A 56,625-nucleotide genomic window follows, 5' to 3' on the forward strand; every position below is an offset into this window, starting at 1 on the left:
TCGTGATGGATTCATGGTCGGCCGGCCGGGTGGCCCTGGTGGGCGACGCCGCCCACTGTGCCGCGCCCACCTCCGGCCGCGGCACCTCGCAGGCGCTGATCGGCGCGTACGTGCTGGCCGGCGAGCTGGCGCAGGCCCCGGACCACGCCACCGCCTTCGCCGCGTACGAGGGCCGGCTGCGCGACTACGTCGAGCGCAACCAGCTGCACGGCCGGGCCGCGGCCCGCTGGTTCCTCCAGCCGCCCACCGAGCCCCCGGTGGAGGTGGCCGAGGACGTGGTGGCGCTCGAGGACTACACCTCGGGATGAGGTCCCGTTCAGTCCATGTCGATGTCGTCGAGGTGCCCGAGCAGGCGCGAGAGGACCCGGAGGCAGGCGGTGACCTCGGCGTCGGTGAGGTCGCCGCCGATCCGGCGCAGCTCGGCGCGCTCGCGGTCGATCACGGCGGTGATGACGGCCCGCCCCTGCTCGGTCAGCCGGATGAGCGACGACCTCTTGTGCGCCGGGTTGGCCACGGACTCGACCAGCCCCCGCCCGGCCGCATCGTTGATCATCCGCTGGACGAACTGGCGGCTCAACGCCTGCGCCCGGCCCATCTGGGGGACGGTCATGGGCCCGTGCTCGCGCAGCAGGTTGAGCACGGCCCGCACCCCCACCGACAGCCCCTCGATGGGCGCGTCCTGCTCCACCTTGCGCTGGGCGCGCCGATACAGGGGGCCCACCAGGTCGAACACCTCGGTGAGCCGGTCGCCCGGGCTGCGGTTCGTGTCGCTCACCCCACCATGATGACACCTAGGTTGTCATCTTCGGTCAAAAATGACACCTTAGTTGTCATGAAGGATCTGTTCTGGCTCGACACCGGCGCCGGACGCCCCCTCGTCCTGCTGCACGGCGGCTTCGTCGACCACCGCATGTGGGACGACCAGATTCCCCGCTTCGCCTCGCGCTACCGCGTCATCGCGCCCGACGCCCGCGGCCACGGCCGCTCCGCCAACCCCACCGGGCCGTACCGGCTCGCCGACGACCTCGCCGCCCTGCTGCGCCACCTGGACACGGGGCCGGCGGTCCTGGCGGGCGTGTCCATGGGCGCGAGCATCGCGGTCGACACCGCGCTGGAGCACCCAGACCTGGTCGCCGCCGTGGTCGTCAGCGGCGCCGGCACCGGCGAGCCGTACTTCACCGACCCCTGGACCACCCGCGCCCTGGCCGCCTGGCACGCGGCGATGGCCGCCGGCGATCTGGAGGGCTCCGTCGAGGGCTTCATGGCGTTCGCCGCGGGCCCGCACCGCGCCCTGGACGAGCTCGACCCCGGCGTCGCCGGCCACCTGCGCCGGATGGCCAGGGACACCATGTCCAAGCACGCCGCCGGCGAGCCCGACCTGCTCGTCCCGATCCGCGACAGTTGGGAGCGCGCCGCCGGGATCGGCGTTCCCGTGCTGGCCGTCAACGGCGCCCTCGACTCGCCCGACCACATCGGCATGGCCGAGCGCCTCGCCCGTACCGTGGCCGACGGGCGGGCGATCTCGATCGACGGTGCCGCCCACTACCCCAACATGGAGCGCCCGGACCTCTTCAACGACCTCCTCGAGGACTTCGCGTCCTCTGCGGCCTCGTGAGACCCCGCTCAGCGCGGGGCGCGGTCAGAGCCAGCCGGCCTCGGAGGCGATGCGGATGGCGTCGATCCGGTTGCGCGCGCCCAGTTTGGTAACTGCCGAGGTCAGGTAGTTGCGGACCGTGCCGTACGTGAGGAAGAGCCGCTCGGCGATCTCCAGCGGCTGGGCGCCGGTCGCCGACAGCCGCAGCACCTCCGTCTCGCGCTGGGTGAGCGGGCTCTCCGGCGCCCGCAACGCGGTCATGGCCAGGGCCGGGTCCACCACCTCGCCTCCGGCGGCGACCGTCCGGATGGCGGCGACGAGGTCGCCGGGCCTGATGTCCTTGGGGACGAACCCCGCGACCCTCGCGTCGAGCGCGCGGCGCAGCTCGCCCGGCCTGCTCAGCGCGGTCAGGATGAGCACCCGGCAGCCGGGCAGCCGATCGTTCAGCTCGGCGGCGGCCGTGATGCCGTCCATCCCCGGCAGGTCGATGTCGATCACCGCGACGTCCGGCCGGTGACGCTCCGCCGCCGCCACGATCTCCAGACCGCTGGACACCTGGGCCACCACGTCGATGCCGTCGTGGAGGTGGAGCAGCTCCACCAGCGCCTCGCGCAGCAGGAGCATGTCCTCCGCGAGGAGGACCCGGAGCACGCTCATGTGCACGGTGCGGCGGGATCTTCCGGGGTCAGTCTCAGTTCCGTCGTCACGACCACTCACCTTAGAGGCCCGGAAGCGGCGGCGGGGGCCCGACCGGGATCCGCGCGGAACTCGGCGAGCAGCTCGAACCTGCCTCCGGGGCGGTGCCCTGCCGTCAGCCGCCCGCCGGTCCGCGCCGCGATGCTGCCGAGCCCGGTCCCCCGCTCCCCCGGCCGTCCGGTGGCGCCGTCGTTGACCAGCCGCAGCCGTACGGACCCCGCCGCCTCCGACACGGTGATCTCGCAGGTGCGGGCCCGGCTGTGGCGCAGGACGTTGGTGACGCCCTCGCGGAGCACGGTGGCCAGCGCGGTGTCCACCTCCGCCGCCAGCGGGCCCGTCCCGACGCGGGCCACCACCTCGATGCCGGCGCTCGCCAGCACCTCGCGGGCCGCGTCGATCTCGGTACGGAGCCGCAGCTCGACCCGGTCCCCGGCGATGGAGCCGAGCTCCGCCACCGCCCGTTCCACCAGCGACCCGAGCGCGGCGATCTCGGCCCTGGCCCGGGAGGGGTCGGTGTCCAGCAGGCGCTCGGCCACCTCGCCCTTCAGCGCGACCGCCGACAGGCTGAAGCCCAGCACGTCGTGCAGGTCACCGGCGACGCGCACGCGTTCGCGGCGCACCGCCGCCTCGGCGAGTTCACGCCGCATCCGCTCGAGCACGGCCAGCAGCCCGCTCAGCCGTCCGAGGCAGTACACCAGCCACATGATCATGATGTGGCCGCCGAACAGGCTCAGCGCCGCGGCGACGTCGTCGACGAACAGGGCACCGCTGTCGACGGAGTGGAGGAGCCAGGCGAGGTGCCCGGCCAGGACGAGCCCGGTCATCGCCCAGGAGAGCGGCGGACGTACGTTGAGCAGCAGCTTGCCCGTGAAGACGCTCAGCAGGCGGTCCCAGGCTTCAGGGAAGACGGCGAGCGGCAGCAGGATCAGCAGGCTCTGCGCGATCAGCGCCGCCCGCGACGGCGGCAGCGCCTGGAGGATGACGACGGCGGCCAGCAGGGCCGCCGCGAGGGCGAGGGCCGGCCAGTCGTAGGGGTGGGTGGGCGCCATGACCTTCAGGACGAGCACGCACTGGATGAGCAGGATCGCGAGCAGCACGTGCCGGGCCAGGCGCGGCGACTCGACCGGCGGCGGGACCCGCGCGGGAGCGGCGGCGCGGTAGGCGCCGGCCGTGGCCCGCACCTCCGCCAGCGTGCGCCGCGCGAGCTCGACCCCTTCCCGGAGGTCGCGCCGGGCCTCGCCGGGATCCTCCTGGGCCGCCTTCCGCATCCGGAACGCGATCGCCCGCAGCTTTCCGCCGAGGACGCCGCGTAACTCCCCGTCCAGGCGGAGGCGCTCCCTGGCCAGGGCCGCCCGGGCCAGTTCCTCCCGGGTGCCGTGCACCTGCTCGACGGCCCGGACGAGCGCGGACAGGCCGAACACGATGAGACCGTCGTCCGCCGTGATGATCGCGTACCCGAGGAGGGCCTGGACCTCCTCCCCGGGGTAGGCGTCGTACCCGAGCACGAGGACGGACGCGCCGGCCGCGGCCACGACGAGGACGAACAGCGGCCAGGCGACCCGCTGGGGAAGGGCGCACAGGACGGCGGCGGCCACGGTCCACGGCATCCACTCCCAGGACTCGCCGACGACCGGGAACGGCAGGAAGTAGAGCAGCACCACGGCCGCGAGGAGCGCGTAGCGGACGGCCGGGCGCCGGCGCCGCACCGCCAGCGCGACCAGCGGCGGGTACGACGCCATCGGCAGCAGCACCCCGAGCGGGCCGGCGCCGCTGTCCAGCCCGCCGAACGCCCGGATGTAGATCAGGATGCCGAACGAGGCCCACAGCATGGCCCGGGCCAGCCGGAGCGGAAGGTCGTCCGCGGTCCGCGCCACCCGGCCCCTCCCCGTGAACCGTGCAAAATGCATACCCGGCCGAGTACAGCGACACTATCAGCGGCTCTGTCCCCGATGTCACGATCCCTCTGCGCCGAGATCACTCCGGCGGCCGGGCTCGTCCGAGCCCTACGAGCCCTATGAGCACTGTGGAGACATCATGCTGAACCGACTGGCACCGGCCGTGGTCCCGGCCCTGGTCTCGGCCCTGATCTCGGCCCTGATCTCGGCCCTGGCCGTACTGGGCCTGATCGGCGCGCCGAGCGCGTCCGCCGCGGCGCCGATCACCGCGCGGGCCGCCGTCCAGGTGCGGAGCGCGCCCGCCGACGCCCTCGCGCCCGGCCCCTTCCACCGGCAGCTCGACCCGCTGGCCGGCACGTGGAAGGCCGTCAAGACCAACTACCTCCTCGGCGGCGGCAAGCCGGTCGTCTCCCGCGACATCACGGTCACGACGCGGTGGATCGCCAAGACCGGCGGCCGCTTCCTGGAGGAGCGGACCGAGGGGACCCTGGGCGGCAACCCCTACTACCGCCTGGGCATCCTCGGCTTCTCCACCATCGACCGGCGCTACGAGTGGACGACGTTCGACAGCGTCACCCCCACCGCGATGACCTACCGGGGGCCCGCGCTCAGCAAGCGCACCAACGAGCTGTCGCTGCCCGGCACGTTCACCGACCCCGGCGTGCTGGGCCCCGAATACGTCGGGAAGACCATCCCGATGCGGACCGTGATCACCATCAGGTCGAACGACAAGCACACCTTCGACCTGTACTTCACGCCTCCCGGCCAGCCCGAGCGGCTGGTGGACCGCGTCGTCTACACCCGCAGGGCGCCGGCTTAGCCGTCGTGGAGGTACCGGCCCCGGAGTTCTGAGATCAGCTCCTCCTCCACCCGGAGCCGGTCGGTGACATATCCCCGGACGGAGCCGTGTGCCGCCGCCAGGTCGGCCAGGAAGAGGCGCATGATCTCGCCGGGGGCTCTGCCGTACCCGGGCCACTTCAGCTCGCGGCCCGGGTGGGCGGCCCGCCAGTCGGCGACCAGCCGGTCGGTGGCCAGCTCGGTCAGCGCGAAGTCCCGCACGATGTCGTCCTCCGGCACCTCCAGCAGGGCCAGCACCAGCGCGGCCACCAGCCCGGTCCGGTCCTTGCCGGAGGCGCAGTGGAACACCAGCGGCTCGTCCGCCGAGGCGATGACCTCCAGGGCCTGCCGCAGCTCCGCGACCCCGTCGAGGGCGACCTCGGCGTAGCGGTCGGCCAGGAAGCGCCACGGGTCGGCGTCCGGGTCGATCTCCGCCTGGTCGTAGGGCCGGTGCTCGATGCTGAGGTTGTGATAAGCCATCCCGTCGTGGTGCGGCACCCGCCCCCTGGCCTCGATCTCCCAGGGGTAGCGCAGGTCGATCACCGTACGGACGCCCAAGCCCAGGAAGCGGTCCCAGTCCTCGCCGCGCAGCTTGGCCAGCGAATCGGACCTGAACAGCCGCCCCCACCGCACCACGCTCCCGCCGGCGGCCCGGTAGCCGCCGAGATCCCGGAAGTTGTGCAGCCGCTCGAACGCGATATGTCTTCTCACGCGGTCACTCTACGACCGCCCCATGCCCGCGTAGTGCTCGGCGATCTCGTCGCTGGTCGTCAGCCATACGCCGTCGTGGCGGGCAGCGCAGGAGGAGCAACCGAATAATTCGGTAGGTCGCGGTAATCCAGGGGCGTCCGGAGGGACTACTGGGTGTGGATGATCCCGAGGAACGATTCACAGACCTCTACGACCGGCACTATCGCAGCGTCCTGGGCTACGCCCTGCTGCGGGCCGAGCGCGACCTCGCCGAGGACGTCTCCAGCGAGACGTTCCTGGTGGCGTGGCGGCGGCTCGACGACCTGCCGCAGCCGCCGCTGCCGTGGCTGCTCGGGGTGGCGCGCAACCTGCTGGCCAAGCAGCGCGACTCGCGCCACCGGCGGCAGGCCCTGGTCGACCGGATCGTGGCCCTGACCACCCCGCGCGACCAGGTGGCCTGGGACGTGGCCGAGCACGTCGTCGACAGGGAGACCGCGCTGGCCGCGCTGTCGGCCCTGCCGGAGCACGACGTGGAGGCCATGATCTTCGCCACCTGGTACGGCCTGCCGCCCGAGCAGGCGGCCTCCGTCGTGGGCTGCTCGGTCCGTACGTACAACGTCCGGCTCCACCGTGCGCGCAAGCGCCTCACCCAGGCCCTGCGCCTGGGCGGCGCGAGCCCGGCCCGCAGCCTCGACTCCTGACCACACCCTTGGAGGACCTTTCATGACCGACCGACTCTTCGCCGGGCTCAAGCCCGACGGGCTGGACGAGCTGGCCGAGGACGGCTACCGGCGGCGCCGCTCGGCCGACCTGGCCCGCGCCTTCGCCACGCCGCGCGTCAGGCGGCGCTCGCGGCGGCCGTTCCTGCTGGTGGCGAGCGCGGCGGCGGCCGGGCTCGCGGCCGCCACCGTGGTCGTCGCCTCCGGCGAGACCCCGGCTCCCAGGACGCCGAGCCCGGCAGTGGCGGCCGCGCCGGTGACCGCCCGCTCCTTCCTGCTCGCGGCGGCCTCGACGGCGCTGCGCGAGCCGGCCGAGTCCGGCCGCTACTGGTACGTCCGGGAGCGCACGTTCGCGAAGGTGCACCACGTGCCGGGCGACTACACGGCCAAGCTCAATGCCCTGCGCAAGGCGCAGAAGGACAAGGAGGCGGGGCTCAAGGGCGCCCCGGAGCGGCTGGCCGCCGCGGAGAAGGAGTTCGAGAAGAAGGTCACGGAGCTGAAGACCGGCGGGGTCCCCGAGCTGCCGTACGCGGCCTTCTCCGCCGACACCCGTGAGACCTGGCGCCCGATGAAGGCGGGCGAGACCGGCCGCAGCGTGAGCAACCAGGACGTCGAGGTCACCTTCGGCTCCCCGCAGGACGAGGCCGACTGGCGGGCGGCCGGCTCCCCCGAGCTGGCCGAGAAGAAGCCCAAGACCTACGACGACGGCACCGAGCGGGTCCTGTCGATCGACAACCCGAGCCTGAACCTGCACAACCTCGCGGACCTGCCCACCGGCGAGGACGCGCTGCGCCGCCGCCTGGACGACCTCTGGAAGCGCAGCCCGAACAGCGCGGACACCGACAAGGCCGGTTACCTCTGGCAGACCGCCGTGGACCTGATGACCGCGCCGCTCAAGCCGGGCACCCGCTCGGCCCTGTTCCGCGTGCTGGCCGACCAGCCGGCCGTGACGCTGGAGGGCAGGACCTCCGACGCGCTGGGGCGTACCGGGGTCGCCCTCTCCACGCCGGCGGCGCACGAGCTCACGGTGCGGCTGGTCGTGGACGAGCGGTCGGCGGGGCTGCTGCAGTACGAGCTGGCCGAGAAGGGCAAGCTCCTGCTGCGGGTGGCGCTGGAGGACATGGGCTGGTCCGACGAGCTCGGCAGGCGCCCGGCCGGCTGAGGCCCCGGCCGGACGCCTGCCACTGTCATGGGGGCTCAGCGGCGCCAGATCACCGCGGAGGGGCTGCCGGCGTCGACGGTGACGTCACCGTTCCAGGTGAGGAAGGACGGCTGCGGCAGGTAGTCCTGCCCCAGGAAGAAGCCGCGCTTGATGCCGGTGACGTGCACGACGGCGCCGTTGTCGGTGCCGACCACGACGCGGTTGGCGGTGATCTCCTGGATGTCGTCGGCCGTCGTGCCGGCCGGCAGCTCCACCGTGGTCGCGGCCGGGTCGTCGCGCTGGATGGACCAGGTCGGGTCCACGTGGTTCGACAGGTAGACGGTGGCGCCGCTCTTGAGGCGTACGCCGAGCGAGACGCCGACCCAGGACGAGCCGGTGTTGGGCCGGTCGGTCGTCTTCTTGACCACCGCGTACAGGTAGTTGCGCTGGTCGCTGACCTCCGGCGTGGCGGGCGTCGCGCCGGAGGCGGCCTCGATCTTGCCCTCCCGGATCATCTCCTTGGACATGATCTGGTAGGTCCAGGAGTTGGTGTCCATCATGTACTCGCGGGCCTCGGCGGCCGGCCGGGTCGGCAGCGCCGACAGGAAGAACCGCATCGGGTCGGTGACCTTGTCGCACATGTTGTTGTTGTTCGTGCAGGTCTCAAGCTGGGCGTGGTCGCCCTCGTACGTGCCGGCGAACCGCAGCGTCTGGTGGTTGGCGGCCTGGTAGGTGTCGCTGCCCGCGACCCGGTCGCCGCGCTCGTCGACCTCCACCGCGTAGACCCACTCGATGTCGGTGGTCCGGCCCCAGCGCGCCATCAGCGCCGGCGTGTTGGTCCCGCCGTCCTCGTTGCTCCACACGACGGAGTACGTGAGCTTCGTCCGGCCCGGCGCCGACCCGGGGCCGACCTCGTGCCAGGCGATGAGCGGGGTGTCGGTCGTCGCGTTCTGGTACGGGGTGCCGAGTTCGGCGAGGTTGCGGCCGTAGACGATGGGGGCGTAGCGCAGCGCCAGGTACTCGGCGCTGCCCGGCGCGTACGTCGTCACCTTCACCCGGTCGAGCAGGACGGACCTGCTCCCCGCGGCGGATCGGTCACCGGCGAAGCGCAGCCGCAACACGTGCGGCCCCTGCCGCAGCGAGCCGAGCGCGAGCTGCCGGGGCAGCCGCTGGTCTCCGGAGACGACGAGGTCGGTGGCGTAGCGGTTGTCGACGTAGATCGACACGACGGCCGACTCGCCGCCCTTCACGGCCCAGTCCGTGCCGGGCGCGGCGGCGCTCAGGTCGACGACCGCCTCGCCGGCCCGCTTCACGAGGAACGGGACCCGTACGTCGGAGTGGTCGCGGCGAACCTGGATCGGGCGGCCGTGATCGGCCTGCGCCACGGCGGGTGCGGCGAGCACGGCCGCCGTGGCGAGGGCCGCGGCCGCGGCGGTGAGCAAGGGGACGACTCGCATCAGAGTTTCCTCCGTGGGGGATTGCACCGCGAACCCGCGGTCAAAGCGATTGTCAGACCTGCCGGCCAACACCGAGAGAGCAATCGCTGAAAATCAGGACAACACCCCCGATCTCCGGCATATCCGGCCGCGAGGCGGCCGATGGATAGGATCTGGGGCCATGACGTCCGGCGAGGTCCCCGGCGAGCGGTTCCTCCTGCTCGTCTACCGCGTGCCCTCCACCACCTCGCGGGCCCGGGTGGCCGTCTGGCGCGAGCTCAAGCGCATGGGGGCGCTCTACGTCCAGCAGGCCGTATGCGTGCTGCCCGACCGGCCGGGCGTGCGCGAGCGCCTCGACAAGATCCGCGCCCGCATCGGCGAACTGGAGGGCGAGAGCATGCGCTTCGTGCTAGACGACATCGACGAGCACGAGCGGGGGACGCTGGTCGCCTCCTTCAAGGAGAACTCCGCCAAGGAGTACGCCGAGATCGTCGAGGAGTGCGAGACCAGGTTCTTCAAGGAGATCGAGTTCGAGCGCTTCCGCGGCAACTACACCTTCGAGGAGGCCGAGGAGATCCGCCAGGACCTGGAGAAGCTCAGGCGCTGGCTGCGCAAGGTCGAGGAGCGCGACTGGATGGGCGCGCCCGGCAGGGCCGAGGCCACGGCCAAGGTGGCCGAGTGCGAGCAGCTGCTGGAGGCGTTCGAGGCGGACGTCTACGAACGCGAGGGCGGCTCCGGGCAAGGCTGACCGGACGAAAATCCAGCCCGGACCTCGTGTTCCCGCACAAGCGCGACCACCGCCCCGGCCGGGTACGTTGCGCCAATGGACACCCATGACCTCGTGCTGAGCGGCGCCCGGGTCCTCGACCCGGAGACCGGTCTCGACGCCGTCGCCCACGTAGGCGTGACCGGCGGCACGCTCTCGGCCGTCTCGACGCGGCCGATGTCCGGCCGCGAGCACCTCGACGTCTCCGGGCTGGCGATCGCGCCCGGCTGGATCGACCTGCACAGCCACTCCCACACCGTCGCCGGGCACCGGCTGCAGGCGCTCGACGGCGTCACCACCGTGCTCGACCTGGAGGCGGGGATCAGCCCCGTGGCGGAGGCGTACGCCGAAGCCGCGGCGGAGGGGCGCCCGCTCAACTACGGCTTCTCCGCCTCCTGGGGCATGGCCAGGATGGCCGCGGTCGGCGGGTTGCCGCACGGCGGAGGGCTGGCCGCCGCGCTCGGCGCCCTCGGCAGCCCGGCCTGGCAGGCACAGGCGAGCCGGGCGCAGCTCCAGGCGCTGCTCGGGCTGATCGAGGCCGACCTCGCCGACGGGGCCCTCGGGATCGGCCTGCTGATCGGGTACGCGCCCAGGGTGGACCCCCAGGAGTACGTCGCGGTCGCCGGGCTCGCCGCCAGTGCGGGCACGCCCACCTACACCCACGCCCGCGACCTGGTCGAGCAGACTCCCGACCTGCCGATCGACGGCGCCGAGGAGGTCGTCATGGCGGCCGTCGAGACGGGCGCCCACATGCACTACTGCCACGTCAACAGCACCTCGCTGCGCCAGCTCGACCGGGTGCTGACGCTGGTGGAGCGGGTGCGGGCCGAGGGCGCGCGGGTGACCACCGAGGCGTACCCCTACGGCGCGGGGATGACCGGCATCGGCGCCGCCTTCCTCGCCCCCGAGGCCCTGCCCGCCTCCGGCATCGGACCTGAGTCCATCGTCTACGTCCCCACGGGAGAGCGGGTCGCCGACGCCGAGACGCTGCGGCGGCTGCGTGCCGCCGACCCGGGCGGGCTCGCGGTCATCCACTTCTTCGACGAGGACGACCCCGCCGACCTGGCCTTCGTCGACCGGGCGCTGCTCAGCCCCGGCACCGTCGTGGGCTCCGACGCCATGCCGCTGACCTGGGTGGGCGGGCCGCCCGAGCCGCTCGCCTGGCCGCTGCCGCCGTCCGCCGTCACGCATCCCCGTACGGCGGGGACCTTCTCGCGCGTGCTGCGCCGCCACGTCAGGGAGACGGGCCGCCTCACGCTGCTGGAGGCGGTGGCCCGCTGCAGCCTGCTGCCCGCCCGGGTGCTGGAGGACGCCGTGCCCGCCATGCGGCGCAAGGGCAGGATCCAGCCGGGCTGCGACGCGGACCTGATCGTCTTCGACCCGGAGACGGTCGGGGACCGGGCCACGTACGCCCGCAGCACCACGCCCTCGGCCGGTTACGCGCACGTGCTGGTCGGCGGCCGGTTCGTGGTGCGGTCGGGTGAACTCCTCCTCGACGCGCTGCCCGGCCGTCCCATCAGGCGCTGAGCCCTCAGCCGGGCTCCCCGGGCAGCAGGCGGAGTTCGAGCGCGGCCACCAGGCGCACGTCCGGGTCGGCGAGGTCGAGGCGGAACCGCTCGGTGATCCGCCTCAGCCGGTAGCGGAACGTGTTCGGGTGCACGTTGACCCTGGCCGCCGCCGCGGGCACGTCGCCGAACGCCTCGAGGTAGGCGCGCAGCGTCGGCAACCAGGCGGTCCCCCTGGCGGCGTCCTGCTCGACCAACCCGTCGAGCAGGCCCAGCCGCAGGCCCGGATGCTGCTCGGCCAGCCCTCTCAGCCGGTGGAGGGTCAGCGTGGCCCGGACGTCCTCCACCCGTACGACGGCGGGGGCGTTCCGCCCGGCGACGTCCAGCACCAGATCGGCATCGGCGCGCGAGGCGGCCACGCCGGTCAGGGCGGGAGCGGTCGGCCCGACGCCCGCCCGCACCGGCAGGCCGAAGGCCCGGCCTGCCGCGCCCGCGAACTCGCCCGCGAGGGCGCACGCCCGCGACCTCGTGGCCGCGACGAGGGCGTAGGCCCGCACGCCCAGGGCCACGGAGACGACCGTACGGCGGTAGGCGGAGCCCGACAGGGCGACGAGATCGGCGATCCGCCTGGCCAGGGCCGCGTCCGCGGGGGCGTCGCCGGTGCCGGCCCCCAGGGCGATCACCGTCACCGGCGCGGACAGCCCGAGGCCGGACGCGTCCTGCGACATGCCGTCCAGCAGGCGCGTCACCGCCTCCACGCGCCTGCGCCGCTCGGGGTCGGGCTCGGCGCGGCGGCGCAGCAGGTGCAGCGCCACGTTCCCGGCGGCCGACTCGAGGATCCGCCGCGCCTCCTGGCCCAGCGGCTCGTCTCCCTCGACGACCCAGATGCTGCCCAGCATCTCGTCACCCGCCCGGACCGCGATGGCCAGCCGCCGCCGGTAGCCGTGCACGTCGAACCCGGTCACGCTGACGGCCTGCGCGCTCCGCCGGATCCGGTGGAAGACGCCGGCGTCCCGGAGGCGGCGCTGCCACTCCTCCGGCACCCTGCGGCCCAGGATGTTCTGACGGCGCGGCGGGTCGATGCGGTGCCCGAGGTCGGAGTAGGCCAGCAGCCTGCCGTGCGGGTCCTCGATGGTGGAGGCCGCGCCCGCGCCCGCGGCCACGGCGTTGGCCAGGGCGAACAGGTCGCCCGCCGGGTCGTCCGCGGCGACGGCGCCGAGCAGCGCCGTGTAGAGGCCGCCCCACGGCAGCTCGGGGCCGGCCGCCAGCACGGCGATCCCCATGCTCTCCGCGGCGGCCACGACCGGTGGGGACACCGGGCGGCGCAGCACGACCGCTGCCAGGCGGGCCCGCGCGAGCCGGTCCAGCAGGTGGAGCTGCTCGTCCTCGCCCGTCACGCCGACGGCGAGCACGATGGGGTGGGCGTCCACGGCCTGCGGGTCGCCGGAGTCGAGGATGACCGGCGGGCCGGCGGGCGAGTCCCGGCCCGTGAGCAGGTCGATCCCGATTCCCGGCGCAAGCCGCTCGACCACGCTGCTCAGCGTCAGATCGGCCGGAGGCATGGTGGTGGTTCCTTTCTGCTGTTGTGCCCGGACGAGAAAGCGGGGCACGGAGTGTGGCGTCCCGGACAAGTCCGCGGCGGTCCGGGCGGGCCTAGCGTTCTCGGCATGTCACGCCCACCCGCCCCGTACTCCTCGGCCAGGCGCGCCGGCGAGCTGCTGTTCGTCTCCGGCCAGCTCGGCTACCTGCCCGACGGCCGGCTCGCCGAGGGCCTGGCCGCCCAGGCCCGCCAGGCGCTGGCCAACCTCGAAGAGGTCCTGGCCGCTCACGGCCTGAGCCGCGACGACGTCGTGAAGTGCCAGGTCTTCCTGTCCTCGATCGAGGACTGGTCCGACTTCAACGCGGTCTACAAGGAGCACTTCAACCGCCCCTATCCCGCCCGCTCCGCGCTGGGTGTCCGGCTGCACCCCGGGGTCCTGGTCGAGATCGAGGCCGTCGCTCTCTGCAGGACGCCATGAGCCCGACGAGCACCCCGACGAACGCCCCGACGAACGCCCCGACGAACGCGGACGTGCGCCGCGCCCGCGACGCGCTCCGGGGCCAGGTGATCCGCACGCCCGTGCTGTTCTCCGAGTCCCTGGACGCCCTCGCCGGGTGCCCCGTGTACGCCAAGGCCGAGTGCCTGCAGCACGCGGGCTCGTTCAAGGTGCGGGGCGCGCTGTACCGGCTGCTCACCCTGCCCCCGCAGGACCTGGCCGACGGGCTGATCACCGTCAGCGCGGGCAACGCGGCGCTCGGGCTGGCCCACGCGGCGCGCGAGTTCGGCGCGAAGCTGACGGTGGTCATGCCGGAGAGCGCGGTGCCGGAGAAGCTGGCGGCGGTGGCCGCGTACGGCGCGACCGTGGTCACCGAGGGCGTCGTGGACGCCGCCGCCGCCTTCGCCCGGGCCGAGCTGCTCCGCGCCGAGCACGGGCTCACCTTCGTGCACCCCTTCGACGACCCCATGGTCGTGGCCGGGGCGGCGACCGCCACGCTCGAACTCCTGGAGGACCGGCCCGGCCTGGAGCGGCTGCTCCTGCCGGCCTCGGGCGGCGGGCTGCTGGCGGGCGCGATCATGGCCAAGCGCACCCTGGGGTCCGACGTGGAGATCATCGCGGTGCAGCCGTCGGGCGCCGCCGGGTTCGTCGCGTCGCTGGTCGCGGGCGAGCCCACCGCCCCGCCGGTCATCCGCACCGTCGCCGACGGGCTCACCGCCCCCATGCCGGGACGGCTTCCCTTCGCGCTGGCCGTCCAGGCCAGGACCGAGGTGCTCACCGTCGCGGACAAGGAGATCCTGGACGCGATGGTGACGCTGGTCAGGACGTTGCGCGTGGTCGTCGAGCCGTCCGCCTCGGTCGGCCTGGCCGCGCTCACGCACGAACCGCACCTGCGGGACGGCCGCCCCACGGGCCTGATCCTGTCCGGCGGCAACATCAACTGGCGGCTGCTGGCGGACACGCTCCGCGTGCTCCCCGGCGTCGCATGACCCGTCGTTCGACCCGTCGTTCGACCCGTCGTTTGACCCGTCGTTCGACCCAAGGAGCCGAGCTTCACATGCGCCTGCGCGTCCATCCGCACGTCATGGTCTCCGGGGACGGCGGCCACGGCGTGCCCTGCGAGATCGGCACGCTCGAAGTGCCGCAGGTCCGGTCCCGGCCGGGCTCCCGGACGATCGAGCTGGCCTTCGCCCGCTTCCCCGGCCGGGGGCCGGGCCCCGCCCTGATCTACCTGGAGGGCGGGCCGGGCGCGTCCGGCCTGTCCACCTGGCGGGAGCTGCCCGGCCGCTACCTGCCCTTCCTGGAGTACGGCGACGTCGTCGTGTTCGACCAGCGCGGCACGGGCGCCTCCCGGCCCTGCCTGGAGAGCCCGTTCACCATGGACCTGCCGCTCGACCGGGTGATTGACCGGGCGGAGTTCCTGGCGGAGTCCGTGGCCAAGGCGGAGGCCACGGCCGCCTTCTGGCGGGAGCGCGGTGCCGACCTGGACGGCTACACGACCGAGGAGAGCGCCGACGACGTGGCCGACCTGATGTCGGCGCTCGGCTACGAGACGTTCCGGACCATCGGCGGCTCGTACGGCTCGCACCTGTCGCTGTCGGTCATCCGCCGCCACGGCCACCGCCTGGACCGGAGCGTCCTGTACGCGATCGAGGGTCCGGACGACACGTACAAGCTGCCCTCGGCCACCGACCGGCACCTGGCCAGGCTCGCCGCCATGGCGGCCGGGGCGCCCGAGCTGGACGGCCGGGTGCCCGACCTGCCGGGGCTGATGGAGCGGGTCTTCGACCGGCTGGCCAAGACCCCGGCCGAGGTGGACGGCGTGGTGATCGGCGAGTTCGACGTCAGGTACCTCACCGTGTCGGGGCTGGGGCAGCCCTCGTTCCTGCGGCGGCTGCCCGGCCTGTTCCTGGCCATGGAGGGCGGGGACTTCACCCCGTGGGCCGGGCACGTCAGGCGGCTGCGCACCGGACGCGCCGAGGCGCTCATGCCCCTGGTCATGGACGGCGCGTCGGGCGCCACGGCGGCGCGGCTGGACAGGATCGCGGCGGAGGCGGCGGCCTCGCCGTTCGGCGACCTGATGAACCTGCCCTTCCCCGGCGTGGCCGCCGCCGTCGGCGGGCCCGACCTGGGGGACGGCTTCCGGGCCCCGGTCCGCTCCGACGTCCCGGCGCTGCTGGTCAACGGCACGCTCGACGGGCGCACGCCCGAGACCAACGCGCTCGCCGTCCTGGAGGGTCTCGCCAACGGTCATCTCATCCTCGTCGAGAACGCGGCCCACGAATTCGCTCGGGACCAGGTGTGGGCCGCCCTGAGCGAGTTCATGGGCGGCCGTACGCCGGAGCTCTCGCGGGCCCGGCTCGGCTTCGAGTTCGTCCCGGACCCGCGAGAGCTCTGATGTCAGGAGATCTTGGGCGCCACCCTGCCCGACCACTCGACGGCGACGACCTTCCCGTCAAGCCTGACGAAACGGCCGTGCGGGCGCTTGCCGGGGCGGCCCGCCTGCTGGAAGGCGTCGCCGGCGAGCGGGACCAGGGTGATGGGCTCCTGCACGGGCACTTCCAGGTCCGGCATGAGCTCGCGGTACATGGCGATCAGCTCGTCGCTGAAGCGCCGCTCGACCGTGACGCGCTCGGCGCCGGCGGTCATCACCAGCAGGTGGCCCTCGCCCCGGTCGTAGACGCCGGCCAGCTCGGCGAGCTGCGCTTCGGCGAGGTTCGCGGGGACGAGCGGCTCGGGCTCGGCGCCGAGATGGCCTTCCAGCACCAGCGCCCTGATCTCCTCCAGCAGCTCGCCCGCTCCCGCGCCGATGGAGTTGGCGAGGACCGCCAGCACGAGCCCGTGCTCGGGGACGAGGGTGAGCAGGGCCACGCCGACCGGAGTGCCGCCGGTGTGCTCGACCACGCGGAAACCGCCCGCGTCACGCAGGAACCAGGAGATCCCCACGTCGCCGTCCGTCGAGGTGCCCGTGGTGGAGGGCCGGCGCATCTGCTGCAACGTGTCCGGCTCCAGCACCCCGGCGCCGCCGCCCAGGTGGAAGCGCCCGTAGTCGAGCAGGTCGCCGATGCCGCAGAAGAGCCCGCCCGCGGGGGCCGCGCACCGTTCCATCAGCCACTGGCCGACGACCTCGGTGCCGCCCGCCTGGCCCTTGCTGCCGTGGCCGACCACGAAGCGGCGGGTGACGATGTCGGCGACGTCGAAGAAGCTGTCGGCCAGGCCGAGCGGCTCCAGCACCAGGTTCTTCACGGCGGCCTCGTACGTCGTGCCCGTCACCTTCTCGATGACCCGGCCCGCCAGCGACAGCGCCGCGTTGTTGTAGGAGACGACCGAGCCGAGCGGCATGACCTGCTCGAACTCCGCCATCCTGGCGACGTAGGCGGCCAGGGCGCCGTCGTCCCTGCCGGTGTCGACGACGCGGTCGCCTTCCCAGCCGGCCGTGTGGTTGAGCAGGTGGAGCACCGTGACGTGCGCGGCCACGTCGGGGTCCTTGAGGGTCAGCTCGGGGACGTACCGCCGGACCGGCGCCGCGAGGTCGATCTCGCCGCGTTCGACCAGCCGCATGATGGCGGTGGCCGTGACGGTCTTGGTCACCGAGCCGATGGCGAACAGGGTGGTCTCGTCGACCGGCAGCGGGTTGGCCGTGGAGGTGACGCCGTGGCAGCCGACGAAGCGTTCGCCCTGATGGAAGACGCCGACGGCGACGCCGGGCACGCCGAGCGGTTCGGCGCGCTCGGCGATCAGGCGCCGCAGACGTTCGTGCAGGTCGCTCATGGGATTCTCCTCAGTGGTTCGCGGGGCCGGGCTCGGTGTGGTGGAGCGGGCTCAGGTCGTGGGTCGCGCCCTCGTGGAAGACCACGACGCCGTCGGCGCCGAGGCGGGTCCAGGTGCCGTCGGCCTCGCGTACGACGGCGGTGTACTCGGGCACGCAGACGATCGGGACGTCCGTCGGGGTGCAGGCGAGCAGGCTGGTCAGCAGGTGCTGTCCCTTGGTGGTGTCGCTGTGCGGGACGGCGCGAAGGCCCGGCAGGACGCCGAGGCCGGGCCGCTTCCAGGAGAAGGAGTGGCCGTCCGCCGCCGGGTCCTCCTCCAGGGACGCGACGATCCGGCCAGTGAGCGCCATCGCGCCCGCCGACTCGCCCGAGAGCACCGCGCCGGCCTCCCAGGCGGCCACGATCGCCCGCCAGACGGGCGTGCCCTCCAGGATCGCGGTCAGCGGTCCCGGCCGCCCGCCGGTCAGCATGATGTAGCGGGCCCGCTCCACCAGCGCGACGTTGGCGGGGTCGGCCGCCGCCTCCCGGCTGAAGATCATCGGGCAGGTGACGCGGGCGCCCAGGCGGCGGTCGTACAGCTCGACCCTGGCCTCCAGCATGCGCCGGAGCTCCGCCCGCGGCCACTCCGCGCCCGCGGTGGGGATGATCAGCACCTCGTCCCCGCCGGATCGGGCGAGCAGATCGGCGTCGATCTTCGCGTCGGTGTCGAGGTCGCTCAGCCCGATGAGGGCCAGAGGGCCTGGCATGTATGTCCTCCATTGCGTTCGAGAGAGTTCAAGAGAGAGAAGGTGACATGGAAGCCGGGTTCCCCGACTACCTGTGCCGTTGTGGCCGCACCCACGTCGTGAGCGCCGATCGCTGGCGCTGCGACTGCGGCGGGCCGCTCGACCTGCCGGTCACCGCGGCCGTGTGGCCGCCCCGGCAGGAGACTCATTCGATGTGGCGCCATGCCGGGAGCATCGCGGGCGCGGCGGAGCTGCCCTGGCCCGCGATCTCCCTCGGCGAGGGGCTGACCCCGCTCGTCGCGGCGGGCCCCCGGCTGCGGCTGAAGGTGGAGTACGCCTCGGCCACCGGCTCCTTCAAGGACCGGGGCGCGGTGGTGCTGGTGGCGCTGGCCAAGGCACTGGGCGCGACCCGCGTGGTGGCCGACAGCAGCGGGAACGCCGGCACCGCCGTGGCCGCCTACGCCGCCCGCGCCGGCCTGGCCGCGGAGATCTTCGTGCCCGGAGGCACCAGCGAGAAGAAGGTCCGCCAGATCCGGGGCCACGGCGCGGAGATCACGCTGGTGGACGGGTCCCGGGAGGACACCGCGGCGGCCGCGGCCGAGCGGGTGGAGCGGGCGGGCCTGTTCTACGCCAGCCACGTGCACAACCCGTACTTCCTCGAAGGGACCAAGACCTACGCGCTGGAGCTGTTCGAGCAGCTGGGCGGGACGGTCCCGGACACCGTGGTCGTGCCCGCGGGCAACGGGACGCTGGTGCTCGGCGCGTACCGGGGCTTCGCGGCGCTGCTCGCGGCGGGGCTCGTCGAGCGCCTGCCGCGGATCGTCGCCGTCCAGGCCGAGCGGTGCGCGCCGGTCGCGGCGGCCTTCGACGCGGGCCGGGACGAGGTCCCCGCCGTGCCGCCGGCCGCCACGCTCGCCGAGGGCATCGCCATCGCGGCCCCCGCCAGGGGCGGGCAGCTGCTCCGGGCGGTCCGGGAGAGCGGCGGCGCGGTCATGACGGTGAGCGAGCAGGACATCGTCGAGGCGCACGCCGGCCTGGCGGCCCAGGGGTTCTGGGTGGAGCCCACGGGCGCCGTCGCGTACGCCGCGGCGCGCCGGCTGGAGGCAGTGGGATCCCCGCTGGTCGAGGGCGGGGTCGTGGTCGCGCCACTGTGCGGCTCGGGACTGAAGGCGACGCCGCCCGAGCGCTGAGCTCACGCCAGGCCGCCGGAGCGCTGAGCTCATGCCGCCCTCCTGGCCGCGTCGATGTCGCCGGCCACCGAGCGGGTGGCGGCCAGCTGCACCAGGGCGGCCGCCACCACGAACGGCACCGTCCACAGCAGCACGTACCGCAGCGCCATCCCCTCGGTCAGCGCGAGCAGCAGCGGACCGAGGGCGCTGCCCAGCAGCTGGAACGGCACCGCGAGCTGGAACCCGATCCCGCGGTGCCTGGCGGGCAGCACGTGGGCCATCATCGCCAGGTAGGTGGGCGTCTGCATCGCCACGATCACCGCGAACACCACGTTGGCCGCGACGAACACCGCCAGCCCGGGCAGCAGCCCGACCGCGAGCATCAGGACGGCGATCGCGAGCGTGCCCACCCCCTGGACGAGCGCCAGCCCCGACGGCCTGCGCGCCACGAGCCGGTCGTTGAGCAGGCCCGCCAGGAGCACGGCGACCAGCCCGGCCACCAGCTGGGCCTCCATCATCATCGAGCGTTGGAAGGGGGTGAGGGCGTAGTCCCGCGCCGCCATCAGGGCGACCGTCATGGTGAGCGGGCCGCCGATCAGGCTGTAGACGAAGCCGCTGACGGCCTGCAGCCGGAGCGTCCTGATCGCCCACGCCGCGCGGATGCCCTCCCAGAAGCGCGGCGGCGGCGACGGCTGCACCGCGGGCCCCAGCCCTGCCGCCGCTCGGTCGGTGCCGCCCTTCACCGGCTCCTTCAGCAGGAACGTGGTGCAGGCCACGGCTGTGGCCAGGACGGCCAGCATGAGCGTGGCCTGCCGCCAGCCGTACGCGGTGACCAGCAGTCCGGCGACCGGCGCGCCGATGAGGCCGCCCACGGTGGCGGCGGCCTTCAGCAGCGCGATGACCCTGCCCCGCGACGCGGGCGAGTAGTAGTCGGCCAGCAGCGGGAGCTGGGCCACGCCGTCGGGGACCCTGGCGACGGAGCCGAGGGCGCGCCCGGCGAGCAGGGTCGCGCCGTTGGGGGCCAGCGCCTGGATGAAGTCGCCCAGGTTCGCGGCGACCTCGCCGTACTGGACGAGCCGGACGCGGTTGCGCATCCGGTCCACGAGATAGCCGAGCGGCAGCCCCGCCACGGTCGTCACGATCATGGTGACGGAGGCGATGGTCCCCACCGCGGTCAGCGAGAGCCCCAGGTCGTCCTGGATCTCGGGGAGCGCGAGCTGGAGCGCCTTGTCGTCCCATCCCGCCAGCAGCGAGGTCAGGCAGAAGACGAGCAGGGGGATCCGGGGCCCGCTGATGGTACGCGGATCGAGCTCGGCGAGCAGGGTGCGGCGGCGAGCGACAGAAGGGGGTGGGGCCACGTCGACTCCCGTGAATCAGCAGTTACATCGAACTGAGTGTTGCGATCGTAGAGATCGCTCAGCTGGGCGGAAGCGGCCAACCGGCCGGTCTTCGCGGCCATTTGGAGGAGGCGGGACTGGTGGGCCCGCTCCCACCATCGGCACCATGACCATCACTGTGGTGCGGGCAGCCCGCGTTCTGGATGTGGCGAGCGGAGTCATGCGCGAAGGCGCCGGCGTGGCGGTGCGTGAGGGCTCGATCGTGGCCGTCGGCCCCGATCTCGACGGTGACACGACGCTTGACCTCGGCGACGTGTCCCTGCTGCCCGGGTTCTTCGACGTGCACGTGCACCTGACCGGCTTGCGCTCCTATGACGAGGGGCGCATGCCCGACCGCGAGACGCTGGCCGTACGCGCGGCCAAGGACTGCGAGCGGCTGCTCGCGGCCGGGTTCACCACCGTACGCGACTGCGGCAGCGCCATCGCGCTCACGCTCCGGCCACTGGTGGCCGACGGGACGATCCCCGGCCCGCGCATCTTCGCGGCGGGGCCCGCGATCTGCCAGACCGGCGGCCACGCCGACACCCACCACCTGCCTCTGGAGGAGGTACGCCGCCAGCCCGACACGCTGATCGCCGACGGGCCCTGGGAGTGCCGGCAGGCCGTACGCCAGGCCGTGCGGGCGGGCGCCGACTTCATCAAGATCTGCACCACCGGCGGGGTCGGCTCCGAGCGCGACCACCCGCAGGACGCGCACTTCACCCCCGAGGAGATCGCCGCCATCTGCGACGAGGCCCACCGGCTCGGCCGGCGGGTGGCCTCGCACGCGCAGGGCACGGCGGGCGTCAAGGCGGCGGTGCTGGCTGGCGTGGACTCGATCGAGCACGGCTACTACCTCGACGAGGAGTGCGTCGCCGCGATGCGCGAGCGGGGCATCTTCTACGTGCCGACGTTCGCGTTGAAGACCTTCTTCGAGCGCACCACCGACGGGGGCCACGGGCTGCCCGAATGGCGCGTACGCAAGCAGCGGGAGGTCGTGGGGGCCATGTCGGCCTCGCTCAAGCTCGCTCGGCAGGCCGGGCTGACGATCGCCACGGGGTCCGACTACTACGGGCCGCCGATGCGCGGCCACGGCGACAACGCCGACGAGCCGATCGCCATGGTCCGCGACGGCATGCCGGCGGCCGACGCGCTGCGCGCGCTCACCCTCAACGGGGCGACGGTGCTGGGGATCGAGGACCAGGTGGGCAGCGTCGAGCCCGGCAAGCGGGCCGACCTGGTGGCGGTCGACGGGGATCCGCTGCGCGACATCGAGGCGCTGCGCCGGGTGCGCTTCGTCATGCAGGACGGGAAGGTGCGCGTGAATTCCCATTGAACAAAAATGGTTCGACAGTGAACAAACGATTTCCCGACGTCGTTCAATAACCCGATCGACCGGTTCTCCGCTCGACCGAAAACCCCTATAAGGTTGGCCCGGCGCGCGGGCAGACACGGCAGTCTGCAGCGAGATATGAGGTCGAGGAGATACTGGTGGGCGTCGATACCCTCCGTGAAGAGCAGGCGATAAGCCGGGCCACCGATCACCTGGTTCAGGTTTACGCCGGCACCCACTCAGCCGAGCACGTCAGGGCCGTTATGGAGGATGCCCGCAAGCGCTTCGACGGCTTTCCCGTCCGGGATTTCGTCCCCATTCTGGTGGAACGCATCGCGCACGGAGAGTTGACGGCGCAGGCGCGGGCCGAAGAGGTCGCGGACATTGAAGTTCCGGAGCCGGCCGGCGATGTTCCCGATTCACCGGAAATTCACTCCCCGGAAAACGACCGGCCATCTCCGCAGCCGTCCTCCTTCATTCGCAGTAAGGGATTTCTTTCACTCGTCGCGGCGGCGGTCGTGGTGACCGCCGCCGTCGTCGTGGTGGTGAACGTCAGCCAGGACGACCCGCCGCCCCCTCCCCCGCTCACGATCGTGCGCGGCGTGATCGGCTCCGAGAAGAAGGCGTTCTTCGAGGATCCGCGCGTGCGGCAGGCCCTCGCCGGCCAGGGCGTGAAGGTCGAGGTCGAATCGGCGGGCTCGCGCCAGATCGCCACCTCGATCAACCTCGACCGGTACGACTTCGCGTTCCCGTCGAGCGCGCCCGCGGGCGAGTCGATCCAGCGCGCGCGGCACGTCAACACGAAATACACGCCGTTCTCCTCGCCGATGGCGATCGCGACGTTCCAGCCGATCGTGGACGTGCTGGCCAAGGCGGGCGTGGTGAAAAAGGGGCCCGTCCCGACCTTCAGCGTCGACCGCTATCTCGGGCTCGTCACGTCGGGCACGAAGTGGGCCCAGCTCTCGCGTAACTCCGCCTACCCCGTCGACAAGAACGTCCTGGTCTCCACGACGGACCCGCGCACGTCGAATTCCGCGGCCATGTACCTGGCGACGGCCAGCTATGTCGCGAACGGCAACGCGGTCGTGCACGGCACCACCGCCGAGAAGAGCGTGCTGCCCCTGATGACCCGGCTCTTCACCAGCCAGGGCTACACCGACAACACCTCCGAGGGCCCGTTCAACGAATACCTCACGGTGGGCATGGGCCCGACCCCGATGGTCTGGATCTACGAGGCGCAGTACGTGGACGCCGCCGCGCGGGGCCGGCTCAAGCCGGGGATGGTGCTGATGTACCCGTCGCCGACCGTGCTGTCCCAGCACACGCTGGTGCCGCTCACCCCGTCCGGCGACCGGATCGGACGCCTGCTGAGCACCGACCCGGAGCTGCAGGGGCTCGCCGCCGAACACGGGCTCCGCTCGGGCGACGCCACCCGGTTCGCCAAGGTCGCCGCGGATCACCAGGTGCCCGTCCCGAAGGACCTCATCGACGTGGTCGACATCCCTTCGTACGACACGCTTGAGCACCTGCTCGACGGCGTCGCCAAGTCGTACGGCTAGAGCCCGTCCGCCCCTGCGGGGCGTCGAACGCCCGGCGTCCCAGCCCCCGCACCGACTCCAGCGTGCGCTCCTCCTCGGGCAGCGCATGAAAGGCCAGGACAATGGCACTGAGCTCGGCCAGGCAGGCGCGGGCAAGCACGGAAGCCGGGCTCAGGTCTTGACGACCTCCACCCAGTAGCGGCCGTCGCCGTCGCGGTGGGCGCCGTGGATGTCGGTGGCCAGGTCGGGGAAGGCCCGGTCGAAGTCTTCCAGAGCTCGCAAGTAGGTCATCAGCGGCCCGTCGGCCGGACCGGTCGCCTCGCCGGGCATCAGCATGGGGATGCCGGGCGGGGTGACCACCACCGTGGCCGCGGCGACCCGGCCCGGCAGGTCGGCCAGCCGGACGCGTTCGGTGCGGGCCCGGATCATGGCCTGGTAGCAGTCGGCGGGGGTGGACACCGGCTCCGGCAGGGTGGTGAAGACCTGGTCGAGCAGCTTCCCGAGCTCCGAGTCACGCAGTTTCTCGTGGACCAGGGTGCAGAACTTGCGCAGCGAGACCGCGGGCGGCCCGAAGCCGGGCAGCACTTCCGCCAGGGACAGATCGTCGTCGTAGGCGTTCTTGAAGTCGGTGAGCGCGTCGATCAGGGTGCCCCACTTGCCCTTGGTGATCCCCATGGAGAACAGCACCAGCAGCGTGTGGTCGCCGGTCTTCTCCACCACGATGCCGCGGCGCTGCAGGTAGGCGGCCACGATGCGGGCCGGGATGCCCCAGTCGAGCGTGCCGGCGGCGGCGTCGGCCCCCGGGCAGGTGATCGTGACCTTGACCGGGTCGAGCAGGCCGTAGCCCTCGGACATCCCGTCGAAGCCGTGCCACGCCGCCCCCGCCTCCAGGGTCCAGCACCGGGGCTCGGCGCACAGCAGCGCCAGGTCGGCCTCGGCGAACGGGACGGTCCGGCCGGTGCGCGGGTCGGTGACCGTACGGGGCTGCCAGACGCCGAAGAACCAGTCGGGCCGCCGGCCGTCCTCGCGGATGCGCGCGGCCAGCCGTACCATCGCCTGCCGGAACCGGACCGCCTCGACGATCGCCTCCCCGGTGAGGAACGGCCCCGACGGGCCGTCCATCATCGCCGCCGCCACGTCCAGCGAGGCGATCATGGGGTAGAGCGGCGAGGTGGAGGCGTGCATGAGGTACGTTTCGTTGAACGCGTCGTAGTCGACCGGCGCCCGCCCCGCGGGACGGACGTGCAGCATCGCCGCCTGCGACAGCGCGGCCAGCAGCTTGTGCGTCGACTGGGTGGCGAATACGGTGGGACGGCCGGGGCCGGGCAGCGTGCGCTCGTCGATCGCCATGCCGTACCGGCCGGTATAGAGCGGGTTGAACCGGGCGTAGGCGAACCACGCCTCGTCGAAGTGCAGCCGCGGCACGCTGGCGCCCAGCAGCTCGCCGACCCGCACCGCGTCGTAGCACACCCCGTCGTACGTGGAGTTGGTGATCACCGCGTACGCCGGCGCCCCGGCGGCCAGGGGGTGGGCGGCCACCAGCGCCCGGACCGCGTCCGCCTGCAGCGCGGCGGGCGGGATCGGGCCCGCCAGCCCGAGCCCGTTGCGTTCGGGCACGAGGTAGACCGGGCGGGCCCCGCTGATGGCCAGCGCGTGCTGGACCGACTTGTGGCAGTTGCGGTCGACCAGGACGGTGTCATCGCGGGCGATCGCGTGGTGACCGACGATGCGGTTGGCGGTGGAGTTTCCGTTGACCACGAAGAACGTGCGGTCGGCGCCGAAGACGCGGGCGGCGTTGCGCTCGGCCTCGCCGATCGGGCCGGTGTGGTCGAGCGGCGACCCCAGCTCGGTGACGGAGATGGACAGATCGGTGCGCAGCAGCCGCTCCCCGTAGAAGTCGAAGAACGCCCGCCCCACCGGCGACTTGAGGAACGCCACGCCTCCGGCGTGCGCCGGCGTGTGCCAGGAGTAGCGATGGTGATCCTCAAGGCGCCGCAGCGCGCGGAAGAACGGCGGCAGGATGTTCTCGGCGTACTGTTCGGCCGCGTAGGCGATGCGCCCGGCGATGAAGCGCGGGGTGTCCTCCAGCGGGAAGACGTAGCCCTGGATGACCTCGTACACCCACAGCGGGAGCTCCTGCTCGTGCGTCATCAGGAAGACGGGCAGGCCGCGGAACCGCCTGGAGACCGCGCCCAGCAGCTCCTCGGCGCCCGGCGCGTCCCAGGCCACCAGCACCGCCGACAGCGACGCGTCGGACCCGACCACCGCCAGGGCGTCCTCGGCCCGGTGGGTCCAGCGCACCTGGAGCCCGAGCTCGTCCATCGCCGCGCAGACGCGGCGGAGCTGCTCGGCGAGTGCCGAGTCGGCGTCGGGACGTTCGGTGACGGCGGCCAGAACCGTTCGCTCCATGCGGCACTCCGTGGTCCAGAGGGGAAGGGCCGGGAAGGTCGTGCCAAGCCCCACGCAATAGTAACCGTTCGGAGTTGAACGGCAACTTCACGTAGTGATCGCGCCATGTGATCGTCAAGGGCGTGGGAGTAAAGTGCAGCGGGTGACTGGACGATGGCAGATGATGGTCGCCCTGAGCTTGTGCGTGGCGCTGTTCTCCGCGAACTGGACCGCGCTTTACGTGGCCCAGCAGGCGATTTCCAGAGACCTCGGCCTGACCTCGGCCGCCGGCGTATGGCTGGTCCACCTCTATCCCGCCGCCCTGTTAGGGGTGTTGATCCCCGTGAAGGGCCGGCTCAGCATGCTTCTCCTGGGGCTCGGCGGGTTCGGCCTGGTATCGGCGGCGGCCGCGTTCGCTCCCAGCGGCGCCGTTCTGGTCGGCTGCCGGGCCGGGCAGGGGCTGGCGGCCGCGATCGTGCTGCGGGCGGGCTTCGAGCTCGCCCGGGAGCACTTCCGCGGCACCGAGTGGTGGCCGGCGCTGGTGATCCCGGTGGCGCTCGCCGTCCCGGCCCTGATCGCGGGGCCCGTGATCGGCGGCGTCATCACCGAATTCCTGTCCTTCCGGTGGGTCTTCCTGATCAACGTGCCGCTGACCGTCGTGGCCTTGGCGCTGGTCGCGCTCTTCACGCCCCGCACGGCCCCGACCGCGTACGCGCGCCCCTGACCAGCTTCGATCGTCCGGGGCCGGGAACCCGTTCGTCGTCGGCGAGCACCGGCACCCGGCCGGCCGGCGGCGGGCTTGTCACCGGAAATTCCGCCAATATTGGCCCATAATCGCATTTCGGTCCTTACCATATTCGCCGCGGCGATCACCGGTGAGAGTCTCCGGTGCCGATGCCGCAGGGAGTTTCACGTGCGAAAGATCGCGGCCACCACGCTCGCCATCATCACCCCCCTCGCCGGAGCGAGCGCCGCTCCGGCCGCCGCCGAGGCCACGCCCGACCGGTCCCAGGTCGTCGTCATCGGCCACCGCGGCGCGGCGGGCCACCGCCCCGAGCACACGCAGGGCGGCTACGAGCTCGCCGTGGCCATGGGCGCCGACTGGATCGAGCCCGACCTGGTGCCGACCAAGGACCACGTGCTGGTCGTCCGGCACGAGAACGAGATCTCCGGCACCACCGACGTGTCGCTGCACCCCGAGTTCGCCGCGCGCAGGACCACCAAGGTCGTCGACGGGCGCAACGTGACCGGATGGTTCACCGAGGACTTCACGCTGGCCGAGCTGAAGACGCTGCGCGCGGTCGAGCGGCTGCCCGCGATCCGCCAGCGCAACACCGTCTACAACGGCTACTACCAGGTGCTCACCTTCCAGGAGGTGCTCGACCTGGCCAAGCGGCTCTCCCGCCAGTACGGCAAGCAGGTCGGCGTCTTCCCCGAGACCAAGCACCCGACGTACTTCAGGTCGATCGGGCTGCCGCTGGAGGAGCCGCTGATCGAGACCGTCAAGCGCAACGGCCTCAACCGGCCGGGCGGCCCGGTGGTGGTGCAGTCGTTCGAGCCGTCCAGCCTCAAGCGGGTGGCCAAGGACCTGCGCGTGCCGCTGTGGCAGGCGCTGGGCACCACCGGCCAGCCGTACGACCTGACCGCGGCCGGAGACCCGACGACGTACGCGGACATGATGAAGCCCGAGGGCCTGGCGAAGATCGCGCAGTACGCGCAGTGGATCGGGCCGGACAAGTCCTCGGCGATCCCGCTCAACCCGGACGGCAGCTCGGGCACCCCGACGACGCTGGTCTCCGACGCGCACAAGGCGGGGCTGAAGATCGGCGTGTACACCTTCCGCAGCGAGAACCAGTACCTGCCCCTGCAGCTGCGCCGCGGCCAGGTCGCGACCGACCACGGTGACGCGCTGGCGGAGTACCGCGCACACCTGGACCTGGGCGTGGACGCGTTCGTCACCGACTACCCGGACGCCGCCGTCCTGGCGCGGGGCGAGCGGGGCAAGCCGCACAAGCAGGTGCAGCCCCAGCAGGAGTTCGACAACGGGCTGCCGGAAGAGGGCCGGCAGTAGGTGAGCGACGGGGCCGCCTCCGTGCGGAGGCGGCCCTCAGCCTCTCCCGACGCATCGCCTGAGCAACGGCCAGGCCGGCAGGACGAGGATGGCCGCGTAGACGGTGTCGGAGACGGGGCCGCCGGGCAGTTGCGGGGAGCGGCGGCCCTGGAGCTCGGCGCGGGGGCCGAGGATGACGCCGACGATCACCGGCAGCACCGGCAGCACCGGCAGCCCGAAGCGGCGCATGCCGAAGCCGGGCAGCGTCCGGACCAGGGTCGGCTTCTCGGTGGCGTACGACAGGAAGGTGAGGATCCCGGCGGCGGGCAGGGCGCTCCGGAAATGCGGCGGCACCGGCCGGCGTGATTCCCCGGCCCGGCGGGCGCGCGGCTCGGCCGCATCGGCATTAGGGTCTATTAGCAGGTCACAGGCCGCGACGACTGGAGCGACATCCTTGCCGACGACACCGACAAGGCCAGATTCCCACTCCCGGATGCGCCCTGGCTCGGACGACCCCACACTAAGCAGGACATGTCATTTGGGTACAGCTCCCCAATGACCTGGTCGGCCAGCCAGTGAGACCCGCACCCGCACACCGCGAAGGGAAAGCATGACCTCCAGCACCACTCGCGCCACCGGCGAACCAGACCGCCACCACACCGAGGCGGCCCCGGCGCGACTCGCGCCGAACGACCTCACGTTGTTCCTGGGACAGTGGCTGCGATCCCCGCTGCGGATCGGCGCCGTCGCGCCCAGCTCACGGCACCTCGCGCGTGCGGTCTCCTGCCCTCTCCCGGAAAGCGGCCAGCCCGTCGTGGTCGAGCTGGGGCCGGGCACGGGGCCGTTCACCGCGGAGATCCAGCGCCGGCTCGGCGGTCGCGGCCGCCACCTGGCCATCGAGCTCAACCCGCGCCTGGCCGACCTGCTCCGCCACCGCTATCCGGGCGCCGAGGTGATCCAGGAGGACGCCAAGCACCTGCGGCGGCTCCTGGACGAACGCGGCATCGAGCGCGCCGACGTCGTGGTGAGCGGCCTGCCCTGGACCCTCTTCCCCGCGGCCGATCAGCAGCAGCTCATGGACGCGACGACCGCGATCCTCGGGCCGTACAGCGCCTTCACCGCCTTCACCTACCTCCACGCCGTCCCCCTGAGCTCCGCGCGCCGCTTCCGCGACCTGATGACGGACCGCTTCGAGGAGGTCATCCCCAGCCGCACCGTCTGGCGCAACTGGCCCCCGGCCTTCGTCCTGCACGCCCGCCGGCCCCGATCCTGACGGGAAGGCTGAGACGCCGCCCGTGGGCGGCGTCTCAGCGGTGGTTCAGCCGCCCGTCCTGAAGGACGGGGTCACGAGCGAGCCGCCCCAGTTGAGCCGGTCGGTCGGCCACAACCGGCCGGGCTGCCGCTTGGCCATGATCTCGGCCTTGCCGCCCACCTCGCAGCGGAAGCCCTTCGGCGGCACGGTCAGCGAGATCAGGTAGTTGTCGATCGGCACCGTGCTGCACTCGTCCTTGCCGTAGATGCGGTGACCCCAGCCCTCGTAGGTGAGCAGCGTCGCCTTCGAGCCGAGCTGGCGGCCCACGTTGGCGGACCACATGTACGGGGTGGCGGGATCGTGCAGCGAGTTCCCGAGCAGGATCGGGGCGTCACCGGTGTAGTTCAGCCGGTGCGGCGGGTTCGTCGGGGTCGAGTTGAGGCAGATCGGCAGGTCGTCGTACGGGTACGGGTGGTACCGCACATCGGGCGCCAGGGTGTTGGAGACCTTCATGAGAGCCGCGTACTCCGCGTAGTTCCGCACCCGGAGGTTGTAGTCCTGGCACAGGATCCGGGTCGGCAGCTCGGCCACGTCGCCCTCGACGGGCCCCCGGCCGGGCAGCGGCGGCACCCACGACGGCTCGGGGCCGCCGCTCAGCCAGTTGATGACCTCGCTCAGCGTGCGCCAGTCGGGCCCCTCGGTGCCGAGCGCGGCGTTGTAGATGACCTGCAGCTCCGTCATGGGCCTGTCCGGGGCAGCCGGGTAGTACAGCTCCCCGCGCCGCGCCTTGGCCAGCAGGTCCTTCCACATCGCGCGGACGTCACGCCCGTGCAGGACGCAGCTCTCGTCGGCCTCGCACCAGCCCACGAACTGGTCGAACGCGTCCTCGACGGCGACCGCCTCGGTGGCGAGGAAGCCGGCGACGCCGAGGCTGTGGTCCATGTTGCTGTCCAGCGCGAGGGCCCGGATCCGGTTCGGGAACATCTCGGCGTACATCTGGCCGATCAGCGTCCCGTACGAGATGCCGTAGTAGGTCAGCTTCTCCTCGCCGAGGGCGGCGCGCAGGGCGTCCATGTCGCGGGCCACGTTGCGCGAGTCGACGTGGTCGTACAGGGGGCCGGTGCGCTCCCGGCAGTCCTTGTGCAGCTTCTTGGTGAAGGCGTCCCAGGCGTCGAACTGGGCCTGGGAGGAGATGACGGTGTGCGGCATCTGGTTGTACACCGACGCCGAGCAGATCACCGGGTGGCTGCGGCCCACGCCTCTGGGGTCGAAGCCGACGATGTCGAAGTGCTTCTTGAGCTCGTCGGTGAACCAGGTGGCGCCGTACACGGACTCCACGCCCGACCCGCCGGGCCCGCCCGGGTTGATCACCAGGGAGCCGATCCGGGCCGCGGGGTCCGTGGCCTTGCGCCGGGCGATGGCCAGGTCGATCTTCTCGCCGTTCGGGTTGGACCAGTCGACCGGGACGGCCAGCTTGCCGCACTCGGCGGTGGGCTCCTCCTCGCAGGGCGCCCAGGCGATGCTGCCTGTCGTGGTCTCCCCCGAGGCTCCGTCCCGGGTGGCCGCACCTGCGGCCGGCGAGACGGGCAAAAGCGCTGCTAACGCCACGAAGGCGGCAGCCAGCACAGAGTACTTTCGTCGCACATTGCTCCAATCGTCGTCGGCTGGCCCCCGCGCGGCACGCGGCCGACAATGATCATCCCCGTCGACGGCCCCGTAGCCCGGCGGCGCGCGGCGAGCGCGCGTTCCGCGGGCAGGCCGAGCGCAACATCCAGCCGATCCCTACGTTTCGCTCGTACGTCCTACCACGAAACATATGGACGTGTTCGGGACTTATTCAGACACGTCCAAAATCAGCGGGAAGCCACGGCAGGCGTCCCCTGCGGGAACAGGCCGTCGAACACCGCGACCCGGTCGAAGGCCATCGCGCGGGCGCGGGCGCGGATCTCCAGGTCCTGCCGTTCGGCGGCGGGCATGTCGAGGACCACCCGGTCCACGGCCGCGACCAGGCCGGCGACGTCCCCGGGTTCGATGACGACGGCGGTGTCGCCGACCGCCTCGAGGGTCCCGCCCGTCGTGGTGGTGACGATCGGCCCGCCGCCGGAGAGCATCTTCTCGGCCAGGGCGATGCCGAACGTCTCCACGAACTCGGGCTCGGGCTTGGTGGGCAGGACATAGGCCGCGCAGCCGCGCATGAGCAGCGGCTTCTCCTGGTCGTCGACGTCGCTGAAGAAGACCACCCGGTCGTCGCCCGCGGCCGCCGCGCGTACCTGCTCCAGCGCCGGGCCGGTGCCGACGACGGCCAGTTTCACGCGCGAGCGGCAGCGCATCCGGGCGAAGGCGGCCAGCAGGTCGTGGATCCCCTTGGCCCGGGTCACGCGGGACAGGAACAGGATGTAGCCGTCGCGCTCCAGGCCGCGTCGCGCGAGCGCGGCGTCCACCTGGGCCGGGTCCAGGTCGAGGAAGGCGGCGGAGTCTATCGGCGGGTAGCTGACGGTGACGCGGCGCCGGCACTGCTCGGCGAACGTGGTGCCGCAGTGGGCGTCCACCTGCTCGGCCGAGGCGACGATCTCCTCCCGGGTGTACTCGGAGACCGCGACGACCTCGTCGTTGGCCAGGAAGGTGGTGAACAGCACGGTCGCCGCGCCGAACCGGCCTTCCCGCAGGCACGAGCGGATCACGTTGGTCACGTCGGAGCCGACGGCCTTCGCGATGGTGTGGACGTCCGGCGCGAACCCGGCCGCCCGCGCGGCCGCGACCGCCTCCACGACCACCGTGGTGTGCGGGGCGAGGTACATGGACAGGCAGGTCGTGCGTAACGGCTCGGCCAGCAGCTCGACGAGGCGGCCGGTGAGCCCGGCCTGGTGGCGTCCGTCGGGCACCCGGTAGTCGCCGACCGGCTCCGGCCGCTCCACGGTGATCCCCTCGCTGTACGGCAGCAGCCGGTCCAGCGGCTTGAGCGGCAGCCCGGCCGCCTGCAGCGTCGGGATCGGCCAGGTCAGCAGCCGTACATCGTCGAATCCCCTGGTCAGCGCCACCTCGGCGAGATTGCGGGCTTCGCCGGAGTGGCCGCAGATGACCGGGTCGGCCCTGACCACGATGACGAGACGGCGGCGGGGGTGGGTCATCACGGTTCCTCCGGTGTCGCGGGCGGATCGGACAGGGACGGCGGACGGATCCCCCGGCCCCACGCCGACGGCTCCGGCCCCAGCCGCAGGTGCAACCGGCCGCCCCGGTGCACGGTGGCGGCGCTCAGGTGCGTCGCGTGCAGGGGCTCGCCGTTGAGGGTCGCCGACTGTACGTACTGCGCCGGCGGGTCGTGATCGATGCCGTCGACGCCGATCGGCCTCTCGCGCAGCCCGCTGGTCTCGATGACGAACTCGTTGCCGCCCGCCCGGAGCACGGCCCGCTCGAACGCGGGCGCGTTGACCAGGAACAGGTTCTGCCCGGCAACCGGGAACAGCCCCAGCGACGCCCAGACGTACCACGAGCTCAGGCCGCCGGAGTCGTCGTTACCCGGCAGCCCGCCGGGACCGGTGCCGAACTGCCAGGTCAGCGCCGCGTGCACCACCTGGGCCGTGCGGTCGGGCCGGCCCGCGTAGTGGTAGGCCCACGGCGCCTCCATGTCGGGCTCGTTGTTCAGCCCCTCGAACCGGTTGAGGGCGTAGCCGGCCGCCATCTCCGCCGCTCGCGGACGCCGGCCAGGCTGCGTCACCGGTGCGGCACCGAAGCCGAAGAACCTGTCCAGCTTGCCGATGAAGGCCGCGTCGCCGCCCGCCAGGGCGATCCTCGCGGCCATGTCGTGCAGCAGTCTGAACGAGTAGTTCCACTTGCCGCCCTCGTAGAACTCCGAGTCGCGCAGCAGCCCCGTGCCCGGGTCGAAGGCGTTGGACCAGTGACGGCTGCGGTCCTCGAGGTCGGCGGCCAGATGCCGGTCGTTCAGCGCCCGGGCGACCTGCGCCGTGCAGTGGTGGGCGTAGGCGAGGTCGAGGGTGTGGGTGATCGGGTGCACCACTCCGTGCTCGAAGAAGTCCTCGCCGTACATCCGGCGCAGGTCGTCGACCATGTGGACGAGCGCCCAGTTCCAGTCCAGGCCCGCCCAGCCGAGCGCGTGGGCGTCCGCCAGCGCGGTGTGCGCGAGCGCGCTGGCCTGGCGGAAGAACCGGTCGGCGCCGCGGGACATCCGGTAGCCGATCGGGAAGTTGCCCTCCTCCTCGCAGACCCGGATCAGCGACTCCAGCAGGTCCGCGGCCCGGTCGGGGGCGATGGCCGCGAGCAGCGGCAGCTGGGTCTTGTAGATGTCCCACATGGTGCACACGTCGAACGCGAACGGCCCCGGGGTCGGCCAGAACGGGCTCTCGTCGTCGGCTACGCACGGCTTGATCAGCGCATGGTAGAGCGCCGTCGCGAACACGGTCCGGCGGGCCGGCGTGCCGCCCTCGACCTGGACCCGGTCGAGGTGATCGGCCCAGCGGGCGCGGGTCCTGGCGCGTACCGCGTCGAACGCCGGCTGCCCCTGCCCGCACTCGCGCTCCAGGTTCTCGCGCGCCTGGTCGCACCCGCGCAGCGAGAAGCCCAGCCGTACCTCGATGGTCTGCCCCGGCGCGGCCGGCCCCATGTAGAGCATGCCGAAGGGGCGCAGCGTGGTGTGCCGGATGCTGTCGAAGTCGAGGCGCGTGCCGCCGTCGATGAGCCGCCGGTCGTACCAGAGCATCTGCCGCCAGCCCGGGCTGTCGACGTCCACGACCACCGACAGCGGGACGCCCTCCATCACGACCGTGCCCTGGGTGCGCCCGTGCCCCATGCTCTCCACCTGGGCCCGCAGCGGCACCGTACGGCCGAGCTCGATGGCCAGGCCGCCGCAGGACAGGTCGATCACCACCCGGGCGCTGCTGTGCTGCGGGAAGGTGTAGCGGTGCACGGCGACCTTGGCGCCCACGGTGAGCTCGCAGCGGACCCCGGTGTCCAGGGTGGCCGCGTAGTAGCCCGCCTCCGCCACCTCGTCGTGCAGCGGCCAGGCCTCCCCCAGCGCGTCCAGCGGCTGCACCATCGGCGTGACCCGGACGTAGTTGTAGTACTTGCGGATCGCGCCGGTGCCGGACTGCTGGAAGTGGGTGAAGCCGGACGCCTGCAGCCGCTCCAGCATCTCCTCGGGCACGCCTTCGGTGTTCTTCGTGTACCTCCCGTACCCCGTCGGGTACGCGCCGGAGTAGGCACACGCCGACACCATGCCGAGCGGCGAGGTGGCCCCCGGGTGCGTGTTGCCCACCTGCGGTTTCGGCCACCACCAAGTGGCGGCCAGACCACGTGCCCGGGGCAGGTCGGTCGCCGAGGTGCCGATGAAAGGATCAACGTTGTCGAGGATGGCGGGACTCTATCTGGCGCGATCCCGCTTTGGGTTTCGGCGAGATGAACTTCTCGGCCTGTGGCGGGTCAAGGAAGATTTGATCCGGCCCGGCACCGCCGAAACGTCACTGGCCCACCTTGTCCAGGAAGTCCCTGGTGGAGGTGGTGTAGGCCGAGCAGAGCAGGCTGCCCAGCCGCGTCGCGCCGCCGTCGCCGAGTCGCCGGGTCGGCACGCCCATGGCGTTCACGCTGCGCTCCACCGCCACGCTGGAGACGGCGACCACCGTGTGACCCCGCTGGTCGACCCAGCGGAACGCCTCCCGGAGCAGCGCGCGGGCGAGCGGCCCGAACCCCACCGTCGCCTTGTGGGACCAGGCGCCCGCCGTGGCCAGCCGGCTGAGCTCCCAGACGGCCGGGTCGCATGGGGCCCGGCCGCCGCGTAACGCCTCGGAGAAGACGTCGCGGAGCATGTACGGACCGACGGTCGGGAGCAGCCGGCAGCACCCCGTGACCTCCTGGCGGTCCTGCGCGTAACCGATCACGTAGACCGGGTCGCAGTCGTCGTAGAAGTCGCGTTCCCTGCCGTTCAGGCTTTCGACGTCCCAGCGCAGGCGTTCGTAGAACACCGTGTGGCGCAGCCGGAACATGCCGTCGAGCAGCCACGCCGGCAACTCGCCCGCTCCGCCGACCACGATCCGTTGCGCGCCTCTCTCCCCCGGTGAATCGCCCACGAGTGCCCTCCGCGAATGATCGAAGATCCCCTTTTCCGTGTTGTTCGCGGGAGCGGGGTCTCTGGATTCAGCGCACGGAGCAGAGCGCGTCCTCGATCACCCGCGTGACGGCGTCCGGGTGCGAGATGAGCGTGAGGTGGGAGCCGCCGGGGAACTCGGTGACCTTCGAGCCCGCCCGCCTGGCCATCGCCCGCTGCGAGGCCGGCACGATGATCCGGTCGCCGGTGGCGATGAAGTACCACGACGGGATCTTCCTCCACGCCGCGGCCTTCGACGGCGTCGTGAACGCGACCGTCGAGGCGGCCCGCTGCGAGGCCCACAGCCGGTCGGCCGTCTCGTGGGGCAGGTCGGGGGCGAAGGAGCGGAGGAACACCTCCCGCTTCAGGTACAGGTCGGCCGCGTCGCCGCTCGCGCCGGGGTAGGACGAGCGGTCGTAAAGGGTGGCCGGGTCACCGCCGAGCGCCGAGCCGGAGCCGCTGAGCTGCCCTGTGGTCTCGCCGACGTCCGGCGCCGCGGCGCTGACGTACACCAGCGCCCTGACATTCGGGTCGCCGGCGGCGGCGTTCGTGATCACCGAGCCGCCGTAGGAGTGCCCCACGAGCACGACCGGCCCCGAGAGGGTCCGCAGGAAATCCCGTACGGTCTGCGCGTCCCCGGCCAGGCCGCGCAGCGGGTTGGCCACGGCCCGCACGGCATGACCGGTCCGCTGCAGCGCCTGCACCTCCCCGCTCCAGCTGGAGGTGTCGGCCCACGCCCCGTGCACCAGCACGACCGTCGCCCTGGCCGCGCCCGGCGAGGGGCACGACCCGTGCCGGGCTGCCGTCGCGCCGGGCGCCGGCACGACGGCCGCGGCCGCCAGGAGCAGGACGTACGAAGCTCGGCATCTCGTCATGTCGTCGCACCCCCATTCATTCACGTTGACATCCGCACCACCGGAACAAGGTCATGAAAGCGACAAACAGTGCCTAAATCATGCGGCCGGCTGTCGATCGTCACCGGTCCGGGGTGAGGTTGTGCGGGGTGGTGATGCGCAGGTGCCAGTCGAGGCCGGACGGCGCGAGCGAGTCGTCGATCCAGGCGATCACCGGGTCGCCCTCGGCGTTCATGGTCATGGCCAGCCGTTCGCCGAAGCCGTTGCGGTTCCTGGACACCGGGGTGCTCTCGCAGCGGCTGCCGGTGCAGACGGCGAGCATGAGCCGCTGGCGATCGAAGCTCTCGAACGCCACCACCGGGCGCCCCGCCCGGTCCACGGCCAGCACCGGGGCCGCCTGGAACTCGCTTCCCGCGCCCAGCGTGCGCACGTCGGCCTGCGCGCAGTCGGGGGTGCGGCAGTCGAGCAGTTTGGCCGACTGGTCGCGCAGGTCCCGGTAGGCGATGGCGGGGCGGCCGTCGGGGCGTAACGCCATGGCCAGGCCGCCGTTCCAGAGCTGGTCGGTAGTGGGCGGGACGGGGGGCACGGGGCTGGTCACGACCGGCTGGTGGCAGGCCAGGTCCAGGCAGGAGATCACCTGGATCTGGCCGGTGGCGGAGTCGTACCGGGCGGCGACCGGACGGTCCCCGGGGCCGACGGCGACGGCCAGGTCGTGCTCCATGGACGAGTACCCGGCCGCCTCCAGGCGGGCGACCTGCCTGGACTCCGGGCGCGCGCAGCTCGGGTCCGCGCAGAAGATGAAGGAGACGAGGTCGTGAGCCGGCTGCTCACCCTCGGCCGGATCGCTTGCGGCATAGGCCACGACCGGACCGCCGCCCTGTCGTACGGCCAGCGCCACCCCCACCGACTCCTCCGGACTGCGCGTCGTCGCGACGGCCCCGCTGCTGCGCTCGCACCGGGCCGCCTCGCAGGTGAGCAGTTCGAGCCTGCGGGTGGTCCAGGTCGTGAGGAGGAGGCGCCCGTCGGGCAGCCGTGCGCTGGCCGCGCCCGTCTGCCACCGGGTGCCGGCGCCGTCCGGCTCGGCCCACGCGAAGCTCGCCTTCCGGCACGAGGGGTCGGCGCAGGCCAGCAGGCTGGATTCGTCCTCGAAGCCGTCCATCACCGCGACCGGGCGCCCGCCGCGGCCGAGGTGCAGGTCCTGCAGGTCGAGGGGGCGCAGCTGCGGTTCGCGGACGCGCGAGGAGGCGAAGACCTCCGTCACGCTCGTCTCGCTGATCTCCGGCCAGCCGAACGGGTTGACCAGCACGACTCCGCCGAACAGCAGTCCGGGCAGCAGCACCGCGGAAAGGAGGCCGGGCCACACCGGGTCCGGCGACGGGCCGCCGGGCAGGCCGTGCGCCAGGTCCGAGTCGTCCACCTCGGTGCGCCAGGCCATGCTGTGCAGGAACCGGCGCGCGACCACGGCGGCCTGGAAGGGCGTGATGGCCAGCGCCAGCACGGTCCAGGCCAGGCCCCATCCGAGGGTCGCGAGCGGGCCGGGAAGCAGGCCCGGCCCTGACCCGAGAGCCCACGCCACCACGCCGGGAACGAGGACGACCCCGAAGGCCAGCGTCAGCGCGGTCGGCAGGAAACTCAGTTCGGTCATCCGGTAGGCGCGGCGGATCGAGCCGAGCCCCGAGCATCCGTGCAGCAGCACGGCGGGCACGGCCAGCAGGCCCGGCATCGCCGCGTACGCGGCCACCACCAGCCCCACCCTGACCAGCCAATGCTGATGGGTCACCAGCAGCACGCCGGCTCCCGCGGCCCAGGCGGCCCCGGCCACGAGGAGCAGGACCAGCAGGGACGGCAGCCGCCGCACCGTCGCCCGCAGCGCCTCGACAGGCGAGACCCACCGGTCGACCAGGTGACCGGCGGCGATGATCACGGTCGCCGGGAACACCACCAGCTCCCCGGCGAGCGCGACCACCGCCGGCACGAGCGTCCAGACCAGCAGCGGGCCGTCGGACGTCCCGATCAGCTGGAACCGCCCGTTGACCACCGCCGCCGAGCCGCCGTTCGCCACCGCCAGCACCAGCAGGGACAGCGTGGCGAGCGGCACGTGCACCAGCACCCCGGGCAGCGCGAGCCGCACCAGGTGCCGCCCGGCGTCGAGATAGCTCCGGAACGGCACGCCGTCCTTGCGCAGCCGTTCGACGTGCTCCATCGAGCTCACGGGCCAAACGGTGACAGGGCGTTTCGCCGGTTCGCTTCCTACTTGCCGGAAATGGTCTGGGCCCGTTCAGAGCGCGAGCGCGCGGACCGCCTCCTCGTCCACGCCGATCCCCAGGCCGGGGCCGGTGGGCACGTGGGCGACGCCGTCGGTGACCGTGATGACCGGATCCGTGGCGTAGGGGCTGGTGATGAACTGCCGGCCGTTGAGGTCGACCGGCGTGTCCACGCCGAACGCGGCGAACAGGTGGAGCGAGGCGGCCAGCCCGATGTCCGACTCGGTGAGGCCCGAACCCATGATCGCCAGGCCGCAGTCCTCGGCGAGCTGGCACTGGCGCAGGGCCAGGGTCAGCCCCCCGCAGCGCTGCACCTTGGCGACGGCGACGTCGATGGCGTCGAGCCGGACGAACGTCGCCAGGTCGCTCGGATGGCGCAGGCTCTCGTCCACGGCCACCGGGATGGGACTGGCGTCACGCAGGCGGCGCAGGCCGGCGACGTCGTTGGACGGCAGCGGCTGCTCGAAGACGGCCACGTCCAGGCCGGCCAGGCGCCGGGCCACCCGGAGCGCGGCGGCGGCCGTGTAGCCCTGGTTGGCGTCCACCCAGAGCACGGCGTCGGGGGCGGCGGCGCGCACGGCCTCCACGATGGCCACGTCCTCGTCCTCGGTGTGCAGGCCGACCTTGACCTTGACGTGGCGGTAGCCGAGCGCGCGGCCCTCGGCCACCGAGTCCGCGGCCACGGCGGCCGACTCGGTGGCCACGATCCAGGCCAGCTCGATGGTGTCGCGCCTGCGCCGGCCCCACAGCTCGCCGAGGGAGAGTCCGAGGCTGCGGGCGTAGGCGTCGTGGCAGGCCACGTCGACCGCGGCGCGCGCCAGCGGCATGCCGATCGAGAAGCCCTTGCTGATCGTACGGTCGAAGGCGCGGCAGAGCCCGTCCAGGTCCCACAGCGGACGGCCGACAGCCGCCGGGGACAGGTAGTTCTCGATGGTGGAGACGATGGACTCGGTGGTCTCGTACGTCCAGGAGGGGATCGGGGTGGCCTCGCCCCACCCGATGGCCCCGTCGTCGGCGGTGATCTTGACCAGGACCCTGACGGCCGGCCGGCCGCCCTGGACGACGGACCCGCCCGCCACCGCGAAGTCGCGCAGCGAGGGCAGGCCCACGGTGAAGGTCTCGACGCGTGCTATCCGGTTCACGTGATTCAGTACCATTCGGACTTGTCGACCAGATTGATCAGTTCCCGCCCGGCCACGAAGCGCCGGGCGTTCTCCAGCAGTACGGCGAAGCGCCGCTCCTCGCCATGCGGCCCCACGCCCCCCACGTGCGGGGTGATGAGCACGTCCGGACGTTTCCAGAGAGGATGGTCGGCGGGAAGCGGTTCGGTCTCGAAGACGTCCAGGGCCGCGCCGGCCAGGCGCCCTTCGGCCAGGGCGGCCGTCAGGTCGTCGAGCCGCACGATGGGCCCGCGGCCGATGTTGACGACGTACGCCCCGGGCTTGGCCAGCGCCAGCCGCCGCGCGTCCAGCAGGCCCTCGGTGGCCGGGGTGTGCGGAACGGTCAGGATGACCAGGTCCGCCTCGGGAAGCAGCCGGTCGAGGGCGTCGGCCGGCAGCACCTCGGCGAAGCCCGGCACGGGGCCGCCGCGCCGGGCGTCCACGCCCACCACCCTGGTGCCGAACGCCGCCAGCAGCCTGCCGACCTCGGCCCCGACCGCGCCCACCCCCACCACCAGGGCCGTCGACTCGCCCAGGGAGAGCACGGCGCCGGGGTCCCAGTCGGGCGCCCAGCGCGCGCGGGCCTGGTCGCGGACGTACCTGGGCAGGCCCCTGGCCAGCGCGAGCACGAGCGCCAGCGCGTGCGCGGCCACGTGGTCGGTGTAGGTGTCGCGCATGTTGGTGACCTGCACGGGGTGCGCGACCAGGGCCGGATGGTAGAAGCCCGGAGGCGGCCCGGCCTGCGGGGCCTGCAGCCAGCGCAGCCGTCGGGCGTGCGCCAGCAGGTCCGCGGGCAGCGTGCCGTAGGCGGCGTCGGCCTCCGCGAGCGCCCGCGCCGCCTCCTCCCGGGTGCCCGGCTGCAGCACGACGAGCTCCGGCACCGCCTCCTCCAGCCTGGCCCGCCAGCCCGCGGTGGCCGGATCGTGCGGCGGCAGCAGCACCAGGGTGGTTCTGCTCATGCCCTCAGCGCCAGGGCGGACTCGGTGATCTCGTACAGCAGCGGCTCTCCCGCCACGTAGCGGGCGAGCTCCTCGGCCATCGCCTGCCCGTGGCGGCGCCGCTCGTGGCCCAGGCTGCCCGCCACGTGCGGGGTGACGACGATGTTGGGCATCGTGAACAGCGGCGACCCGGCGACGGGCGGCTCCGGGTCGGTGACGTCGAGGACGGCGAACAGGTCGGTCCGCCGGCCCAGCACGTCCACGAGCGCGGCCTCGTCGACGAGGCCGCCGCGCGCCGTGTTGATCAGGGTGGCGTCGGGTTTCATCGACTCGAGCAGCTCGGTGCCGACCAGGCGCTGCGTCTCAGGGGTGAGCGGCGAGTGCAGGCTGACCACGTCGGAGGTGGCGAACAGCTCCTTCAGGCCGACGAGGCGCACTCCGAGCTCCGCCGCCTGCGCCGGGTCGGCGTACGGGTCGTAGGCCTGCACGTCGAGGTGGTGATGGGCGAGCAGCCGCGCCGTGGCCCGGCCCGTGGCGCCGAGCGAGACCAGCCCGACCACCGCGTCGTAGGCCCCGATCTCGGGCCCGCGCGGGGCGGTGGCCGCGGCGGCGCGCGCGGCCAGCACGTAGCGCCAGCCGTGCTTGAGCGCGTACAGGATCTGCGAGAGGGCGAACTCGGCGACCGGCTCGGCGTTGGCCGTGGCCGCCGAGGTGACCCGCACTCCCCTGGCCCACATCTCCGGGGTGACCATCCCCTTGATGGAGCCCGCGCCGTACAGCACCAGCGAGAGCCTGGGCGCGGCGGCGAGCAGGTCGGCGTCCAGCTTGGGCGCGCCCCAGCCGGTCACCAGCACGTCGAGGTCGGCGAGCACGTCCGGGGTGACCCGGTCGGCGGTGAGCAGGGGCGAGGCGATGGTCAGGTGCCGCTCGATCGCCTCCCTGGCCTGGGGGCCGTAGACGTCGTCGAAGCGGTTCGGGTCCATCACGTACAGCCCGTTCAGCATTGCCTCTCCTTCACGCGAGCCGCCGCCCGCACGCTGGCCAGGCGGGCAGGCGAGCCCAACCCGGCGTGGTAGTAACGTAGCTGCCGCGCTCCCCCTGCGATGAGGTCGGCGGCAAGTGCCGGGATCCGGGCGTGCCCGTCCTCCAGCACGGTCAGGTTGGCGACGATGGGCACCTCGGTGCGGCTCGCCGCGGCCTTCACCTGGGCGAGTGCCGCCTCCTCCGGGCCCCAGCACTTGAGCACGTACGCGTCGACCGGCGCGTCGAAGGAGGCCAGGTCGATCCCCACGTCGGGGCCGGTGACCTGAGGGTCGTCGGTGGCCATGAGCAGCAGCTCGCGGCCGCCGGCCGGCGCCGCCGCGGCGCGGACCAGGCCGGCGATGACCCCGCCGCGATGATCGTAGATGGCCTGGGCGCGCTCGTGGCCGAGCGCGTCGCCCAGGCTCTCCCCGGCGGGGACGCCCCGCTGGAGTTCACCGTCCACGGCGGCGCGCACGTCGCGCGCCAGCTCCTCGGCGTCCAGGCCGCGCTCCGCCAGCCCGCTCCGGCAGGCCGGGCAGAGGCAGAGCGACAGGAGCGCCCTGCCGCAGGCGGACAGGTGGGCGCCGGAGGTCTTCTCGTGGTGGCCGGCATGCTCGGCGCCCAGCCAGCCGCACGCCTCCAGCATCAGGGCGGGCACGTCGTACTGCTCGCAGACCTCGCTCACGAGGGTGAGCGCGTAGTCGTGGACGGCGGGCTGGGCGGGGCAGAGCGCGTAGGGGTAGGACTCGCCGTAGGCGTTCCTGACCGTCAGGTCGGGCGCCTCGCGGCCCAGCACCGAGGAGTGCGTGAGCACGATCCAGGCCTCGGCCCGCAGCCCGGCCCCCGCCAGCGCGGCCAGCGCCGTCCCGAACCGGTCCTCGTCCGGCACCCCCCAGCTCGGCGGGTACGGCTTGAGCCGCCCGCGCCAGCGGTCGGGACGCAGCCGGAAGTAGGCCGCCGCGTGGTCGGCCTGCACGATGCGGTGGTGCGGATGCCACGGGGTGGTGGCCCGGACCGAGTGGTAGGCCGCCTGCAGGGTCACCGTGCTCACGCCGAGCCCGGCGATGCGCTCGGCCGCCGCGGGGTCGCCCACGAGGTCCCAGGTGTAGGCGAACGCGCCGTGCCTGATCTTCAAGCGGACTGTCACCCCTTCGTGGCGCCGGCCAGGCCGCGCGTGAAGTAGTTCTGGAAGAAAAGGAAGATGGCCAGCATCGGCAGGAACGAGATCGTCATCCCGGCGGCGAACCCGGTCCAGTCGGTGGCGTGCTCGCCCTGGAAGGAGAGCATCCCGACGGCGAGGTTCTGCAGGTCGGGCTGGCCGAGGGTGAACACCAGCGGGATGTTGAACTCGTTCCAGCTGCTGATGAACTGGAAGATGACCACCACCGCGATGACCGGTTTGGCCAGCGGGAGGATGAGGCCGAACGTCTTGAGGAAGCCGGCCCCGTCCAGCTTGGCCGCCTCGAACAGGTCGCTCGGGACGCTGGAGAAGAACCCGACGAACAGCAGGACGTAGAGCGCGCCCGCGCCGCCGGACATGGCCAGGATGACGCCGGCCCGCGTGTTCAGCAGGCCGAGGTTCTCGATCAGCACGAACTGCGGGACGATGATCGAGGCGACCGGGATGAACAGGGTCCCCACGATCATCCGGTAGAGCAGGGTGCGGCCGGGGAACTCGTACCTGGCCAGCACGTAGCCGCACAGGGCCGCCTTGACCAGCTCGACGAGGGTCGAGGCGACCGAGTAGAGCACCGTGTTGAAGAAGTATCCGGAGAAGCCGGCGTTGACCCAGGCGCGGACGAAGTTGTCGAAGTTCAGCTGGTCGGGCACGAGGCTCGCGCCGCTGGTGAACATCCCGGCCTGGGTCTTGAACGCGGCCGAGATCGTCCACAGGAACGGGTAGACCCACACGAGCCCGATGACCAGCAGGATCGGCAGGGCGATGAGGTTGGCCCGCGTCCTGTGGCTGCGCCGGGCGGCCTGGTCGATCCCGGGGGTCTTGGTGATCGCCGCCATCAGACGCCGTACTCCTTCCTGAGCCGCTGGGCCCGGCGGACCGCGACGCCCTGGGCGGAGACCAGCACGAAGGCGATGACGGAGAACAGCAGCGCCGCGGCCGAGGCGTAGCCGTAGGCGAACGGCACCGAGCCGAAGGCGTTCTGGTAGATGAAGTAGGACACCACGTACGTGCTGGTGCCCGGGCCGCCCGCGGTGAGGGTGACGACCAGCCCGAAGACGTGCATGGCGTTCACGATGCCGAGCAGGGCGATGATCACGGCGACCGGCCGGATCATCGGCAGCGTGATGCGGGTGAGCTTCATCCACTCGCCCGCGCCGTCGATGTCGGCCGCCTCGTAGACCTCCTCCGGCACGTTCTGCAGCGCCGCGATCCAGTAGATCATGTACTGGCCGAAGATCTGCCAGACGGAGACGAGCACGAGCACGAGCAGCGCGCTCCACCGGTTGGCGAACACGTCGAACCCCTGGTCGACCAGGCCGAGGTCGCGCAGGATGGCGTTCAGGGCGCCGTTGGACGGGTTGAGCAGGTAGGTGAAGACCAGGCCCGCCATGGCGACGGGGATGATGAGCGGCGCGAAGAACAGGGTCCGGAAGAACCGCTTGCCGCGCAGCCACTTGCGGGTGAGCACGATCGCCGCCAGCAGCGAGATCGGGAGCTTGATGACGGTGGTCAGCAGGGCGAAGATCAGCGTGTTGACCACCGAGAGCCAGAACAGCGGGTCGACCAGGATCGAGCCGTAGTTGGCGCCCCCGACGAAGCGGTCGATCGGGCCGATGCCCGACCAGTCGAAGAAGGAGTAGTAGATCGTCGCGGCCAGCGGCCAGAGGGTGAAGCCGAGGTAGAGCAGGAGGAAGGGGGCCAGGAAGACGACCAGCCAGACCCTGTCGAAGCCGCGGACGCGCTCGCGGGAGTGATCGGCGCGTTCGGGCACCCGCTCGGCGGGCGACCGGTCCCTGTCCGTCACCCTCTCCCTACCTGGGGCGGGGGCGGTGGTTGTCATGGATGTCCTCACGAGGGAGAAGGGGACGCCGTCCGGTCAGTCCTTGTACATGTCCTTGGTGTAGTCCTTGGTGTAGTCCCAGTCGGGGAAGGTGTAGCAGTCCATCGACACCTTCAGGCCGCTGGCGGCCTCCTGCTTGAGCCCCTCCTCCAGGGCGGTCTGGCGCTGCTTGACGATGGCGGCGCCCACCGACTCCAGCGACTGGCCGCTGACCAGCGCCTCGCCCATGGCCTCCCACTCCGCGTCGGGGGTCTTCGCCAGCGCGTTGACGTACGCCTTGGACTTGGCGATGTCGGGGCACTTGAGCAGCGGCACGGGAAGCTGGACCCGGTAGCCCGGCTGGCCGCCGATCTGCATGATCTGCTTGAGCGCCGGGTCGGTGACCATCTTCTGGTTGTCGACGTAGGCCAGCGTGCCGAAGGCGTTCTTGTAGTACTGCTTGACGAAGTAGCCGTTCGGGTCGGTCATCCATTGGATGAACGTCCACATGGCGTCGGGGTTCTTGGTCTGCGAGCTGACCCAGTACTTGTTGGTGTCGTACTTGCGGCCGGCCGCGCCGGTCTGCCCGTCGTCGGGGTTGAGGCGGGGCGCCACCACGTACTTGTCGCTGGTGAAGCCCTGGCTGGCCCACACGCTCGGCAGCCAGGTGCCGTCGAAGAAGATGCCGGCCTGGTCGGCGGCGAACTGCTGGCGGGAGAAGTTCTTGTCGTTGGTGCCCGGCGCCAGGTATCCGGCCTTCTTGAGCTCCTGGATGAAGGAGAAGGTCTTCACCTGTCCGGGCTCGGTCAGGTCGAACTTGCCGGTCTTGTAGTCGAAGAACTCGTCCGTCGAGACGCTGCTGATCATCGCGTACCAGATCCGCTGCATGTCCGGGCCCTTGGTGGGGGCGGCGATGCACTCGGCCTTGGTCTTGGCCTTGATCTGCGCGCAGGTGTTCTTGAGGTCGGTCCAGGTCTTGGGCGGGTTGTTGACGTCCAGCCCGGCCTGCTGGAAGACCTGCTTGTTGAGGAACATGTAGCCGGAGCCCCAGTAGAGGTTCTCCGAGAACGGGAAGCCGTACGTCTTCCCGTCCTGCACGTTGATGCCCTCCAGGAACGACCCTTCCGGCCAGCGCTTGGTGAAGTCGGCGGGGACGGTGCCGCTCGGGCTGAGCGGGCTGATCCACTTCTGGTCCAGCAGCTGGGACAGCCCGGTCGCGTTCCAGTAGAACATGTCCGGCGCCTGGTTGCTCTGGAAGGCCAGAGGCAGGGTCTTCATGTAGTCGGCCTGGGTGATCGAGCGCCATTCGATCTTGATGTTGGGATGTTCCTTGGTGAACTGCGCGCCGATGTCCTTGTGGAAGTTCACCTGTTCGGCGGAGAAGTCCCAGATCTGCAGCGTGGTCTGCGAACCACTGCCGCCGCCGCGGCCGTCGCTCGACGTGCCGCACGCCGCCACGAGCAGCGATGCCAGGATCGCGGTGATCGCCGCGGGCCGATGGAGTTTCATGAAGCCCTCCCGAGAGACGGAGGTCAGAGGGGTGCCGGGCATCGGGTAAGCGCTTGCCCGAGAGGTGGGTCCGAGAGTAACCCCGGTCACAGGCCGATTCAAGACTTGTGAGAAAGCGGTTTCAGATCGATGCTCGGTCCTGACACCTGTCCGTCGACGACCCCTGCCGCCAGACATATGCTGGTTTGCCTGGCGTTTTTCGGCGGCGTGCGCCGATAAGATCACGAGATCGGCGCGCCGGAAAAATCTCTACAAGCGCTTTCAGACTTCGGGAGTACGTGTGCGCCTGCTCGCCTTCACCAAGCCCTTCGGCCCGATCGACCCCGCCCGGCTGGCCGAGACGGTGGCCTCGGTGGGCGCCGACGGCGTCGACCTCGTCGTGCGCGAGGGCCAGACGGTCAGCCCCGCCGACCCGGGCGGCATCGCCGTCGTCGCCGCCGAGCTCCAGCGCCGCGGTCTCACCCTCGACGTCGTCACCACCGACCTGCTCGACGCCGACGCGGACGCCGAACGGATCATCGCGGCCTGCGGCGAGAGCGGCGTCCCGCTCATGCGGGTGGGCTTCTACCGCTACGACCCCGCCGCCGGATACCGCCGCCAGCTGGCGCAGTCCAGGGCCGCGCTGTCCCGCCTGGCCGCCGTCGCGGCCCGGCACGGCGTGCGGCTGGCGGTCCAGTTGCATCACGGTACGATCCATCCATCCGCCTCGCTCGCCCTCGCGCTCGCAGGCGACCTGGACGACGTCCGCTTCTACGCCGACCCCGGAAACCAGGCCAAGGAGGGCAGCGAGGCATGGGCGCTCAACGTCGACCTGCTGGGCGATCGGATGGCCTGCATGGGAGTGAAGAACGCCGTCTGGCGCTCCACCGCGGACGGCTGGGTGTGCGAGTGGCAACCGTTCGCGGACGGAGGCGTGGTCCCCTGGCCGGAGATCGTCCCCGGGCTGCGCGCACGCGGCTACGCCGGAGTGCTGTCGCTGCACGTCCACTACCCGGCGGCCGACCCGGTGGCGGCCGTACGGCGGGATATTGATCATCTACGCGGGCTGCTCGGCTGACGGGCGCTCCACGGGGGGAGGAGGAGCGGGTGCGTAATCTGCGGCAGGGCCGCTCGGCCCGGGTGACGATCAGCGACGTCGGGGCGGCGGCGGGGGTGTCGGCCTCGACGGTCTCCCGCGTGCTCAACGGCACGGCCAAGGTCGACCCGTCGCTGGCGGCGCGCGTCCACGACGCGGTCAGGCAGCTGGGCTACCGGCCCAACGCCGCGGCGCAGGGGCTGGCCCGCGGGGAGTGGGGCACCATCGGCGTGCTGGTCCCCAACCTGGCCAACCCCTACTTCCCCGACGTGCTCAAGGCCGTCTCGGCCGTCGCCCGCTCCCACGGCCGCCGCGTCATGGTCATGGAGTCCGACGACGACCCCTCGGTCGAGCAGGACCTGGTCGAGGACCTGATGCGCAGCTGCGACGGGGTGCTGCTCTGCTCCTCCCGCATGGAGCGCTCGGACCTGGCCGTGCTGACCGCCCGGGACCACCCGCTCGTCCTGCTCGACCGGATCGTCCCCGGCATCGCCGCGCCCGCGGTCTCCGCCGACTTCTTCGGCGGGATGATGCTGATCTGCGGCCACCTGGCGCAGCTGGGCCACCGCCGGGTCGCCTACCTGAGCGGGCCCGAGGTGTCCTGGGCCAACGCCGAACGGATCAGGGCGCTGGAGGCGGCCAAGGCGTTCGGCATCTCCGTCACGATCCTGCCGTGCGGGTCCACCGCCCGCTCCGGGTACGACGCCGCCGCCGAGGTGGCCGGCACCGGCGCCACCGCGCTCACCAGCTACAACGACCTGGTGGCCCTGGGGGCGGTGACCCGGATGCGCGAGCTCGGGGTACGCGTCCCCGAGGATCTGTCGGTGGTCGGGTTCGACGACATCGCGCTGGACCACGTGGCGCACACGAGCCTGACCACGGTGTCGGTGCCCCGCGGGCAGCTCGGCAGGCAGGCGGCCGAGATGCTGGAGTCCCTCATGACCGAGGGGCACGACGGGGAGCCGGTCTACCTGCCGATGGAGTTGCACGTCCGCGACAGCACGGCGCCGCCCCACGGTTGACAAGTGCGGGCGGCGGCGGGAAACCTGTCTTCCTGAAAGCGCTTTCCAGCGGAGGAGAGAGAACCCGTGGACACCGACGACCGCGCAGGGCGGCCCGGCAGCGACCGAGACGACCTGCGACAGCAGGTCCTGGACCTGGTTGCACCATTGACCACCAGATTCAGCGCGGGCGGGGGGCGGCTGCGGCTGGGGTTCAACACGGCGCACTACGACCAGGCCGCCTCCGAGCTGGAAGCGTTTGCGCGCCCGCTGTGGGGGCTGGCGCCGCTGGCGGCCGGCGGCGGGGCCTTCGACCACTGGGACCTCTGGCGCGCCGGGCTCGCCGCCGGGACCGACCCCGAGCACCCCGACTACTGGGGCGCGGCCTTCGACCGCAACCAGCGGCTGGTCGAGACCGCCGCCATCGGCCTGGCGCTCGCGCTGGTCCCCGAACAGGTCTGGGACCCGCTGACCGGCCCGCAGCGCGACACGGTGGCCGCCTGGCTGCGGCACGCGGTCACCGTGGAGCCCAACGACAACAACTGGCTGTTCTTCCCGGTCATGGTCGGACTCGGGCTCGACCGCGTCGGCGTCGCCCACGACCGCGACGCCAACACGGCCCGGCTCGACCGGCTGGAGGAGTTCGACCTCGGGCGCGGGTGGTACACCGACGGGCCCAAGTGGCAGCGCGACTACTACATCCCGTTCGCCATGCACTACTACGGCCTCATCTACGCGGCGCTCGGCGACGACCAGGCCAGGGCGGGGCGCTTCCGCGAGCGGGCCGCGGCCTTCGCCCACGACTTCCAGCACTGGTTCACCAGCGAGGGGGTCGCCGTCCCGTTCGGCAGGAGCCTGACCTACCGCTTCGCGCAGTCGGCGTTCTGGGGGGCGCTGGCCTTCGCCGGGGTCGAGGCGCTGCCCTGGGAGGTGACCAAGGGCCACCTGCTGCGGAACCTGCGCTGGTGGGGCCGGCAGCCCATCCGCGACACCGCCGGCCTGCTCACCATCGGCTACGGCTATCCCCAGCCGCACCTGGCCGAGCAGTACAACGCGCCCGGCTCGCCGTACTGGGCCATGAAGGCGTTCCTGCCGCTCGCCCTGCCGGCCGAGCACCCGTTCTGGGCCGCGAAGGAGGCCGACGCGCCGCCGCTGCCCGAGGTCAGCACCCAGCCGGAGGCGGGCGTGGCGCTGCTGCGCTGCGAGGAGGGACGGCACGTGGTGCTGCTGAGCGCGGGGCAGCACGCCCCGTGGATGCGGCACGGCGCGGCCAAGTACGCCAAGTTCGCCTACTCCACGCGGTTCGGCTTCAGCGTGCCCGCCGGGACGCTGGGCCTCGAACAGGGCGCCTTCGACAGCACGCTGGCGCTCAGCGAGGACGGCGAGCACTGGCGGCCGTGCGAGCTGCCGTACGACGTCTCCGCCTCCGACGGGGTGCTGCATTCCCACTGGGCGCCCTGGGACGACGTGGAGATCGAGACCTGGCTGGTGGCGCTGCCCCCGTGGCACGTGCGGGTGCACCGGATCAGGACCGGGCGGGCGCTGCGCACGGCCGAGGGCGCCTTCGCCGTCGACCGGGACCTGCCGCCGGCCCGGGTCGACACCGGCCCCGGACGGGCCAGGCTCGACTCGCCGAACGGCCTGTGCCTGATCGAGGACCTGTCCGGCGGGCGGGAGGGCGTCCTCGTCACGGCCCTGCCCGGCACCAACGTGTTCGCCCCGCGCACCACGATCCCCACGCTGACGGGCGAGCTGCCGCCCGGCGAGCACCTGCTGGCCTGCGCGGTCATCGGCCTGGAGGCGACGGAGGGCGGCGAGTGGCCGGCGCCTCCCACGTGGGACGCCGTCGAGCCGCTGCTCGGCACCTGAGCACCGGCCGCGCGGGTCGGGCTCAGGGGCCGAGCGCTCCTGAGCGCCCGGCCGCGCGGACCGGGGTCACACGGCGATGGGGAGGTCCGCGCGCTGGTGCAGGGCTTCGGCGGCGTTGATGAGCATGCTCGTCGCATGGCCGAGCAGGGGGTTGGGATCGGTGGCGCGGCACACGGTGAAGACCCTGCGGACCTGGGAGGGGTCGCCGAGCCGGAACACGCACACGTCGCGCGACTCGATCATCGCCAGCTCCGGCACGATCGCCACCCCGAGCCCCTTGCGTACGAGCTCGAAGGGCAGGTTGTAGTCGTTGGTGCGGAACAGTACGTCGGGGTCGAAGCCGCTGGCCGCGCAGATGTGCGACAGGTTGAGTGAGGCGTCCATCCCCTCGGTGTAGGAGATCCACCGTTCGGCCGAGAGCTCGCCGAACTGGATGCGCTTGCGGGCGGCCAGCCGGTGGCCGGTCGGCACGAGCACGTAGAGCGGCTCTTCCATGATCAACGTCATGGTCAGGTCCTTCGGCCAGTTGTGCGGCACCATGCCGTACTCGAAGACCACGGCCAGGTCGAGCCGCCCCTCGTTCACGGCCGGAATGGTCCGGTGCGGATCGCCTTCCTCGTAGCGGATGTCCACGTTGGGCCGGTCGCGCAGGAACTCGGCCAGCACGGCGGGCACCAGCCGGAATCCGGCGGACCAGAAGCTGCCGAGCCGCAGCCGGCCCCGGTGGGTGGTGGCGAAGGAACGCATCTCCTCCTCCGCCGCCTCCAGGTCGGCCAGCAGCCGGGCGGCCTTGCGAGCCAGCTCGGCGCCCGCCGCGGTGGGCCGGATGCTGCGCGGCAGGCGCTCGAACAGCTGGACGCCCAGGGTCCGCTCCAGCGAGGAGACCTGCTGCGAGATGGCCGACGGGGTGAACCCGAGGCGCTTGGCGGCGGTCCGGAGCGAACCGGTGGCGACCACCTCACGGATCGCCTGAAGCTGGGCGGGAGTAAGCATCGGCTCAACTTAACAGTCGGGCGATAAGCATCACCAGCCCGCGAGCCATCTTGAGGTGGCGCGACCGATCACCTGTGCGGCTAGCTGCGGAGGACGAGAAAGAGAATAAGGACGACTGAACAGGATGTGCACCAATGCGCATGCTCGCTTACCTTGTCGTATCCAAACGGACCCCCAATATTGGTGTTTACGGAACGTAGTAGTACCAAGCGCGAGAGGTGGTGTCCTGCGCGATGCGGTTCACCCACGCAGCCGCCGCATTCGGCCTGGCGGGACTCCTGTCCCTGACAGCTTGTTCCGGAGGAGGCGCCTCCCAGGCGGCCGCCCCGGCACAGCAGAAGAATCAGGAACTGCACGACCTGCTGCCCGACAAGATCAAGAAGAGCGGCATGCTCAACGTGGCCGCGGGCCACAACTACCCGCCGCTGGTCTTCCTCGACACCGACAACAAGTCGGTCATCGGCCTCGAACCCGAGCTGATGAAGGCCATCGGCCAGGTGCTCGGCGTCGAAGTGAGCTTCAGCCAGGCCAGCTTCGACAGCCTCATCGCCGGCGTGCAGGCCCGCCGCTACGACCTGGCCATCCAGGCGATGCTCGACAAGCCGGAACGCCGCGAGAAGGTCACCTTCGTCGACTACTTCAAGACCAGCAGCTCGCTCCTGGTCCAGGAGAAGGACGCTCAGGCGATCAAGTCGCTCGACGATCTGTGCGGGAAGACGGCGGCCGTCGAGCAGGGCACCGCCCAGGCCGACGACGCCGAGCAGCAGAAGAAGAAGTGCGCGGACGCGGGCAAGCCGGCGGTCCAGGTGCTGGTCTTCCCCGACACGGTCGGCTGCCTGCAGGCCGTCTCCACCGGCCGGGCCAACGCCTTCATCGGCGGCACGCCCACCATCACCTACCAGGCCGAGCAGTCCGGTGGCCGGATGAAGCAGGTGGGCGAGCCCTACCGCTTCCTGCCGTACGGGATCCTCGTCAACAAGGAGGACCAGAACCTCACCAAGGCCGTGCAGCAGGCGCTGCAGAAGCTGATGGAGAACGGCTCCTACGCCAAGATCCTCGACAAGTGGAAGATGTCGTCGGGCGCCCTCGACAAGGCCGTGATCAACGGCGGCGAGTCATGACCACGACCGGGCAGAGCGCACCCCCGGCGCCACGGGAGCGGATCCAGGCCGTCCCGCTCCGCCATCCGGGGCGCTGGCTGGGCGCGGCCGTCCTCGGCTTCCTGGTGATCTTCCTGCTGCAGGGCTGGCTCGCCAACCCGCGCATGGAGTGGGAGGTGGTCGGCGAGTACCTCTTCTCCCCCGCGGTATTGAGCGGGCTCGGCACCACGCTGCTGCTCACGCTGCTCGCCATGATCGTCGGCGTCGCGGGCGGCATCGTGCTGGCCGTGCTGCGCATGTCGCCCAACCCGTTGCTGGCGGCGCTGAGCGCGTTCTACATCTGGGTCTTCCGCGGCGTGCCGCTGCTGGTGCAGCTGCTGTTCTGGTACTTCCTGTCCGCGGTGGTGCCGAAGATCGGGCTCGGCGTGCCCTGGGGGCCGACGTTCTTCGAGGTCGACACCAACCTGATCATCACCCAGCTCACCGCGGCGGTGCTGGGCCTCGGCCTGCACGAGGCGGCCTACATGGCCGAGATCGTGCGGGCCGGCATCACCTCCGTCGACCACGGCCAGACGGAGGCGGCCCACGCCCTGGGCCTGACCCGCTTCCAGACCCTGCGCAAGATCATCCTTCCGCAGGCCATGCGGGTCATCATCCCGCCGACGGGCAACCAGGTGGTCTCCATGCTCAAGACCACCTCCCTCGTCTTCGCCATCGCCGTTCCGGAGCTGCTGACCTCGATCCAGGGCATCTACTCCAGGAACTTCCAGCAGGTCGCCCTGCTCACGGTCGCGTGCTTCTGGTACCTGGTGGCCACGACCGTCCTGAACGCCGGGCAGCACTACATCGAACGCAGGTTCAGCAGATGACGACCCTCATCCGCGCGGAAGGCGTGCACAAGCGGTTCGGAGCGCTCGACGTACTCAAAGGCATCGACCTGGAGGTGGCGGAGGGAGAGGTGCTGGCCATGATCGGCCCGTCGGGGTCGGGCAAGTCCACCTTCCTGCGCTGCATCAACCACCTCGAACGCATCGACGCCGGCCGCCTCTACTTCCGCGACCACCTGATCGGCTACGAGGAGCGCGACGGGAAGGTCTACGAGCTGGCGGACAAGGCGATCGCCGCCCAGCGGGTGGACATCGGGATGGTCTTCCAGCGCTTCAACCTCTTCCCGCACATGACCGCGCTCGAGAACATCATGATGGCGCCGATCATGGTCAAGAAGGAGCCGAAGGCCGAGGTGCGCGAGCGCGCCCACGCCCTGCTGGCCAGAGTGGGGCTGGCCGACAAGGCGAACAGCCGCCCCGACCAGCTGTCCGGCGGCCAGCAGCAGCGCGTCGCCATCGCCCGCGCCCTGGCGATGCGGCCCGGCCTCATGCTGTTCGACGAGCCGACCTCGGCCCTCGACCCGGAGCTCGTGGGCGAGGTCCTGGACGTCATGCGCGACCTCGTACGCGAGGACGGCATGACGATGATCATCGTCACCCACGAGATGGGATTCGCCCGCGAGGTGTGCGACACCATCGTCTTCATGGACGACGGGGTCGTCGTGGAGTCCGGGCCTCCCGCCGCCGTGCTCGGCGACCCCCGGCACGAGCGCACCCGGGCATTCCTCAGCAAGGTCCTCTGACTCCCTCGAAGGAAAGATATCCACGTGTCCCGCGTCATCGTTCTCGGCGCCGGAGTGCTCGGTGCCTCCGTCGCCTACCACCTGGCCGTCGCAGGGGCTCAGGTCGTCGTCATCGAGGCCGGCGGCCCCGCCGCCGGAACCTCCAGCGCGACCTTTTCCATGGACGTCACCCACCTGAAGACCCCGCGCGCCTACTACGAGCTGAACCGCGCCAGCGCCGCCCTGCACGCCACGCTGGCCGAGGAGCTCGGGGGCCTGTCGTGGCGGCACCCCATGCCCGCCATCCAGTGGGGCGACAGCGAGGAGAGCCAGCGGGGGCTCAGGGAGCGGGCCGTCCGGCTCAAGTCCTGGGGACATCCCTGCCGCATCGCCGACCCGTCCGAGCTGCGCGAACTCGCCCCCGCCGTCGACCCTGCGGCGTGCACGGCGAGCGAACTCGTGGTCCACGACCAGAGCGCGTGGTACGACGCCCCGCTCTTCGTCCAGCGCCTGCTCGATCGTGCCGCCACGCTCGGCGCCGACATCAGGTACGGCCTGCGCGCGCAGGCGCTGATCCGCCACGGCGACGCGGTCACCGGTGTCGAGACCGGCACGCGGCGCTGGGAGGCCGACTGGGTGGTCAACTGCACCGGCCCGGACGCCGACCGCATCGCGGCCCTGGCCGGCGCCGACCTGCCCATGACCCGGATCCCCGGGCTGGTGGGCGAGAGCACCCCGGTCCCCGGCCTGCGGCTCGACGCCATCCTGGCCACGCCCGAGGTGGACCTGCGCCCCGCCCCCGGGGACCGGATCTGCTCCATCTCCTGGCCCGTGGACGCGCTGCTGCCCGGCCAGAGCGACGACGCCCTGGCCGAACGGCTGCACGCCGGCGGCCAGCGGGTCCTTCCCGCGCTGCGCGCCGCCCGGCTGGCCGGCGTACGCCTCGGCGTGCGGCCCGTGCCGGCGGACGGCCTGCCGCTGGCGGGCACGCATCCCGACGTCCCCGGCCTCTATCACCTCGTCACCCACAGCGGCGTCAACCTGGCACCCGAGCTCGGCCGGCTCGCGGCCCAGGAGATCATCGACGGTGAGGGCGCCGGGCTCGCCGGATACCGCATCACGCGTGGCGTCGCGGCCTCCGTACAGGACGAGAGCCTGACCCTCATGACCACCCGCTGACCCCGCCCGAGGCCGCATGCGCAGTGTGCGGCCTCGGGGGCGGCATCTGGGGGTTACCCCAGCACCGCCTCGTCCTCGCAGCGCACCGTGACCAGCGCGAAGAACACGTGCGTACGCGCATCCTGGGAGACCACCGACTCGAACACGTCGCACGCCGTGAATCCGTGGACGAGCGCGTTCTGCCTGGCGGCGTTCTCGGCGTCAGCGAGCGCCGTGTCCTCCGCGACTCCCCTGCCGAAGCCATCGAACAGCGCGCCGCTCTGGGCGTAGGCGGTGGTGGTGACGGTGACGCTCGCGGTGACCAGCGCGGCCGCGACCAGCAGCTTTTTCATCAGGTACGACATGGGAGCTCCTCATGGCTCATCGGTGGGTCTACACCCGATGGGCGTTCCATCCCGTTCCACGCGCCGACCGAGAAGGACCGCGTTCGCCCGGAACGCCGTGGGGGCCTACTCGGCTTCGGCCGGTGAATCGGCCTCGACGGGCGCCGGCTGGACGGCGAGCTCTCCGTAGGTCCTGATCCGGACGGGCGGGAGCGACCGTAGCCGGGCGGGTCTGATTCGTGAGGTGTCGAAGCCGTCGGGCCAGGCGGTGGTCTCGTCGAAGACCACGCGTTTCAGCGAAGCACCGGTCAGGACGGCGCCGGTCAGCGTGGCGCCACGGAGGTCGCCGTAGTCCAGGCGCGCGCCGCGCAGGTTCGCGTTCCGCAGGTCGGCCTTGCTCAGGTCGGTGGCGCGCAGGTCGATGCCCTCGGCGATCACTCCGGTCAGGACCGCGTCGCGCAGGTCGGCCTGGTAGAGGATCGCGTCGGCGAGGACCGCCCCGGCCAGCCGTACTCCGGTGAGATCCGCGCGAGTCAGGTCGGTGCCGACGAAAGAGGCTTCGGTCAGATCGCTGAAATGGAAGTCCGCGTCGCGCAGCCGTGCGGAGGCGAGGTCGGCCTTGGGCAGGACCAGGCGGTCGAGGTGGAGCACCTGGTCCCGGACGGTGTCCCGGCGGCCGAGGACAGTCAGTGCCGCGTGGATGTCCGGGGCGCGCAGGGAGAGGTTGACGGAGGCCGCAGTGGCGGCGTGACGCGCGTGCCGGGTGTCGCGTTGCGGATCGCAGGCTCGGTTGCGGACGAACGCGGAGAGGATCTCCCCGATGGTCCGGCGGTCGGCCGTGGAGGAGCGGGAGATGCGTTCCAGGGCGTAGATGCCGCCCAGCCGGACGTCCACGCTCGGGTCGCCCAGATGCGCTATGGCGGCAGCGAAGGACTCGGTCGTCTGCCCGTGCCGGCTGAGCTGGAGCTGGCGCCAGGTGAGATAGGCGCCGATCAGCAGCACCAGGCCGCCGACGCCCTGGAGCAGGGCGGTGCGGATGTTGTTCACGGCGGTGGCGTAGTCGGCCGGTGGCTTTGCCGTGCCCAGGTCCCATGCGAGCAGGTAGCGGGGAAGGAAGAGGGCACCGGCCAGGGCGCCGAGTCCCAGGAGCGCGCTGAGGAATAAGGGCCCCGAGATCCGGTACCCCCAGGAGGGGCCGACGCGTGCGATCTTGTCTGTTCGCACGGGATGTCCGGGCAGAGGAGGCGTGTGATCTTCGATGCTGCCTCTGCCAAGGCCTCCGAATGGCTTCTTCATCTGTCCGGCGACTCTCCGATCGTGCGGCGCGGCTTCGGCCGTTCCGGCCGGCCCGTCACCCGCTACGACTATGGCCACCTTCGCCGCCGACCTCAACACGCCGGCGGCGGAGCTGGACCCGCACCGGGGCTACTGCTCGCCCTGGGACAGGTGGGCCTTGGCGTCGTCGTAGGACGCGTCACCGCTCGCCCCGGCGGGCCGGTAGACCAGGTACAGCACGCCCGTCTCGAACGTCTCGGACTTGATCAGTTCCAGCGGGACGGAGTTCTCCCCCTCGTCGAACAGGCGCTCGCCCTTGCGTACGGCGATCGGGTGCACCAGCAGGTGCAGCTCGTCCAGCAGCCCCGCGGCCAGCAGCTGGCGGACCACCGACACCGAGCCGCTGATGGCGATGCGGCCGCCCTGCTCCTTCTTCAACGCGGT

At 72.0% G+C, this 56,625-nt stretch carries 51 protein-coding genes and 1 pseudogene (2 of these 52 running past the window's edge); 24 read left to right on the forward strand and 28 right to left on the reverse strand.

Annotated elements, in window-relative coordinates; genetic code table 11:
• Positions 1 to 308 carry the 3' portion of an FAD-dependent monooxygenase gene (locus HD596_RS00750; RefSeq protein WP_185067388.1) on the forward strand. 799 nt of this gene lie to the left of the window's left edge, so only the last 308 of its 1,107 coding nucleotides appear in the window; its start codon lies beyond the left edge, outside the window; it ends in the stop codon at positions 306 to 308.
• A gap of 8 nt (positions 309 to 316) precedes the next feature.
• On the opposite strand, the gene HD596_RS00755 is transcribed toward HD596_RS00750, so the two are convergent.
• Positions 317 to 775 carry a MarR family winged helix-turn-helix transcriptional regulator gene (locus HD596_RS00755; protein ID WP_185067389.1) on the reverse strand — a complete coding sequence of 153 codons (459 nt, stop codon included), beginning with the start codon at positions 773 to 775 and terminating at the stop codon, positions 317 to 319.
• Between the two features lie 57 nt (positions 776 to 832).
• Between HD596_RS00755 and HD596_RS00760 the strand changes: the two genes are divergently transcribed.
• On the forward strand, positions 833 to 1,615 hold the full coding sequence (locus tag HD596_RS00760; protein WP_185067390.1) for an alpha/beta fold hydrolase: 783 nt from the start codon (positions 833 to 835) through the stop codon (positions 1,613 to 1,615).
• A gap of 24 nt (positions 1,616 to 1,639) precedes the next feature.
• On the opposite strand, the gene HD596_RS00765 is transcribed toward HD596_RS00760, so the two are convergent.
• Both HD596_RS00765 and HD596_RS64555 read right to left on the reverse strand, forming a co-directional pair.
• Entirely contained in the window at positions 1,640 to 2,245 is a 606-nt protein-coding gene (locus HD596_RS00765) for a response regulator transcription factor (protein ID WP_185078217.1), read from the reverse strand.
• 62 nt (positions 2,246 to 2,307) lie between these two features.
• Positions 2,308 to 4,164, reverse strand: coding sequence for a sensor histidine kinase (locus HD596_RS64555; protein WP_185067391.1), 1,857 nt, complete (start codon positions 4,162 to 4,164; stop codon positions 2,308 to 2,310).
• 160 nt (positions 4,165 to 4,324) lie between these two features.
• Between HD596_RS64555 and HD596_RS00775 the strand changes: the two genes are divergently transcribed.
• Positions 4,325 to 5,005 carry a DUF1579 family protein gene (locus tag HD596_RS00775; protein WP_185067392.1) on the forward strand — a complete coding sequence of 227 codons (681 nt, stop codon included), beginning with the start codon at positions 4,325 to 4,327 and terminating at the stop codon, positions 5,003 to 5,005.
• On the opposite strand, the gene HD596_RS00780 is transcribed toward HD596_RS00775, so the two are convergent.
• Positions 5,002 to 5,733 carry a tyrosine-protein phosphatase gene (locus HD596_RS00780; protein WP_185067393.1) on the reverse strand — a complete coding sequence of 244 codons (732 nt, stop codon included), beginning with the start codon at positions 5,731 to 5,733 and terminating at the stop codon, positions 5,002 to 5,004. The two genes, HD596_RS00775 and HD596_RS00780, sit on opposite strands and share 4 nt — an antisense overlap.
• Positions 5,734 to 5,888: 155 nt before the next feature.
• Here HD596_RS00780 and HD596_RS00785 point away from each other — a divergent pair, with 155 nt between their 5' ends.
• Entirely contained in the window at positions 5,889 to 6,413 is a 525-nt protein-coding gene (locus tag HD596_RS00785; RefSeq protein ID WP_185067394.1) for an RNA polymerase sigma factor, read from the forward strand.
• 22 nt (positions 6,414 to 6,435) lie between these two features.
• A complete protein-coding gene (locus HD596_RS00790) occupies positions 6,436 to 7,593 on the forward strand; it encodes a CU044_5270 family protein (protein ID WP_185067395.1) in 1,158 nt (385 codons plus the stop codon).
• 35 nt (positions 7,594 to 7,628) lie between these two features.
• Here HD596_RS00790 and HD596_RS00795 read toward each other — a convergent pair whose 3' ends face one another.
• Complete coding sequence (locus HD596_RS00795) at positions 7,629 to 9,029, reverse strand: hypothetical protein (protein ID WP_185067396.1); 1,401 nt, start codon at positions 9,027 to 9,029, stop codon at positions 7,629 to 7,631.
• Between the two features lie 160 nt (positions 9,030 to 9,189).
• Here HD596_RS00795 and HD596_RS00800 point away from each other — a divergent pair, with 160 nt between their 5' ends.
• Positions 9,190 to 9,756, forward strand: coding sequence for a Chromate resistance protein ChrB (locus tag HD596_RS00800; protein WP_185067397.1), 567 nt, complete (start codon positions 9,190 to 9,192; stop codon positions 9,754 to 9,756).
• A gap of 75 nt (positions 9,757 to 9,831) precedes the next feature.
• Entirely contained in the window at positions 9,832 to 11,301 is a 1,470-nt protein-coding gene (locus HD596_RS00805) for an amidohydrolase family protein (RefSeq protein ID WP_185067398.1), read from the forward strand.
• Positions 11,302 to 11,305: 4 nt separating this feature from the next.
• Here HD596_RS00805 and HD596_RS00810 read toward each other — a convergent pair whose 3' ends face one another.
• Positions 11,306 to 12,841: a PucR family transcriptional regulator gene (locus HD596_RS00810; protein WP_185067399.1), complete on the reverse strand. Its 1,536-nt coding sequence runs from the start codon at positions 12,839 to 12,841 to the stop codon at positions 11,306 to 11,308.
• Between the two features lie 105 nt (positions 12,842 to 12,946).
• On the opposite strand from HD596_RS00810, the gene HD596_RS00815 reads away from it, so the two are divergent.
• The 3 genes from HD596_RS00815 to HD596_RS00825 all read left to right on the forward strand — a co-directional run bounded on the left by HD596_RS00815 (position 12,947) and on the right by HD596_RS00825 (position 15,713).
• The gene (locus HD596_RS00815) at positions 12,947 to 13,297 is read left to right on the forward strand and encodes a RidA family protein (protein WP_185067400.1); all 351 of its coding nucleotides are present in this window, start codon (positions 12,947 to 12,949) and stop codon (positions 13,295 to 13,297) included.
• Complete coding sequence (locus HD596_RS00820) at positions 13,294 to 14,304, forward strand: threonine ammonia-lyase (protein ID WP_185067401.1); 1,011 nt, start codon at positions 13,294 to 13,296, stop codon at positions 14,302 to 14,304. Before HD596_RS00815 ends, HD596_RS00820 begins: the two co-directional genes overlap by 4 nt.
• Positions 14,305 to 14,372: 68 nt before the next feature.
• Positions 14,373 to 15,713, forward strand: coding sequence for an alpha/beta hydrolase (locus tag HD596_RS00825; RefSeq protein WP_185067402.1), 1,341 nt, complete (start codon positions 14,373 to 14,375; stop codon positions 15,711 to 15,713).
• A gap of 2 nt (positions 15,714 to 15,715) precedes the next feature.
• On the opposite strand, the gene HD596_RS00830 is transcribed toward HD596_RS00825, so the two are convergent.
• Both HD596_RS00830 and HD596_RS00835 read right to left on the reverse strand, forming a co-directional pair.
• On the reverse strand, positions 15,716 to 17,086 hold the full coding sequence (locus tag HD596_RS00830; protein ID WP_185067403.1) for a serine hydrolase domain-containing protein: 1,371 nt from the start codon (positions 17,084 to 17,086) through the stop codon (positions 15,716 to 15,718).
• Between the two features lie 10 nt (positions 17,087 to 17,096).
• Positions 17,097 to 17,831, reverse strand: coding sequence for a Type 1 glutamine amidotransferase-like domain-containing protein (locus tag HD596_RS00835; protein WP_185067404.1), 735 nt, complete (start codon positions 17,829 to 17,831; stop codon positions 17,097 to 17,099).
• Between the two features lie 47 nt (positions 17,832 to 17,878).
• Here HD596_RS00835 and HD596_RS00840 point away from each other — a divergent pair, with 47 nt between their 5' ends.
• Entirely contained in the window at positions 17,879 to 19,000 is a 1,122-nt protein-coding gene (locus HD596_RS00840; protein ID WP_185067405.1) for a pyridoxal-phosphate dependent enzyme, read from the forward strand.
• Positions 19,001 to 19,029: 29 nt separating this feature from the next.
• Here the strand turns inward: HD596_RS00840 and HD596_RS00845 are convergent, their stop codons facing one another.
• Positions 19,030 to 20,337 (reverse strand): MFS transporter, encoded by a 1,308-nt coding sequence (locus tag HD596_RS00845; protein WP_185067406.1) that lies wholly within the window; start codon positions 20,335 to 20,337, stop codon positions 19,030 to 19,032.
• A gap of 145 nt (positions 20,338 to 20,482) precedes the next feature.
• Between HD596_RS00845 and HD596_RS00850 the strand changes: the two genes are divergently transcribed.
• From HD596_RS00850 to HD596_RS00855, 3 genes and pseudogenes are all read left to right on the forward strand, one after another.
• On the forward strand, positions 20,483 to 21,691 hold the full coding sequence (locus HD596_RS00850) for a metal-dependent hydrolase family protein (protein ID WP_185067407.1): 1,209 nt from the start codon (positions 20,483 to 20,485) through the stop codon (positions 21,689 to 21,691).
• Positions 21,692 to 21,846: 155 nt separating this feature from the next.
• Positions 21,847 to 22,026 (forward strand): annotated as a pseudogene (locus HD596_RS65495) (three-helix bundle dimerization domain-containing protein); the annotation flags it as partial.
• Positions 22,027 to 22,209: 183 nt separating this feature from the next.
• The gene (locus tag HD596_RS00855; RefSeq protein WP_313042163.1) at positions 22,210 to 23,247 is read left to right on the forward strand and encodes a hypothetical protein; all 1,038 of its coding nucleotides are present in this window, start codon (positions 22,210 to 22,212) and stop codon (positions 23,245 to 23,247) included.
• 150 nt (positions 23,248 to 23,397) lie between these two features.
• On the opposite strand, the gene HD596_RS00860 is transcribed toward HD596_RS00855, so the two are convergent.
• The gene (locus tag HD596_RS00860) at positions 23,398 to 25,635 is read right to left on the reverse strand and encodes an Orn/Lys/Arg family decarboxylase (protein WP_185067408.1); all 2,238 of its coding nucleotides are present in this window, start codon (positions 25,633 to 25,635) and stop codon (positions 23,398 to 23,400) included.
• Positions 25,636 to 25,777: 142 nt separating this feature from the next.
• Between HD596_RS00860 and HD596_RS00865 the strand changes: the two genes are divergently transcribed.
• A complete protein-coding gene (locus tag HD596_RS00865) occupies positions 25,778 to 26,338 on the forward strand; it encodes an MFS transporter (RefSeq protein WP_185067409.1) in 561 nt (186 codons plus the stop codon).
• A gap of 189 nt (positions 26,339 to 26,527) precedes the next feature.
• Positions 26,528 to 27,685: a glycerophosphodiester phosphodiesterase gene (locus HD596_RS00870; RefSeq protein WP_313042165.1), complete on the forward strand. Its 1,158-nt coding sequence runs from the start codon at positions 26,528 to 26,530 to the stop codon at positions 27,683 to 27,685.
• A 36-nt stretch (positions 27,686 to 27,721) separates the two neighbouring features.
• Here the strand turns inward: HD596_RS00870 and HD596_RS00875 are convergent, their stop codons facing one another.
• Complete coding sequence (locus HD596_RS00875; RefSeq protein ID WP_185067410.1) at positions 27,722 to 28,018, reverse strand: hypothetical protein; 297 nt, start codon at positions 28,016 to 28,018, stop codon at positions 27,722 to 27,724.
• 256 nt (positions 28,019 to 28,274) lie between these two features.
• Between HD596_RS00875 and HD596_RS00880 the strand changes: the two genes are divergently transcribed.
• Complete coding sequence (locus tag HD596_RS00880; RefSeq protein ID WP_185067411.1) at positions 28,275 to 28,937, forward strand: class I SAM-dependent methyltransferase; 663 nt, start codon at positions 28,275 to 28,277, stop codon at positions 28,935 to 28,937.
• Between the two features lie 45 nt (positions 28,938 to 28,982).
• On the opposite strand, the gene HD596_RS00885 is transcribed toward HD596_RS00880, so the two are convergent.
• The 13 genes from HD596_RS00885 to HD596_RS00945 all read right to left on the reverse strand — a co-directional run bounded on the left by HD596_RS00885 (position 28,983) and on the right by HD596_RS00945 (position 45,757).
• Positions 28,983 to 30,506, reverse strand: a complete 1,524-nt coding sequence (locus tag HD596_RS00885) for an alpha/beta fold hydrolase (protein WP_221519118.1) — start codon at positions 30,504 to 30,506, stop codon at positions 28,983 to 28,985.
• Positions 30,507 to 30,769: 263 nt separating this feature from the next.
• Positions 30,770 to 32,044 carry a glycosyltransferase gene (locus tag HD596_RS00890; protein WP_185067413.1) on the reverse strand — a complete coding sequence of 425 codons (1,275 nt, stop codon included), beginning with the start codon at positions 32,042 to 32,044 and terminating at the stop codon, positions 30,770 to 30,772.
• Entirely contained in the window at positions 32,044 to 34,281 is a 2,238-nt protein-coding gene (locus tag HD596_RS64560; RefSeq protein ID WP_185078220.1) for a glycoside hydrolase domain-containing protein, read from the reverse strand. The genes HD596_RS00890 and HD596_RS64560 overlap by 1 nt, the downstream gene beginning before the upstream one ends.
• 106 nt (positions 34,282 to 34,387) lie before the next feature.
• A complete protein-coding gene (locus HD596_RS00900; RefSeq protein WP_185067414.1) occupies positions 34,388 to 34,993 on the reverse strand; it encodes an acyl-homoserine-lactone synthase in 606 nt (201 codons plus the stop codon).
• Positions 34,994 to 35,060: 67 nt separating this feature from the next.
• Positions 35,061 to 35,885, reverse strand: a complete 825-nt coding sequence (locus tag HD596_RS00905; protein WP_185067415.1) for an alpha/beta fold hydrolase — start codon at positions 35,883 to 35,885, stop codon at positions 35,061 to 35,063.
• A gap of 100 nt (positions 35,886 to 35,985) precedes the next feature.
• Entirely contained in the window at positions 35,986 to 38,076 is a 2,091-nt protein-coding gene (locus HD596_RS00910; protein ID WP_185067416.1) for a hypothetical protein, read from the reverse strand.
• Positions 38,077 to 38,142: 66 nt separating this feature from the next.
• On the reverse strand, positions 38,143 to 39,270 hold the full coding sequence (locus HD596_RS00915; protein ID WP_221519119.1) for a mandelate racemase/muconate lactonizing enzyme family protein: 1,128 nt from the start codon (positions 39,268 to 39,270) through the stop codon (positions 38,143 to 38,145).
• A 5-nt stretch (positions 39,271 to 39,275) separates the two neighbouring features.
• A complete protein-coding gene (locus HD596_RS00920) occupies positions 39,276 to 40,247 on the reverse strand; it encodes a D-2-hydroxyacid dehydrogenase (RefSeq protein WP_185067418.1) in 972 nt (323 codons plus the stop codon).
• Entirely contained in the window at positions 40,244 to 41,230 is a 987-nt protein-coding gene (locus HD596_RS00925) for a hydroxyacid dehydrogenase (protein ID WP_185067419.1), read from the reverse strand. Before HD596_RS00925 ends, HD596_RS00920 begins: the two co-directional genes overlap by 4 nt.
• A complete protein-coding gene (locus HD596_RS00930) occupies positions 41,224 to 42,384 on the reverse strand; it encodes a hypothetical protein (RefSeq protein ID WP_221519120.1) in 1,161 nt (386 codons plus the stop codon). The genes HD596_RS00925 and HD596_RS00930 overlap by 7 nt, the downstream gene beginning before the upstream one ends.
• An 8-nt stretch (positions 42,385 to 42,392) precedes the next feature.
• Positions 42,393 to 43,265 carry a carbohydrate ABC transporter permease gene (locus HD596_RS00935; protein WP_185067420.1) on the reverse strand — a complete coding sequence of 291 codons (873 nt, stop codon included), beginning with the start codon at positions 43,263 to 43,265 and terminating at the stop codon, positions 42,393 to 42,395.
• Positions 43,265 to 44,233 carry a carbohydrate ABC transporter permease gene (locus tag HD596_RS00940; protein ID WP_185067421.1) on the reverse strand — a complete coding sequence of 323 codons (969 nt, stop codon included), beginning with the start codon at positions 44,231 to 44,233 and terminating at the stop codon, positions 43,265 to 43,267. Before HD596_RS00940 ends, HD596_RS00935 begins: the two co-directional genes overlap by 1 nt.
• A gap of 72 nt (positions 44,234 to 44,305) precedes the next feature.
• A complete protein-coding gene (locus HD596_RS00945) occupies positions 44,306 to 45,757 on the reverse strand; it encodes an ABC transporter substrate-binding protein (RefSeq protein ID WP_185067422.1) in 1,452 nt (483 codons plus the stop codon).
• 280 nt (positions 45,758 to 46,037) lie between these two features.
• Here HD596_RS00945 and HD596_RS00950 point away from each other — a divergent pair, with 280 nt between their 5' ends.
• From HD596_RS00950 to HD596_RS00960, 3 genes are all read left to right on the forward strand, one after another.
• Positions 46,038 to 46,814: a sugar phosphate isomerase/epimerase family protein gene (locus HD596_RS00950; protein ID WP_185067423.1), complete on the forward strand. Its 777-nt coding sequence runs from the start codon at positions 46,038 to 46,040 to the stop codon at positions 46,812 to 46,814.
• A gap of 29 nt (positions 46,815 to 46,843) precedes the next feature.
• On the forward strand, positions 46,844 to 47,854 hold the full coding sequence (locus HD596_RS00955; RefSeq protein ID WP_185067424.1) for a LacI family DNA-binding transcriptional regulator: 1,011 nt from the start codon (positions 46,844 to 46,846) through the stop codon (positions 47,852 to 47,854).
• Between the two features lie 66 nt (positions 47,855 to 47,920).
• Entirely contained in the window at positions 47,921 to 49,702 is a 1,782-nt protein-coding gene (locus HD596_RS00960; protein WP_313042176.1) for a DUF2264 domain-containing protein, read from the forward strand.
• A gap of 66 nt (positions 49,703 to 49,768) precedes the next feature.
• Here the strand turns inward: HD596_RS00960 and HD596_RS00965 are convergent, their stop codons facing one another.
• Complete coding sequence (locus tag HD596_RS00965; RefSeq protein ID WP_185067425.1) at positions 49,769 to 50,695, reverse strand: LysR family transcriptional regulator; 927 nt, start codon at positions 50,693 to 50,695, stop codon at positions 49,769 to 49,771.
• A gap of 233 nt (positions 50,696 to 50,928) precedes the next feature.
• Here HD596_RS00965 and HD596_RS00970 point away from each other — a divergent pair, with 233 nt between their 5' ends.
• From HD596_RS00970 to HD596_RS00985, 4 genes are read left to right on the forward strand one after another with little or no spacing between them, the layout of a single operon-like run.
• Positions 50,929 to 51,816 carry an ABC transporter substrate-binding protein gene (locus HD596_RS00970; protein ID WP_185067426.1) on the forward strand — a complete coding sequence of 296 codons (888 nt, stop codon included), beginning with the start codon at positions 50,929 to 50,931 and terminating at the stop codon, positions 51,814 to 51,816.
• Positions 51,813 to 52,664 (forward strand): amino acid ABC transporter permease, encoded by an 852-nt coding sequence (locus HD596_RS00975; protein WP_185067427.1) that lies wholly within the window; start codon positions 51,813 to 51,815, stop codon positions 52,662 to 52,664. The genes HD596_RS00970 and HD596_RS00975 overlap by 4 nt, the downstream gene beginning before the upstream one ends.
• Entirely contained in the window at positions 52,661 to 53,425 is a 765-nt protein-coding gene (locus HD596_RS00980; RefSeq protein WP_185067428.1) for an amino acid ABC transporter ATP-binding protein, read from the forward strand. The genes HD596_RS00975 and HD596_RS00980 overlap by 4 nt, the downstream gene beginning before the upstream one ends.
• A gap of 24 nt (positions 53,426 to 53,449) precedes the next feature.
• Positions 53,450 to 54,583 (forward strand): NAD(P)/FAD-dependent oxidoreductase, encoded by a 1,134-nt coding sequence (locus HD596_RS00985; RefSeq protein ID WP_185067429.1) that lies wholly within the window; start codon positions 53,450 to 53,452, stop codon positions 54,581 to 54,583.
• A gap of 53 nt (positions 54,584 to 54,636) precedes the next feature.
• Here the strand turns inward: HD596_RS00985 and HD596_RS00990 are convergent, their stop codons facing one another.
• From HD596_RS00990 to HD596_RS01000, 3 genes are all read right to left on the reverse strand, one after another.
• Positions 54,637 to 54,927 carry a hypothetical protein gene (locus tag HD596_RS00990; RefSeq protein WP_185067430.1) on the reverse strand — a complete coding sequence of 97 codons (291 nt, stop codon included), beginning with the start codon at positions 54,925 to 54,927 and terminating at the stop codon, positions 54,637 to 54,639.
• Between the two features lie 105 nt (positions 54,928 to 55,032).
• Entirely contained in the window at positions 55,033 to 56,130 is a 1,098-nt protein-coding gene (locus HD596_RS00995) for a pentapeptide repeat-containing protein (protein ID WP_185067431.1), read from the reverse strand.
• A 201-nt stretch (positions 56,131 to 56,331) separates the two neighbouring features.
• Positions 56,332 to 56,625, reverse strand: partial view of a dihydrofolate reductase family protein gene (locus HD596_RS01000; protein WP_185067432.1) — the final stretch only. It continues 315 nt past the right edge of the window; 294 of the gene's 609 nt are visible here — the last part of the coding sequence; its start codon lies beyond the right edge, outside the window; it ends in the stop codon at positions 56,332 to 56,334.

It is taken from the genome of Nonomuraea jabiensis (assembly GCF_014204795.1).
Classification (GTDB): Bacteria; Actinomycetota; Actinomycetes; order Streptosporangiales; family Streptosporangiaceae; genus Nonomuraea; species Nonomuraea jabiensis.

What these genes read in the sequence shown, in the direction of transcription:
- HD596_RS00850 (WP_185067407.1), top strand. Translation starts at nt 20,483, where the DNA reads ATGACCATCACTGTGGTGCGGGCAGCCCGCGTTCTGGATGTGGCGAGC.
- HD596_RS00860 (WP_185067408.1), bottom strand. Translation starts at nt 25,635, where the DNA reads ATGGAGCGAACGGTTCTGGCCGCCGTCACCGAACGTCCCGACGCCGAC.
- HD596_RS00945 (WP_185067422.1), bottom strand. Translation starts at nt 45,757, where the DNA reads ATGAAACTCCATCGGCCCGCGGCGATCACCGCGATCCTGGCATCGCTG.
- HD596_RS00775 (WP_185067392.1), top strand. Translation starts at nt 4,325, where the DNA reads ATGCTGAACCGACTGGCACCGGCCGTGGTCCCGGCCCTGGTCTCGGCC.
- HD596_RS00905 (WP_185067415.1), bottom strand. Translation starts at nt 35,885, where the DNA reads ATGACGAGATGCCGAGCTTCGTACGTCCTGCTCCTGGCGGCCGCGGCC.
- HD596_RS00925 (WP_185067419.1), bottom strand. Translation starts at nt 41,230, where the DNA reads ATGCTGAACGGGCTGTACGTGATGGACCCGAACCGCTTCGACGACGTC.
- HD596_RS00975 (WP_185067427.1), top strand. Translation starts at nt 51,813, where the DNA reads ATGACCACGACCGGGCAGAGCGCACCCCCGGCGCCACGGGAGCGGATC.
- HD596_RS00815 (WP_185067400.1), top strand. Translation starts at nt 12,947, where the DNA reads ATGTCACGCCCACCCGCCCCGTACTCCTCGGCCAGGCGCGCCGGCGAG.
- HD596_RS00965 (WP_185067425.1), bottom strand. Translation starts at nt 50,695, where the DNA reads ATGCTTACTCCCGCCCAGCTTCAGGCGATCCGTGAGGTGGTCGCCACC.
- HD596_RS00840 (WP_185067405.1), top strand. Translation starts at nt 17,879, where the DNA reads ATGGAAGCCGGGTTCCCCGACTACCTGTGCCGTTGTGGCCGCACCCAC.
- HD596_RS00825 (WP_185067402.1), top strand. Translation starts at nt 14,373, where the DNA reads ATGCGCCTGCGCGTCCATCCGCACGTCATGGTCTCCGGGGACGGCGGC.
- HD596_RS00830 (WP_185067403.1), bottom strand. Translation starts at nt 17,086, where the DNA reads ATGAGCGACCTGCACGAACGTCTGCGGCGCCTGATCGCCGAGCGCGCC.
- HD596_RS00820 (WP_185067401.1), top strand. Translation starts at nt 13,294, where the DNA reads ATGAGCCCGACGAGCACCCCGACGAACGCCCCGACGAACGCCCCGACG.
- HD596_RS00810 (WP_185067399.1), bottom strand. Translation starts at nt 12,841, where the DNA reads ATGCCTCCGGCCGATCTGACGCTGAGCAGCGTGGTCGAGCGGCTTGCG.
- HD596_RS00795 (WP_185067396.1), bottom strand. Translation starts at nt 9,029, where the DNA reads ATGCGAGTCGTCCCCTTGCTCACCGCCGCGGCCGCGGCCCTCGCCACG.
- HD596_RS00970 (WP_185067426.1), top strand. Translation starts at nt 50,929, where the DNA reads ATGCGGTTCACCCACGCAGCCGCCGCATTCGGCCTGGCGGGACTCCTG.
- HD596_RS00935 (WP_185067420.1), bottom strand. Translation starts at nt 43,265, where the DNA reads ATGGCGGCGATCACCAAGACCCCCGGGATCGACCAGGCCGCCCGGCGC.
- HD596_RS00805 (WP_185067398.1), top strand. Translation starts at nt 9,832, where the DNA reads ATGGACACCCATGACCTCGTGCTGAGCGGCGCCCGGGTCCTCGACCCG.
- HD596_RS00760 (WP_185067390.1), top strand. Translation starts at nt 833, where the DNA reads ATGAAGGATCTGTTCTGGCTCGACACCGGCGCCGGACGCCCCCTCGTC.
- HD596_RS00920 (WP_185067418.1), bottom strand. Translation starts at nt 40,247, where the DNA reads ATGAGCAGAACCACCCTGGTGCTGCTGCCGCCGCACGATCCGGCCACC.
- HD596_RS00990 (WP_185067430.1), bottom strand. Translation starts at nt 54,927, where the DNA reads ATGTCGTACCTGATGAAAAAGCTGCTGGTCGCGGCCGCGCTGGTCACC.
- HD596_RS00880 (WP_185067411.1), top strand. Translation starts at nt 28,275, where the DNA reads ATGACCTCCAGCACCACTCGCGCCACCGGCGAACCAGACCGCCACCAC.
- HD596_RS00980 (WP_185067428.1), top strand. Translation starts at nt 52,661, where the DNA reads ATGACGACCCTCATCCGCGCGGAAGGCGTGCACAAGCGGTTCGGAGCG.
- HD596_RS00890 (WP_185067413.1), bottom strand. Translation starts at nt 32,044, where the DNA reads ATGACCCACCCCCGCCGCCGTCTCGTCATCGTGGTCAGGGCCGACCCG.
- HD596_RS00835 (WP_185067404.1), bottom strand. Translation starts at nt 17,831, where the DNA reads ATGCCAGGCCCTCTGGCCCTCATCGGGCTGAGCGACCTCGACACCGAC.
- HD596_RS00800 (WP_185067397.1), top strand. Translation starts at nt 9,190, where the DNA reads ATGACGTCCGGCGAGGTCCCCGGCGAGCGGTTCCTCCTGCTCGTCTAC.
- HD596_RS00790 (WP_185067395.1), top strand. Translation starts at nt 6,436, where the DNA reads ATGACCGACCGACTCTTCGCCGGGCTCAAGCCCGACGGGCTGGACGAG.